Genomic DNA, 45,552 nt, shown 5'->3' on the forward strand with positions numbered 1-45,552 from the left:
ATATCAAGAGAATAGAGAATTTTTATGCTCTTTTTTGCTTTCAAGTTTCAGTTAAAAATAATGATGAAATTATTGAAACTAATTATAAAAATTCCCGTAATGTTGTTTAATAAAGTAGCAGCACTCTGAAGAATGTTCTGAAAAATTAAGCATTAAAAACTCCTAGGAAAGTGGTAACTTTCTTAGGAGCTTTTTTAATACCTGGTCAAATAATGTCTAGCAGTTTGTTAATAATATAGTCAACAAGAATGAGTTTAGCAATTATTATGCAAACTTAGTGTAAATGACCAAATCAAAGTCAATAGATAAACTTTTGACTTTAGAGTAAATTTTATTATGGAATTTAAAAAGAAAGAGGTGGCAATATGTACGAATATAATAAGGTTTACCAAGAATTGGCCGAAATCTTAAACGAGCGAGATGTCGAGAAAATTTACAAAAATTTTCGGGGGATGCAAGTCAATTTTCCGATGCGACTTTATTCGCGAGAATCAGTCAAAAAAGAGTTAGCTACTCATAAAGGCGAGATTGATATTAAGGATACGGCCATGAAGACTGGTTACAGTGTCTATACTATTCGCCGAATGATTAATGAGATTAAAGGTGAATAAGCAGACAGAGAATATTTTAAACTAGGTTATACAAAAAGGAGTTGGAAGAAATGGTACTAACAAAAACAGGATTAATTAAGGATCTTAATAAAGCAAGCGATATTTTAGTAAAACATGAATTGGGCGACAGTAAGGTGGCGCTAGATGTAGGCCAAGAAGTTAAAGCAGTTGAGAATTTTGAAGCCAAAGTGTTGATGGTAGGAACATTCAGTGCCGGTAAATCTGCTTTATTAAATACATTCATGGATGGGGTCAGCGGTGAAGAAATTTTAAAAGAAAATATTAGCATGGAAACTGCGATTGCAACGGAACTTCGCTATAGCGAACAAGCATATGCTATCAAGGTAAAGCAAGATGGTAGTCGTGAAAAATGTTCGATTGAAGAAGCTAAGAGTGCAGATCCAACTGGTTATTTGAAATATGAATTTTATTTGCCAATCGAAAACTTAAAAAAGTTGAAGAACATTGTTATCGTTGATATGCCCGGCCATAGTTCTGGTGTTAAGGAACACAATAAGGCTATTGCCCAATACATAAATAGTGCGGCGGGTTATGTATACGTAATTTCCTCAGATAATGGAACCTTTGATATTCAATCACAAAATTTCCTAAGAGAAATTCAGCACTATAGTGGTGAGATTAAGTATGTGCTAACTAAGTGTGATAAACATGCTAAAGAAGATCTTAACGATATTGCAGAAGAAATTAAAGATAACATTGAGGAAATCGTAGAACATGATGTGACCCTCACTAAGACTTCAAGTCGCTATTCAGATGCACAAGCTACGATGTACTCTTTATTTAGCAGTTTTGACCCAACAGACCTTTTGGCGGCTAAAGAGGGTTATAAGAGTTATGGCTTACTAGAAAGTACCAAGGGAATGCTGACTGAACAAAAGCAAGCCTTGGTTTTAGATACAAGTGAGATTGATAAAAAAATTGCAGAAAATGAAGCTAAAAAGGCTAGCTTAGCACAAAGATTGGAAGAAAAACGGGAAGAATACCTGGCTAAGTTGAAAACACAGGGGACAGAGAAAGTCGTAAGTAAAGTGGAAGATAAGTTGCGGCAAAATGTTAGTGCCTTGGTTAGAGCGGCCAAAGGTGGTAGTAATACGTTTGGTAACACAGTAAGTTCTTTAATTCGGCCAGAACTATCTCAAGCAACTAGCGACTTTATGACTGCAACTTATGGAGAATTATTAGAAGATGTTACCAGTGGCATTTTTGGTGATAGCAACTATGTGGCAGATCGAGCCGGCACGTTATTTGGTGGGCTAAAAGACTTTGGTCAGAAGTATGCAGCTAAAGAAAATTCACGAATTGCAACTAGTATTTTGGCTGGATTAGCGATTGTAACGGATTTTGTAGCACCAATTGTGGAATTGATAATACTGTTTATTCCAGAGATAGTTGGTTTCCTAACCAAAAACATCCAGGAAAGAAAATTGAGGGAACAGATTGAAAATGAAATAATTCCCCAAATCGTTGAGGACTTAAGACAAAAATTACCTGAGTACATGGAACAAGTGGGAAGCGATACTCTAAAAAATATTGAGGACAGCATTAACTTGCAAATTGATTCTGCTAACGAAGCTATTCAAAAGCTCAGGGATGATAAGAAAGAACAGGAAGTAAATCTCGATGAAAAGAAACAAGCACTTGATCAAAGCTTAAACGAGATTGCTGACATGATGTCTGAAATGGAAAAGGATTTAGATAAGGAGTAGGTACAATGAGTTCAGTAACAATTAAAGATTTAGATGCACTTGCTAGTAAGACCCTAAAGATAGTTGTGGAAGGAAAAGACTTGGTAGGGGAAGATGCTATCAACAACTATCAGAAGGCTTATGATGATTTTAAAAAGAATGCTAAAGCGGTCATGGAACCAGACCGTACAATGCGTTTAGGGATTGTTGGGCAGGTTAAAGCTGGGAAATCTTCATTTTTGAATGCACTCCTTTTTAACGGACGTGATATTTTACCCAAGGCTGCTACGCCAATGACAGCCAACCTAACCAAAATCTGCTATGCTGAAGAACCATATGCTAAGGTCCACTACTATAGTGAAGAAGCTTGGCGAGGAATCAAGGATCTTTCGCAAAAATATGATAAAGCGTATCAAGAGGAATACGAGAAATTAAAAAGCAGCATTAAAAATGAACGAAAGTTACACAGAGAAATTGTTCAAAATATTGATGAAGATTGGAAAGCTTGTAAGGAATTAACAGAAAAAGCCAAGGCGCTAAGCCCAGCTGAACTAAGTGAGAAGCTTAGGGAAGGCGAAAAGACAATAAGACTAGAGGAATTAGCAGAGTATGTTGGTTCGCAAGGAAGATTAGCCCCAATCGTTGAGTGGACAGAAATGGGAATTGACACACAAAGCTTAAAGGACGTAGAAATCTATGATACTCCGGGGTTAGGAGATCCGGTTCGTTCACGGGGAAAGAAGACAGAGGATTTTCTTAAAAAATGTGATGCGGTTATCGTTTTAAGCATGGCTTCACAATTTATGGGGGAAGCGGATGTTAACCTAATTTTAGACAAGTTACCTAATGAAGGAATTAGACGGATGTCCTTTGTTGCTAGCAAGTTTGACTCCGCAATGTTAGATGATAGCAGCCGTGGCAAAGCAAACCTAGAAGAGATTTTTAATAAGACTTACTATGTAATTAAGGGTAGTTTGGAAAAGAGTTTAGGTAAGCAAGTAGCCCAAGGTAATAAGCGTAAGGAAGCTATCTTTGATAAGGTTAAGGAAGAAGCCAGTGACCATGATTATCTATATACTATCTCATCGCTTCTATATGGGGTGGCCCAAAAGAAAAAAAAGAATCTACCCTTATCCGACGAAGAAAAAATAATTATTGAACGAATGCAAGAACGCTTTAACGGAATGTCAACGGAACCAGACTTTTTAGAGGATTTGGCGGGTATTGATGATTTTAAAAAAGAGTTTGAGCTAATTCGGGCTGATAAAGAAAAAATTATTCAAGAGCGGCAAGCAGACTACCTTAACAAGCAGTCTCTAAAACTTTTAAAAGAACTGGATAATATTTATACCAAGGCCACTAGGCGCTTAGCTGGACTTAAGAATAAGGATATCGCTGCTATTAAAGAACAATTAGAGCTAGTTCATGAGTTAATTACTAAGCAGCGAAATAAAATCAAGGTAATCTTTGAGGAAGAAGAATTTGATATTAGGTCTAGGTATACTGCTTTAGCGGACGAAATCAAGCGCATGAAAAAGAACTATCAACTGTTCCCAGTAAAAAATGTTCAAACAGGTAGTTATACTAGTGGTCATCTTTGGTGGAAAAAGGAGCATATCACCAATGAATACGTTGCAGAAATTGTAGATGTAGAGAACAATATCACCAACTACGTCGATGATCTTACTAAGAAGATTGGTGACAATCAGCGCCACAGTTTAGATTCTAATTCTTTAGGAAATAAAATTAAATCAATTGTTATTGAAGGAATCGAAAACACTAGGAAATTAGATGAAGACGAAATTATAGATGTAGTTAACAGCAGGCTAAGAAAACTAGACTTACCTAAGTATAAGGAACTAGATTCAGTTGACTATACAAATAAGTTAACGACTAGCTATCCTTCTAGCCGAGTTTACGGTAAAGAAATTTCCGGCTTGAAACAAACGTTAGGACGGATTTTAACCGAAATTGGCAGTGATGCGGCCAAGACACTGGAAAATAAGGATCAGGAAATAACTAGTTACTTAGACGCTGAATCGGTCTCCTTTGCGGATGAGTTAGAAAAAGCCCTTTCTAAGGATTTGCAAGAACAAGAAGTGTTATTACAAAACGCTGAGCAAAGCAAGAGTAGCCTGGAAGGGTATACTACACTTTTGAAGGCTGAAAAAGAAAAACTAGTCGATTTAACTGACTAAAGATGAGGTAATTGCATGGGGATTAGAGATAGGATTAGGAATAAAGTTAATAATAAGGAAATAGTAGCTAGTAAAAATAGCTACCTTGAGGATCCTAATAAGGCTTTAGCTTTAATTACACAAATTTTAGCCAAAAGATATGCAGAAAATGAACGAGCTACAGCTTTAAATGAGCTGGAAGAATTAATTAAGGTCGACTTACCGACGATTCTTGAAAACTTACAGCTTCCGGATGTAATTGAGCGCTTGCAGAGACTAGAAAAATTAGGGTTTAGATTAGGAAAAAATGAACGGACAGAGCTTTTTCAAGGCAGAAAGGTAGTTGGCTTGGGGGGATTGTTTAGCGCAGGAAAATCTTCTTTCATTAACGGGCTTATTAATGGTGGCTCTAAGTTAATGTTACCCGAAAATCAAAGTCCGACCACGTCTATCTTAACCTACGTTATGGCTGGTGCAAAAGGCAAGCAAAATGTGGTAGTGTCTAATCAAAAGTTAGAAATAGATGCAGATGCATTGCAGGCTCTATCACATGAATTTGAGGAACAATATCATCTTTCCTTGAGTCGGTTTATTGATTGTATTACGATTGAAACTACGAATTTTCCTGCTGAAATCTCAGATGAAATTGTTTTGTTAGATACGCCTGGTTTTAATAAGAGTACAAACAAGCATGATAAAACGGAAGTTTCTGATAGAGAGATAGCATTCAAGCAACTTGTGAAAGCTGATTATCTGATCTGGTTAGTAAATGCAGAAGCCGGTGCAATCAAAGAGGAAGAAGTTAAGTTTTTAGCAGAATTTGACACTGTTAAGCAGCTATTAGTTGTTTTCACCCGGGCGGATAAACGTGATAAGAAAAATATCCAAGAAATAATTAGAACAGCTGAGCAAACCTTAGCGGACCATGATATTAATTTCTACGCAGTGACAGCCTATGATTCGCGAGCGGGCAAGGAATTTGATGATAATGGCTACATTAATAACTTCTTTAAATCAATTGCTACTGAGCCTAATTCAGATCAAGAACAGGATTCGAAAGAGTTAAGCGCGGACTTGTTAGAATTACAGGCTGAGTTTGCTAATGAAATGAAGCAACTACGTGCGAATTTAAAAGAGTTAACCAAGCAAATTGAGACAGAAAAAAACATCTTAGCTACAAAATCGTTAGCTAGTTTGTCTCTAGATATAGTCTTGCAAGTCGATAGGTTAGGTAGAAACGAAGCGCAATTTATTAATCTTCAAGAAAAAATAAAGTGGAGAGTAAAAAAACTAGAACAAGGATAGGTAAGAATGATGGATAATAGTAAGCAGCTAGAGTTGCTATCTAAATTGCTTAACACTGAGGATAATCGCAGTGATAATGAATTACAGTTGGAATTAAAAAAATATATAGAAGAAAACTTACTACCATTATTGAGAAAGTCTTCTCTGCCAGGAATTAGTAAGTATAAACAAATTTTAGACCAACTTTTTGCGGATTTAGAGTTTGCTAATGACTACCCAGAGCTAATGAGGCATAAAAATATTGGGATTATTAGTTGGACAGAAAAAAAAGCTAGTGCTAGCTATTTACGAGGGGCGTTTGACTCAGCAGTACTGGATGCTTTATTAAAGCCAAATGCGGTTCCAGTCGTCCTTTCTGCTACAACTAACGATGAACCAAGAATAGCAGCTATTAATACTGGTGTTTCAAACGAGTTAACACTTGACGAATATAATGATTCAGAAAAGCTTGAGCATAGTGAGATTGACGTCACTAACTTTATCGACACTTATAAGATAAAAGCCCAAGACGTTAAAGCAACAGTTACATTCTTTCCGGCAGCTACTAGACTAGACAAAGCGGTAGTTAAAAAACTACTGGCGGTTCAAGATGAGATTATTATTTTAGTTGATGATACTAGCACTGGTCAGTCTAATTGTTTTAAGGAACGTTTAGCTTTGATTAAGAGACTAGCGGAACAGGCTCAAGTTTATGTCCTGGCAAATAATGATGAGAATAGTCGTCCTTGGGAAATAGGAAATGTAAAGTTTGTTTCGCCAAAAGATCACCCGGAGTTTTTAACCACTACTTTTAAGCAAAAGCAAGCCTGTCAAACGGCTTTTGTGCAACCAACAATCGACTACCTTTTCTCCGATTTATTTACTAATTATGATGTAAGTATTCAAAAAGATAATGAACGCTTACATGGGATTGGTTTGGATTTAATACGTGTTGGAGATAGCTCGGTGTTAAAGGCAAAAAGAAAAGAGCTCAGTGATCGAGTTGCTAAGTTGGAAAATGAACAAACTGATTTTGAAGAATGCTATCAACAACTGCGGAAACTCGCCGAAAAAGTTGATGATAGCAACCGCTTTGCTGAATTATTTAATAGCTATGGACTAAATGTTGATGAACAAAGGCTGTTGTTGCGTCGTTTTAGCTTAGATAGACAGGTTGAGTTATCAAAGAAAGAAATTGAAAAGTTACAGCAAAAATTTAAAGAAGCAGAAGATACTAACGCAGATTTTAAAAATTGCTATCAAGCGATGTTAACTTTAGCTAAGGAGGTTAACGACAGCAAGTTATCTTCAACAAAAAGACGCCAGGCAATTTATACCAACTTGTGGAACAGCTTAAAAAAAGATAATACTAATAATGAAACCATAGATTTAATAGACCAATTAAAAGCTGATAATGATCCTAATGCCTTAGTTTTTGAATTGATGGTAGATAAAATTAACGACTGGGTTTTATCCCCTGCGAAATTAAACAAGCTACTTGAGTATCCTGATACAGAATTAGTTAGAAAGGCTAAAATTATTCTAGCTTCTGAACTCTCTTTAACAAAGGCCCAATGTAATGAGCTAGCAGCTAAGCTTGATAAAGTAGAAACAGGTGCAGAGTACTACTATTTGAGTTATCAATTTGAGGGCGAAGTAGCGATTGACTATTTAAAAGAGGCCTTTAAATTAGGTGAGAAAAGAGCCACTGACGAGTTACTTAAACTAGCACGAAATTCAGCCGACGAAACTTTACTTAGGTACTTGTCTCAAAGACAAGTACCTGCCGCTAGTTATCAACTAGGCAAAGCTAAAGAAAGTAGTGATCCGGGTAAAGCAGAAAATTACTATCGCATTGCCGCCTCATGGGGAGATACACTGGCAATTTATAAGTTGCTGGAGATGGAGTTTGATAAAAATTGGCATGAGGATGAAGTTGAAACAGAAGATGTTGTTGTTGGATACTCATGGTGGGAGAGAACTGTTACCAAAAAAATAATTAATGAAAAAATTATTAATGTAGATGAAGAAACAGCAAATAACATCATTAACTTATGTGATTACCTGTTAAATCTAGATACTAAGCGCGGATTATCTATAAGTCGCATCTCCTATATCATGGGTTGTGCTTACTTGTCGAAAAACAATCAACGGCAGGCCCTTAAATGCTTTGAAAAAAGTCGGCAAGCCGCTGCTTATTACTACCGTGGTAAGATTTACATGAATAATGAAGGTGATGTTAGTCAAGACTTGAATCTGGCTAAAAAATATTTTACTCAAGCCAAGAATAAGGGTTATAGTTTGGCTGAAGTTTGGCTAGAACAAGTGGACGACCTGATTCGTCAAGAAGATGAAAAAAGAGCCAAACTAGAAGAAGCAATGGAATCTGACACTGGGTATGCAGCTGAACACCATACTGTAGATAAGGGCTGTTTTATCACCACTGCAACCTGCATGAGTTTAAATAAGGGGGATGACTGTGAGGAATTGATGGCGATGAGACGCTATCGGGATATGTCAACTGTCAAGAACCCGCTTATTGCTGAATTAGTTAGGGAATACTATCGGATTGCACCAGTAATTGTTAAGCGTATCGATGCTCGGCCAGAAAAAGCGCAAATTTACCAACAACTATGGAATAAGTATATTTCTAAGACCTATGCTTGCATCAAACGTGAAGACTATGACAATGCGACTAAGCTATATGTCAGCATGGTAGCTGATCTTAGTGAGGAATACGGAGTTAGATTACGTAAGGAAGCCGTTAAAAATATTAGGTTAATTAAAGGTTAATCTGCTTTTATTGAAAGGAGGCGAGAGCTATGTCAATTTTTGGAAGCAAATCACCAAAGGATACCCATGGGCCAGTGGTGAAGACGGGGCCAACTGCAGGGCAAAATAGGTCACGCAATAAGGATGGTGCTTGGCGGGCTAAGCGTAGCGATGCCGGTCAACCACGCAAGAAGAAAGACTAATTTGGGATATTAGACGCTAAACAGGGTGTCTGCCAGGCGGCAGGCACCCTGTTAGTTTTGGTTGAGGCGGTAATTGAGTTGGCGGTAGTAGTTAAGCGAGGTTAAATCTAGGCGCAGGCGGGTGGCTAGTTGCTGGTCGCTTAAATCTTGGTGGCTGACTAAGAAGTAGCAGACGGCATTTTGGTAAAGTTGGCTGGGCTTAAAGCTAAAAGGAAGCTGGGCTTGGTCTTGCTTCAAATACTTATGTAAAGCCGGCAAGGTTAGGGTGGGGTTAGCCAAGTTGAGCCGTTGTTTTAAGAAGAGCTCCAAGCTATTCTGGCGGGCCTGTAAGTCGGCCTGGTGTTTTTTAAATTCGGCTAAAAAGGTTTGTTCAAAGTCCAACCAGCTTTCACGGTCTAGGATCTGGTAAAAGCCGGGTTGAAGCATTTCCTTAACGGTATAAAAGTGACTGGTTAACAACAAAACCAAGCGGCCGTAATAAGACAGGCTGTCATCACTTAACAGGAGTGGGAGTTGGTCAACCCAGTTAAGGGGAAGGCTGTCATCTGTTTGGCGTTTTAGGCCCTTTAAGCCGATGGTGGGTAGGCTGGTAGTTAGTTTATTTTGAAAGAGAAAGTTGAAGTAGGTGGTAAGGTGGGTTAAGACCTTATTGTAGGTGGTGTTTTTAATGTTACGTTCGACTTGGAGCATATTGAAATAAGCCCGGATATCCGTTTCTTCGAGCTGGTCTAAGTCGGGATTGACTTGGTATAAGACGTTGAAGTGGCGCAAGTAATTAAAGAGGTCGGCCACGTCGTGGTTGATGTCGTTGATGGTATTGTCTGCTAGGAGACGGTCATGTTTAAGGTAGTGACTAAAGCGGTCGGCGTAAGGAAAGTCCATGTTAGTTCCTCCATAAAAAGTTACTTTAACTAAGACGATTATAACACACTTGGTGACAGGAGGAAAACTTTGCTAGAATAAGTCTAAGGAAGTGAGCAATAGATGCAAATAATTATTTCACCGACCAAGCAGATGAAAGCCTGTGATGATTTTGAAGTGCTTGGTCAACCACGGTTTTTAAACGAAAGTAAGACTTTAATGACTTACTTACAAGCTTTGAGTTTAGAAGAACTGCAGGCCTTGTGGCGTTGTAGTGATAAATTAGCCTTAGAGAATTATCAGCGCATCCAGGATTTTAGTTTTGAAAGGCAACTAAGTCCGGCCGTATTTACTTACGTGGGCCTACAGTTTCAAGCGCTAGGGGCGGATGTTTTTACCCAAGCCCAGTTAAATTACGTTCAAAAGCACCTCTACATCCTTTCGGGCCTTTATGGCTTACTACGTCCTTTTGACGGGATAAATCTCTACCGCCTGGAAATGCAGGCTAAGCTTAAGGGCTTTTCAAGTCCAACTCTCTACCAATTCTGGGCTTACAAACTTTATCGCGAGCTATTTGCACCCGGGGAGTTAGTCTTAAACCTGGCCTCTAAGGAGTATGCCAAGGCGGTTAGTCCTTATCTGCAAGCAGGTGACCGCTTCGTAAGCTGTCGCTTTGCCCAGCGTCAAAATGGGAAGTTAGTCGTAAAAGCCACCGCTGCTAAGCAAGCGCGAGGTGACATGGTTGCTTATTTAGCTAAAGTTAAGGCTCAGGGGGTAGAAGCTGTAAAGAGTTATCAAGGCTACGGCTAGCGAGTTAGTTTTTGTTAAACAATAGAAAGTTACTTTAACTTCGAGAATAAAAAACAAAAAGAAACAGGGGAATTTTATCTCTTGTTTATTCTATAAGCAAATGTTACCGCTTTACAAATTTGTACCAACATGTTATTATTGTACCGTTAAGAAAAATGTGAAAGGTGGATGCTAAATGGCTAATTTTAGAAAAGACTTCTTGTGGGGTGGCGCTACAGCAGCTAATCAAGTTGAAGGTGGCTATGATGAAGGCGGTAAGGGCTTATCAGTAACAGATATTCAAACCGCTGGTAGTTTAACTTCACCTCGGTATTTAACTTATACCTTAAATGGCAAAAAAGATAAGATTGCAGGCGCCCCGGGAGAAGGATTGCCTAAGGGGGCTAAGGGTGCCATCTTTGATGATGAATACTATCCTAACCACGTTGCGATTGACTTTTATCATCGCTATAAGGAGGATATTAAGCTCTTTGCTGAAATGGGTTTTAAGACCTACCGGCTCTCAATTGCTTGGACTAGAATTTTCCCTAACGGTGAGGGGAGTGAACCTAACCAAGCGGGGCTTGACTTCTACCGCCGAGTCTTTGAAGAACTACGTAAGTATAATATCGAACCATTAGTAACTATTTCTCACTACGAAGACCCATTGGCTTTGAGTGAAAAGTATGGTGACTGGTCAGACCGCGGCATGATTGATGCTTACGTTAACTATGCGAAGGTCCTATTTACCGAGTACAAGGACTTAGTTAAGTATTGGCTAACCTTTAACGAAATTAACTCTGCTTTGCTCTTAATGGAAATGTTCAATCAAGGCCGGGGCATTTCTGATGAAGCTTACCAACATGCCTACCAAAAACTGCACTACCAATTTGTGGCTTCTGCTAAGGCAGTAAAGATTGGGCATGAAATTAATCCTGACTTTATGATTGGGAATATGATTTGTGGAATTGCTAATTATCCTGGTTCACCAGATCCTAAGGATATCTTGGCAAACCGCTATGCCTGGGAACAAAATATTCATTACTGTGGTGATGTTCAATGTAAGGGTGAATACCCATCATTTGCTAAACGTTTATGGAATGAACATAATGTTTCCCTGGATATTACCGACCAAGATTTAGCAGACCTTAAGGCAGGGAAAGTTGATATGTATACCTTCTCTTATTACATGTCTAACATGGTAACCACCCATGAAGTTGAAGATAAGGCTAGTGGTAACTTCTCTGCAGGGGCTAAGAACCCATACCTTAAGTATTCTGACTGGGGTTGGGCTACCGATCCAACTGGCTTACAATACTACCTAGAATTAATCTATGATCGCTATCACTTACCAATGATGGTTGTTGAAAATGGTCTAGGTGCTGTTGATAAGCTTGAAGATGGCAAAGTCCACGATGACTACCGGATTGACTACCTTCGTCAACACATTCAAGCCATGGACAAAGCAGTCGCTAACGGGGTAGACCTCAGAGCTTACACGACTTGGGGCTGCATTGACTGTGTTTCTGCCGGAACCGGACAAATGTCTAAGCGTTATGGTTTTATCTACGTTGACCGTGATGATGAAGGCCATGGTAGCTTAGAACGGCTCCCTAAAGATTCCTTCTACTGGTATAAGAAAGTCATCGCTTCTAATGGGTCAGATTTAGACTAAGACTGTATTCAAAAATCTTTTAAGATAATGCACATATTATTTGGATACGGTCGTACACTTTTATGGTTTAATGTTTTTGAGGGGAAATAGTATATTTAGTACAGGTGAGGCTGCTTTGACAAAATTTATAGACATTTGTAATAAAGATGAAGTGAATATCTATCTTCCAAATGAAGAAACATTTGCAGCATTTAAGGAAACAGCAGCAATGATTGCTAATAAGAATTTAACAAGCTACGAAAGTTTACCAACTTATTTCATTCGAATGAAAAATGAAGTTGCAAGGGAAGAGGCTTAATTTAAATTACAAAAATCGCTAGTAATTGCGTTACTTAAAACGTTAATTACCAGCGATTTTTTTGTTTTGAGTCATTGGGGCAGTCTCTTATTTATCTAAATAATTTCTTTTTGGTCACCCGGTAGGTAAAGCCTTCACCGGTTACTTCGGCCACATCCATAATTGAAATAAAGGCCCGTTTGTCATAGCGGGCGATAATCCGTTTAACGGTGATAATTTCTCCCGGACTGACAACACAATAAATTGCCCGCCCAGCTTCCCTAGAATAACCACCTTCAATGTCAAGGTAGGTTACCCCGCGGTCCATTTCTTTCATAATGTCTTGGGCAATCGCTTCGTTAAACTGGGAGATGATAATCATTCCCCGGGCCGCGTAGGCACCTTCAAGGGTAAAGTTAACGACCCGTGAAAAGACATAAGATGCCAGCAAGGTATACATCATTTTGCGGGTGTCGATATAAGAAAGAGAGGCCACTAAAACCAAGGTATCAACGGCCAGAAGGGACTTACCCATGGCTACCCCGCGCTCCTTTTCAAAAATACGGGCAACGACGTCAGAACCCCCGGTGGTGCCGTTAAAGCGGTAAACAATCCCAGAACCAAGGCCCCCGATAAGTCCAGCTAAAATCCCGGCAATAAACATGTCGTGGTGAATATTTAGCTGAAAATCAAGTCTTTGCCAGACCCAAATCCAGGCTGAGAGAATGCCGGTACCATAAATGGTATAAATGAGCGCTCGTTTACCTAGGTAGCGCCAACCAATTAAAATTAGAGGGATGTTGAGTGCCAGCGTAGTATAAGCAGGGTCAATGTGTAACCAGTAGCGGACGATTAAGGTAATCCCGGTCACTCCACCTTCTGCCAGGCTGTTGGCCATATTAACTTTGACAAAGCCAAGTGCATACAAACCACAGCCAATTGTAATCATTAAAAGGTCTAAGAAGCTAATTTTTTCTTTTTCATCACTTGCGACCATTAAAACTCACCTCAATTTATTAAGTTTTCTAGTCCATCATAGCATTTTTAAAGGCTGAAAAACGAAAAAGCTACTCAATTCTCATTATTTTCTCAAAGCTTAGTTATGTGTTAGAATAAGATTAATATATTGGTAAATAAAATTGTAAAGGAATGATTTTGCTCATGGTGAAAGTATTAGTTGCCGGCTTTAAGGGTCGGATGGGTAATACCACAGTTCAAATGGTCTTAGAACACGAAGGATTTGACTTAGTGGGTGTCTTTGACCCAATGGCAAGTGAAAAGAACTTAAACGAAAATCCAGCTTACAGTCAAACGGATGTCCCAGTATTTACAAACTTAGCTAATATTAAGACGGACGCTGAAGTTTGGATTGACTTTACCCGCCCAACTTCTGTTTTTGAAAATACCAAGTTTGCCTTAGAACATGGTATTTCGCCAGTGATTGGGACTACAGGGATGACTGATGATCAAGTTAAGGAATTGCAAGCCCTAGCCAAAGAAAAGCAAGTAGGTGGCTTGATTGCACCTAACTTTGGGATTTCAGCAGTCTTGTTAATGCAATTTGCTAAGCAAGCTGCCAAGTACCTCCCTGACGTTGAAATTATTGAAATGCACCATGATAATAAGTTAGATGCTCCTTCAGGGACAGCTTTAAATACGGCTAAAATGATTGCCGAAGTTCGTAAGGAACATTACCAAGGTAACCCAGATGAAAAAGAAACATTACCAGGCGCACGGGGGGCAAACTACGAAGGAATGCGCATCCACGCCGTACGCTTACCTGGATATGTAGCACATGAACAAGTTCTCTTCGGGGGTAAGGGAGAAGCCCTCACAATTCGCCAAGATTCATTTGACCGGATTTCCTTTATGTCTGGTGTGGCTGTAGCTACGGAAAAAATCCGTAACTACTCCGAATTAATGGTTGGATTGGAAAACATTCTGTGAGAGTAACTAATCTACCGCAAGCCTTTAAACGAGCTTTGCCCATCTTGGAAAAAATCCAGGCAGCTGGTTTTGAGGCTTATTTTGTTGGCGGCAGCGTTCGTGATACCATTTTAAATCTCCCTATTCATGATGTGGATATCGCAACCAGCGCTTACCCAGCAGAAATTAAGGAACTTTTTGCTAAAACAGTCGATACCGGGATTGAACACGGCACGGTAATGGTTATCGACCATGGAATTGGTTATGAAATTACAACCTTTAGGACCGAATCTACCTATCAAGATTTTAGGCGTCCAGATAAAGTTGAATTTGTCCGCTCCTTAAAAGAAGATTTAAAACGGCGGGATTTAACAATCAACGCCTTAGCATTACGGCCAGACGGCGAAGTAATCGACCTATTTGATGGTTTAGCTGACCTTGAGTCAAAGACAATCCGGGCGGTGGGACAAGCGCGCGAACGGTTCCATGAAGATGCTTTGCGGATGATGCGGACGGTTCGCTTTGCTAGTCAGTTAGACTTTGAAATTGAAGCCCAAACCTTAGCAGCTATCAAGGAAAACGCGGCCCTGTTAGCTAAAATTGCCCTGGAACGCATTAACGTTGAATGGGTTAAGTTAATGCTAGGCAAAAATCCTAAGGCGGGGTTAGCGGACTTCATGGCCACCGGGTTGTTTGCTTACTGTCCTCAATTTAAGGAACACCAAGCCCAGTTAGAAAGCCTGCTAACCATTGAAAACTTACACCTTGATAATGAAGCCGAGGTTTGGACCTTATTAGCCGCTTGCTTTGGCTATCGGCCTGAACAAGGAGGACAGTTAGTCCATGCTTGGAAGGGCTCAAATGAACTCAAGGCCCAGGTAACCAAGGCTTTGCGTACGCTAGAAGCCATGAAAGCCGGAGACTTGAGTCCTAAGCTGCAATACCTAACCGGTTCAGAAATGTTGGCTGTAGCTTGTCGGGTGGCACGCTTATTAGGCTTGGCCGATTATAGCAGTATGGCAGTACTATTAGCCTACGAGGGCTTACCTATCCACAGTCGGGCTGAGCTAGCTGTTAATGGCAAGGATTTAATCACGCTGCTTAATTTAAAGCCAGGTCCAATTTTAGGACAGTTATTAGACCAGATTGAAGAGGCCGTTTTAAACCGCCAAGTAAAAAATGATAAACTCGCTTTACTAGAGTACGGGCGTAGTCAATTAGAAGAGTGAGGTTAACTAGAGTAAATGCAGACATTACGTGTTGAAGGGCTTACCAAAACATATGGTGAAAAGACCCTATTTGAAGATTTAAATTTCATAATCAATGAACATGACCGGATTGGGTTAATCGGGACTAACGGTTCAGGAAAGACAACATTATTGAACGCGTTAACCGAGGTAGATCCGGCCGATAAGGGGGCGTTGATTAAGCCCAATGATTACCGGATTGGTTACTTAATGCAACAACCTAAGTTAGATGATAAAAAAACCATCATGGAAGCAATTTATGACGGGGCAGGTCCAGTTTTTAAAACCATCCGTCATTACGAAGAAGTTCTGACTGCCTATAGCGCTAACCCAACAGATGAAAAGCTACAGGCTCGGTTTGATGAAGCGGAACGGCTAATGACTAAAGAGGACGCTTGGAATGTTGAAAGCGAAGTCAGCACCATTTTAACCCAGTTGCATATTAAAGATATGGATCAAAAAGTAGCCACTCTTTCTGGGGGGCAAAGAAAGCGGGTAGGGTTAGCCCAAGTTTTGATTCAAGCACCTGATTTACTGATTTTAGACGAGCCAACTAACCACCTTGACTTTGATTCTATCGCCTGGTTAGAGGAATACCTGGCTAGTTATAAGGGGGCCTTGCTAGTTGTTACCCACGACCGCTATTTCTTAGACCAAGTGGCTACTAAAATCATGGAATTATCTTTTGGTAAATTATATGAGTACACCGGTAACTATGAAGCTTTTGTTAGCCAAAAAGCCGAGCGCGTAGAACGGGAAATCACGGCTGAGCACAAGCAACAACAGCTCTACAAAAAAGAACTGGCCTGGATGCGGACTGGGGCTAAAGCTAGAACCACCAAGCAACAGGCAAGAATTAATCGCTTTAACGAATTAAAGGACAATCTAAACACCCTCCAAGTCGACGCCGACGTTGATATTAACCTAGGTCAACAACGGTTGGGTAAAAAGGTTCTAGAGGTTAAAGACGGTAGCCTAACATTAGGTGACCACAAGATTATTCAGGACTTTAACCTGTTGATTCAAGCCGGGCAAAGAATCGGGATTACTGGGGTCAATGGCGCTGGTAAATCAAGTTTTCTAAACGCTTTAGCCGGTGATTTACCCCTTGATTCTGGCCAGGTAATCCAGGGTGAAACCGTGAAAATGGCTTACTATCGCCAACAAACCGAGGATATTCCAGATGATAAGCGGGTCATTAACTACCTAAATGAAGTGGGCCAAAGTGTCGTTAATAAGGATGGCGAACGAATCTCAACGACGAGCCTCTTAGAGCAATTTCTCTTTCCGAGGTTTATGCACGGGACTTTAATTAGGAAGTTATCCGGAGGAGAAAAGCGTCGGTTGTACCTACTTAAACTTTTAATGGAACAACCTAACGTTTTACTATTGGATGAGCCAACCAATGATTTAGATATTGGTACCTTGACCGTCTTAGAAGATTACCTAGATAAATTCAACGGAACCGTAATTACTGTTTCCCACGACCGTTACTTCTTAGACAAGGTGGCTGACCGGCTGTTAATCTTTGAAGGGGCTGCTAAAATCGACCACTATCGGGGCCGGTTTACTGATTACCTAGCGCAAACAAATGAGAAGCAAAGTCAGGCCCAAAAGAAAAAGGCTAAGACCGCGCCCACCAAGGCTCCTAGTGCCAACCAAAGCAAGGTCAAAACTAAGTTGACCTACGCAGAACAAATGGAATATGACCAACTAGAAGGGCAAATCGATAAACTAGAGTCTAAAAAGGCTCAATTAGAAGCCGAAATGGGGCAGGTACCCGGAACCGATTATGGACGGTTAGGGGAGCTCCAAGGCCAAATCGACCAGCTTGATGAAGAAATTTTAAGCAAGATGGACCGTTGGGATGAACTTAGCCAGTACGTTGACTAGAAAGGACTAAAAAATGACTGTTGTAGAGCAACCTTACTTGCAATTAATTCGTGATATCTTAGAAAAAGGGCACGAAAAAACTGACCGCACAGGAACAGGGACTAAGAGTCTCTTTGGCTACCAAATGCGCTTTGATTTAAGTCAGGGTTTTCCCTTACTAACCACCAAGAAGGTACCTTTTGGTTTGATTAAGAGTGAATTATTGTGGTTTTTGAGGGGGGACACTAACATCCAGTACCTTCTAAAACATAAAAACCATATTTGGGACGAGTGGGCCTTTAAAAACTGGGTTCAAAGTAGCGACTACCAGGGACCGGATATGACAGATTTTGGCCTTAGATCTCAAGCAGATCCTGCTTTTAATGAGGTCTACCAGGCGCAAAAACAAGCTTTCTGTGACCGAATTGTCAATGATGACGAATTTGCCGCTAAGTTTGGTAATTTAGGTGACGTTTACGGAGCCCAGTGGCGTCACTGGCAAACCCGCCAGGGCGAAACCATCGACCAAATTCAAAACGTAATCGAAGCCATCCAAAAGACCCCAGATTCTAGGCGGTTAATTGTTTCCGCTTGGAATCCAGAGGACGTCCCAACTAGTGCGCTACCACCTTGCCACACCCTCTTCCAATTTTATGTTAATGACAACAAGTTGAGCTGTCAGCTTTACCAACGAAGTGGGGATGTCTTTTTAGGGGTGCCGTTTAACATTGCTAGTTATGCCTTGTTAACGAGCCTAATTGCCCGCCAAACCGGATTAGAAGTTGGCGAATTTATCCACACCTTAGGAGATGCTCACATTTATAAGAACCACTTTAACCAAGTCGAAGAGCAACTAAACCGGACTCCGTTTGATGCGCCGAACTTATGGCTAAATCCGGCTAAAAAAGACATTATGGACTTCGAAATGAGCGACATTAAAGTATTAGACTACCAAAGCGGTCCGGCTATCAAAGCGCCCGTGGCTGTTTAGTTAGGAGGAATTGGGATGTTAGCGTACATTTGGGCAGAAGATCGCGCAGGGCATATTGGTAACGAGGGTAAACTCCCTTGGAATTTACCTGCCGATTTGGCTTACTTTAAAAAACAAACTATGGACCACCCCATGTTAATGGGCCGTAAGACTTTTGACAGTTTCCCAGGGTTATTACCCCACCGCTTGCACTTAGTTTTAACTCGTAGTGCCGCCCTCAAAAAGCAAGCAGAAACGACTGAAAACCTAGCTGTATTTAACTCAGTCGAAGAAATGTTAACTTGGCTAACAAAACATCAGGCTGAGGAAGTCTTTGTGATTGGCGGGGCTAGTCTCTTCGAGTTATTAAAAGATCAAGTAGATGTTTTATATCAAACTAAGATTGACGCTGTATTTGCTGGGGACGTTACCTTTCCCGAGATAGATTACCAAAAATTTGACTTAATCTCGGTAACCCCTGGTCAAGTTGATGAAAGGAATAAATATCCTTACGAATTCCGGGTTTATAAGCGTAAAGAAAATTAATTACTCATTACAAATGACTGTCGATGGATGATACCATTGATGGTCATTTTTTATTTAAAATGCTCATACATAGTCATTAGGGAAATAAGGTGCAATAATCAATAGTTAATATTAAGATAATTTATGATATGTAACTTGTTGAAAAAAACAAGTCATAAAATTAAGAAAAGGGTTACTTTTACCATAAGGGTTTAGGGAATTAGAATTGTTTAATTGATAAAAGAAAACGTGATTAATTAATTAGACACCGTAAATTCATTCTTGTCTATGAATTTACGGTGTTCTTACTTTTAAGGCTAGGCACCTTACAGCTTAAAGTTGTATTATAAAATACGTAAAGGGGGATGTTCTTGTAATGGGAGAAAAAATAATAGACATTATAGGGGAAGATTATCAGTTAACATTAGAAATTGAAGTATTGAAAGAACGTGGTGCAACTATTTTAACTCGTTTTTAGTGATTATCGGTAATTTGTGGTAATCACTTTTTGTTAGGACAAAATATTGGTCTTTTCATCCTTAAAGTTGTATTATAAAAACATAAGTTCGCCAATTGATAAACTAGGCTTTTTTGCGTCGATGCGTTAAAATAAAGGGAACTAACCTAGTAAATTCATGAGAGGGAATATGTATGTCGAAAGTAAAAGAAGGATTAATCTTCTTAGGCGTTGTGCTAGTATTGGTTGGGGCATTTTTTTCTATTATGAGGCTAACTAGTAGCAAGACCCATCAAGGAGTCAGTCCGACTGTAAGTAAGAAGCAAGCCCAGGTTAAAGCTAAAAAAGTTCCTAGCATTTCACTATATGCACTAGGTGACTCTTTAACCCACGGCGTTGGTGATACGAGTAACCGTGGTGGCTACGTTTACTTGGTTAAGCAAAAGCTTGAACACCAAAACCAAGTCAAAGTGACTAGCCATAACTACGGCAAGACCGGCGACAGGAGCGACCAAATTCAAGCGCGCCTAGAAAAGTCAAAGCAGATGCAAGCTGAGCTAAAGCAGGCGGATGTCATTACCCTAACCGTTGGTGGTAACGATATGATGAAAGTTTTACAGGATAACTTCCTATTACTGGCTAACAATAAGTTAGCGGGAGCGATGCCCCAGGCTAAGGAGGACTACCGCTTAAAACTCACCTCCTTATTTAAAACGATTAGACACTATAATGAAGATGTGCCTATCTTTTTGATTAGTATCTATAATCCGTTTTACGTTTACTTTCCAACCTTAACTGACTTGCAAAAATACACGAACCAGTGGAATGTATTAGCAAAACAGGTAGCTAAGCGGGATGGAAATACTTACTTCGTGGACGTAAACCAGCAGTTATCAGAGGGCCAATACTTAGGCCAGGATAAAAAGCGGCTGATTAAAGAAAGTAAGCTCAACTTAAATTTGGTTTCGTCTACTAAGTTAGAGGATATTTTAAGTGACCAAAAAGAAAAAAATAACTACTTGTCTGACGCCGATCATTTCCACCCTAATGATAAGGGGTATCGCTATATGACTAAAGAGTTATATCAAGTAATGATGGCTCATAAAGATAAGTGGTTAAAGGAGGACAAATAAGGTGGCTGAAAAAAGAGCGCAGGCTAAGCAAATCAACTACTGGAAGTGGGCCTTTGCAATTTTACTAGCCCTAGTAATTGCGACGGTCCTATTTATCGGACACAAGCTGACTACTCCAAGCGTTGACCAAACCCGGATTAGCCAACAAACTAAACAGGTAGATAAGAACGTCGACTTAGATGTGTCTATGAATAAACAACAGCTAAGCGCAATGATTAATTACTACTTGCGTAAAAGTCAAAAGAAAAGCAAGATTAAGTATCGCTTTATTTTAGATAAGTCAGCAATTTTGATGGGAACGACTAAGGTTTTAGGTAGCAACGTGTCCTTTACCTTGTACGCTAAACCAAGTTTAGATGCTAAGGGTAACATTGTTTTAGACGCTAAGTCCGTCAGTGTAGGTTCTTTGAATGTTCCTGCTAACTTTGTCTTGCGGTATGTAAAAAATAATTATGATTTAAGTAAATTTGCAACGATTGATTACAAAAAGAGCAGAATTATCTTAAATCTTGCTCAAGTTTCGGCCAAGCAGGGCATCAAGGTTAACGGGCAAAAATTTGATTTGAAGCAAAACGAATTCTTGTTTAACGTTGCCTTACCACTAAAATAAGAGAGGATGATGTTTGTGCGCCAAAGTTTTTACCGCTATTTGATGACCTTGAGAAATCCCAATAGTCAAGACGAACTAGCTCAATTTGCCAATAATGCCTTTTATGACCAAGCTTTTCCTAAGCAAGCTAGCGATTATGACGAGGTCTCACAATACTTAGAATTAAACGGCTCTTACCTTCCTAGCATGACAATTTTTGATCAAGCCTGGGAAGCTTATTTAGAAAAAATGGCCTAAGAAAGAAGGTATTTTAGGTGGCAAAAGAAAGTAAACCTAAAAAGCAAGCAAAAAAAGTCAGTCTGTGGACTTTAATCTTAACGGGCGTTATTAGTCTGTTAATCGGGGCTGGGGGAACCTATGCCTTTATGTATAAAACTGTTAGGGATGCGCAAACGGTCAACGCCTCGATGGCGAAAATCCAAGCTGTTTATCAAACCCTGTATTACAACTACTATCGTAAAGTTGATGCTACTAAGTTAGAAAAGGGTGCGATTGATGGGATGCTTAAAGCCTTAAACGATCCGTTCTCTGAGTACATGACCAAATCTGAAGCTAATAGTTTGAACAACACCATTTCTGGTAGTTTTGTTGGAATTGGAATCGAGGTACAAAAGGATGGTGACTACATTAAAGTTATCGCGCCAATCAGTAAGACCCCAGCAGCTAAGGCAGGTTTAAAGGCTAAAGACGTTATTACCGCAATCGATGGTAAATCCATCAAGGGCTTAGCACTAGAAAAGGTTATTACCAAAATTCGGGGAAAGAAGGGGACAAGTGTTACCCTAACCGTTAAACGCGGGCAAACTAGTTTTACTAAGACCGTTAAGCGGGCAAGCATCCCCGTTGCAACCGTTTATGGTAACCTTGATGCTAAGGATAAGACCGTGGGGTATCTGCGGGTGACAACTTTCTCAACCAACACCGCTAAAGAATTTAAGCAAGAAATCAAGCGGTTGCGCCAAAAAGGGGCCAAGTCATTTATCGTCGATGTGCGCGATAACCCAGGTGGGTTAATGACAACGGCCTTACAAATGGCATCTATGTTTGTTAAAAACGGAAAAAATATTATGCAGGTTCAAGGGCGCGATGGTCAGGTTGAAGTTTATAAGTCCAGCAAAGACTATAGCAAGGGTTTTAAGATTACTGAACCGACTGTGGTCTTAGTTAACGGCGGGTCTGCTTCCGCTTCAGAAATCTTTGCTTCCGCTTTGAATGAATCAGCTAATATTAAATTAGTGGGAACAACCACTTACGGTAAGGGAACCGTGCAAACCACCCAAGAATTTAAGGATGGAACGGAACTTAAATTAACGATTGATAAGTGGCTTACTGCCAATGGTAAGTGGATCAATAAGACTGGCATTAAGCCAACGATTAAGGCTGATTACCCGGCAGTTGCAAGTCTAGCCGCCATCAATACTAAGAAAACCTACCAAGAAGGCCAGGTTTCTAACCAAATTAAGAGCCTGCAAAAAATGCTGGCTTATCTAGGTTACTTCAAGGGCCAAGCTAATGGTTACTACGGAGCAGATACCAAGGAAGCAGTTACTAACTTCCAAAGTGCTAATGGGTTGGCTACTAGTGGTCAAGCTGATAAGCAAACGGTAGTCAAGCTTGAAACCCAAGTTGCTACGAAAGTTACTGAACATGATAATGCCTATGAAGCCGGCCTTAAGGCACTGGGTGAATAAAAAAACAACTAAAGTAACATCACCGTTGGTTACGTTTTATGGCGTAATTGACGGTGATGTTTTTATTTGGACAAACAAGAAGCACTTGAAGCTTACGAACGTACCATGACTGTAGCTTAGACCAAAAATTAAATCTGACCCTCCGCGGGCCCAAGTTAAAGCCGAAATACTTTAACTGGGGCTTGTTTACATTTACCTCACGTTAAAAATGGTCTAAAATGAAAGAGATTGGAAATTTTATTTCAGAAAGGACTGTTTTTTCATGACAACAATCCAATGGTTCCCAGGGCACATGGCTAAGGCCCTCAGACAAGTTAAAGAAAATTTGAAATTAGTTGACATTGTCCTTGAGTTGGTGGATGCACGTTTGCCAGAATCCTCGCGTAACCCCCAATTAAAGGAATTGTTGGCTAATAAACCTAGTATTTTAGTGTTAACTAAAATGGATTTAGCCGACCCTAAGCAAACTACCGGCTGGCTTAAGTATTACGAAGAAATGGGACAACCTGCGGTCGCTGTAAATAGTACCCAGGGTAGCTTGAAAGTTATTGAAAAAAAGATTAAGGAGGTTTTAGCGGATAAATTAGCGGCCAAGGAAGCTAAGGGGATTATGAACCAACGAATCCGGGTAATGTGCATTGGCATCCCTAATGTTGGTAAATCAACCCTGTTAAACCACTTAGTAAAGAAAAACGTGGCTCAAGTTGGTAATAAACCAGGGGTAACCAAATCACAACAGTGGCTAAAGGCCGGAAGCAGCCTGCAATTACTGGACACCCCAGGGATTTTATGGCCTAAATTTGAAGACCCACTGGTTGGTAAAAAATTAGCTTTAACGGGGGCGATTAAGGACACCCTTTATAATAAAGATGACGTGGCCTTATATGCTTTGGAACATTTTAATGATACTAACCCCCAAGCCTTAATGGAACGTTACAAGTTAACGCAAGCTAACTTGGACGATACCACGGTTGAATTGCTTTTGGAGCTGACACGGAAGATGGGCTTTAAGGATGACTACGACCGTGCTAGCGAACGGTTGATTTTTGAAATTAGGCGGGGCAAGCTGGGAAGATATACGCTTGATTTTGTTCCGGTTAGTGCCGCGGAGGTTAAAAATGACTGAAAAACTAACCATTAAAGCAATTAAGGACCGCCTAGCAAGTGCGGATTTAACCGCAGCTGAGCTAGCTAGCTTTCGTCAAGATGATCGTAAGGGGGTTATTAGTGCGCTCAATAGCTACGATAAGAAGCAAGCCCGCCTAGCGCAAAAGCAACTTGAATTTGAAAAACGGTTGGAAATCGAACGCTCTTTTTGGAGACAAGGTATCGCTTATATTGCTGGGATTGATGAAGTTGGCCGGGGCCCATTAGCAGGGCCGGTAGTATCAGCGGCCGTAATCTTACCGACTGATTTTGCCTTAAGCGAAGTTAACGATTCTAAGCAGCTGAGTCCTAAAAAGCGAGAAGAACTTTACGGTAAAATTCTTGAGCAAGCCCTAGCAGTGGGAATAGGTGTGGCCTCTAATAAGGTAATTGATGAAGTTAACATTTACCAAGCCAGTCGTTTGGCCATGAAGGAAGCGGTGGCTAACTTACAAATTCAACCCCAACAACTAATTATTGACGCAATGACGATTGACAGTACCATCCCCCAGTTAAAGTTAATCAAGGCCGATGCTAAATCCGCTTCGGTGGCCGCTGCTAGTATCGTAGCTAAGGTTTACCGTGACCACCTAATGCAATTTTATGAGCGGGTTTATCCTGGCTATGGTTTTGTCCAAAACGATGGTTACGGAACAAAACAGCATTTAGCTGGCCTGGCCAAGTTAGGTCCTAGCCCCATTCACCGCCATAGTTTTGAACCAGTAAAAAAAGCCTTACAAAAATAAATTAATTCCTCCTATTTTTGCGTATCTTAATATAGGGACAGCAAAAATTAGGAGGTTTTTTTATGGACTTACGAACATTTTTAATGCTACTCCATCTGTGTGAAGGGATTGGCAATGCCAACGAGTTGCGGGTTGCCGCCTTCTTACGTATCTATCAGCGGCTGCCGACTAAAAATGAGTTAACTCAAGTCTTGAAGCTTACACCCGCAAAAAGTCACAAGCTGATAGCACAGCTAGAGTGCGCAGAGTTAGTTGAGCAATTACGGGCTAACTTACAGGTCAGTCAGGTTGTAACCATCCTCGACCAAGACTATCCCCTTAAGTTAAGGGAGAGTTTTCGCCCCCCAACCGTCTTATTTTATCAAGGTAAGCTCGCCTTACTAAAAAAACCTTGCTTAGCAATTGTTGGTGCTAGGCAAGCAGATGCATACGCACTAGAAGCATTAACGAAGCTCTTAAAACCTGTCTTGGCTAAGGGAATTGTTACTATCAGTGGCCTGGCTAAGGGGGTGGATGCCTTGTGTCACCAACTAACCTTAGCTGCTAATCAAGCTACCATTGGTGTAATTGGTACGGGGCTAGATAGTGCTTACCCTAGGCAAAATCGTAATTTGCAAGCTAGGGTTGCAAAAGCCGGGCTCTTATTAAGCGAATACCCCCTTGGCGCCCAACCACTGCGCCATCATTTTCCTGAACGCAATCGGATTATTGCGGGATTATGTGACAGCATCTTGGTTGTAGAGGCCCGACATCATAGTGGGAGTTTAATTACGGCCAACCTGGCCTTACAAAATAACCGCAATGTTCTCGCTGTGCCAGGGGAGATTACAAGCGACATTAGTTGTGGGTGTAACGAACTAATTGCGGCGGGAGCTAAGTTAGTCAGTCAGCCTGACGATATTCTTGCCGAATTTGCCAATCAATTAATATAATAGTAGAAAAAATTTTTAGTTAGCTAAGCTTGAGTAAAAAAACCAGTCTTGAAAAGCTTTCATTTTGATTTTCAGATAGTTGAAAGTATTAAATTTCCCCAAACGAAAAGTAGTCTGACTTGACAAAGAGCATTCTTATGCAATACGATAAAATGGATTTTTGAGTAAGAAGTCTTACTTACGAAGGAGGGGTTAGCTGAATGCCTACTCAAAGTGCTACTAAAGCGACAAAAACAAAGAAGAAAACAAGTAAACGTAAAGTAAAGAAAAATTTAGTGATTGTGGAATCACCATCTAAAGCTAAAACGATTGGCAAGTACCTTGGTTCACGTTATAAGGTGATGGCCAGTGTCGGTCATATTCGGGATTTACCTAAGAGTACGATGGGGATTGACATTGAAAATAACTACGAACCCCATTATATTTCCATTCGGGGTAAGGGCCCGGTTATCAAGGAATTACGCAAGGAAGCTAAAAAAGCAGCTCATGTCTACTTAGCATCTGACCCGGACCGGGAAGGAGAAGCGATTGCTTGGCATTTATCCCACTTACTGGACCTAGATCCTCAAGACAAGAACCGGGTTGCCTTTAACGAAATTACGAAGGAAACGGTCAAAAATGCCTTTAAAACTCCGCGGGCAATTGATATGGATAAGGTTAATGCCCAACAAGCACGGCGGGTCTTAGACCGGTTAGTCGGTTATTCAATCAGCCCTTTGCTATGGTCCAAGGTTAAAAAAGGCTTATCTGCTGGCCGGGTTCAGTCAATTGCGCTTAATTTGATTATTAAACGCCAAGAAGAAATCAAGAACTTTAAGCCGGAAGAGTATTGGACGATTGACGCCGAATTTAGTAAGGATAAGAAGCAATTTGCGGCTAGTTTTTATGGGTTAGCGGGGAAGAAAAAAGAGTTAGGAAATAACGACGACGTAAAAGAAATCCTCGCGCCACTTGATAAAAACCAACCATTTACCGTAACGACGGTTAAAAAGAGCGAACGGCTACGTAAACCCAACCAGCCCTTTACGACGTCAACGATGCAACAAACTGCCAATAACGTCTTGAAATTTAAGACCTCTAAGACTATGATGTTAGCTCAACAACTCTACGAAGGAATTAGTCTAGGCAAGGGGGGCGCCGTTGGGTTAATCACTTATATGCGGACGGACTCAACCCGTATTTCCGACCAAGCTAAGCACCAAGCGGCTAGCTTCATTCACGATACTTATGGTGAGGAGTACGCAGCCTTAAAACCCCAAGCGGTTAAACTCAGCGAAGGAGCCCAGGATGCCCACGAAGCAATTCGGCCAACATCTGTACTAAGAACGCCGGCAGAATTAGAACCTTATTTAACTAAGGACCAGTTAAAACTTTACAGTTTGATTTGGTCACGGTTTGTGGCTTCCCTAATGACTCCGGCAGTAATCGATACTGTTCGCGTCGATATTGAACAAAATGGCCGGACTTACCGGGCTAATGGTTCGCAGATGAAGTTTCCTGGTTTTACCAAGGTTTACCAAGAGTCTAAACGCAAGGATAACCTCTTACCTGCTTTAGCAGAGGGTGATCAGGTCACACTAGTTGCTAACCAACCTAACCAACACTTTACCCTTCTACCTGCCCAGTATACGGAAGCTAGTTTAATCCGGACCTTGGAAGAAAATGGGGTGGGCCGGCCTTCAACTTACGCCCCAACTTTAAGCGTCATTCAAAAGCGCTATTACGTTAAATTGGTAGCCCGTAAGTTTGAACCAACGGAACTAGGGGAAATTGTCAACCACATTATGGAAGAGTGCTTCCCAGATATTTTAAACGTTGGGTTTACGGCGAAGCTAGAAAACGACCTAGATAGCGTTGAAGAAGGAAAGCGGCAGTGGGTCAAAGTCATTGATGAATTCTACCAGCCGTTCGCTAAGGAAGTCAGTGCTGCTGACGAAAAACTGGCTAAGGTTAAAATCAAGGACGAACCCGCCGGAATTGACTGTGAAATCTGTGGGGCCCCAATGGTTATTAAGTTAGGCCGCTTTGGTAAATTCTATGCCTGCAGTCGTTTCCCTGATTGCCGGAATACTAAAGCCATCATCAAGGAAATTGGGGTGACTTGTCCGCAATGTAAAGAAGGACAGGTGGTCGAACGAAAATCAAAGAAAAACCGGACTTTTTATGGCTGTTCCCGTTACCCAGACTGTGACTTTGTTTCCTGGGATAAGCCGGTTGGCCGCGACTGTCCTAAGTGTCAACATTACCTAATTAGTAAGAAAACTAAGCAGGGAATGCAAGTTAAATGTAGTAACTGTGATTACGAAGAAGCAATTCAAAAATAGAATGGAGAAATTTTTATGGTAGCGACTGTTAATGTTATCGGAGCCGGGTTAGCCGGTAGTGAGGCCGCGTGGCAAATTGCAAATCGGGGCGTAAAGGTTCGTCTTTACGAAATGCGCCCAGTTAAGCAAACGCCAGCCCACCATACTGAGAATTTTGCGGAGTTAGTGTGTACCAACTCCTTACGGGCAAATCAATTAACCAATGGGGTCGGTTTATTAAAAGAAGAGATGCGGCAGTTAAATTCGGTTGTAATGCAAGCTGCTGACAAGCATAACGTCCCCGCTGGGGGAGCATTGGCCGTTGATCGTGATTCCTTTTCCAAGGCAATTACCGCGGCAGTTAAGAACCACCCCAACGTTGAAGTAATTACTGAAGAAGTGACTAGCATCCCTAGTGGCTTAACTGTAGTTGCGACAGGTCCGTTGACATCCGACCTTTTAGCAAAGGAAATCGTTAAGTTTACTGGTGATGACGGCTTGTATTTCTATGATGCGGCTGCCCCTATTGTGGCTAAGGACTCGTTAGACATGGATAAAGTTTACCTTAAGTCACGTTATGATAAGGGGGAAGCAGCTTACCTTAACTGCCCGATGACAGAAGAGGAATTTACCGCCTTTCATAAGGAGCTAGTTAACGCCGAAATGGCCGAATTACACGATTTTGAAGACGAAAAATTCTTCGAAGGTTGCATGCCGATTGAAGAAATGGCTAGTCGGGGGGCAAAAACCATGCTCTTTGGGCCGCTAAAACCAGTCGGTTTGGAAGACCCTAAGACGGGCAAAGAACCATTTGCGGTAGTCCAACTACGTCAAGATAACGCCGTAGGGGACTTGTATAACATCGTTGGGTTCCAAACCCACCTCAAGTGGGGAGAACAAAAACGGGTCTTCTCGATGATTCCTGGTTTAGAAAATGCCCGCTTTGTGCGCTACGGGGTAATGCACCGTAATACTTACTTACGGTCGCCTGAAATGATGACGGCAACCTATCAAACCAAGGCACGGTCCGACCTCTTCTTTGCTGGGCAGATGACCGGGGTGGAAGGTTACGTAGAAAGTGCTGCTAGTGGGCTTTATGCCGGAATTAATGCGGCAAGGCTTGCTTTAGGCCAAGAGCCAGTCGTTTTCCCAACGGAAACCATGATGGGGGCTATGGCTCACTATATTACCCATGCAAGCAAGAAGAACTTCCAACCAATTAATGCTAACTTTGGGATTGTGCCCCGACTCAAGCAAAAGATTAGGGACAAGCGCGAACGGAATTTACAGCTCTCACAAAGAGCTTTGACAACCTTAGATGCTTTTAAGGCAGAAAAAACCCTATAGATTTATTACTAACCGAGTATTGAGGGAGTTTGCCTCGTACTCGGTTTTAATTTTAAAATGAGGTGAAAAACGTGAAAGAAATTGTCACCGGCATTATCGCCAACGTTGATGCGGGTAAAACGACCTTATCAGAAGCGCTACTTTATGAAACCGGGGCACTTAGAAATTTAGGCCGAGTTGATAAGGGGGACGCCCACCTTGACACAGCTAGTTTGGAAAAACAGCGGGGGATTACGATTTTTTCGCACCAGACTAAACTTACGACTGGCAATACCAGCTTAAACTTATTAGATACTCCTGGTCACCTTGATTTTATCGAGGAAACAGAAGCTGTGCTAGCCGTTTTAGACTACGCCATTATGGTTATTGCTGCTCCGGACAAACTTTCGCAACAAACGAAGACCCTGTGGAAATTATTAGCCCACTACCAGGTCCCCACCTTTATTTTCGTCAATAAGATTGATGCAAGCACTGAGAGCCAGGCTAGCATTTTGGCTAGGCTCAAAGCGGAGTTAGCGGAAGGATGCCTTGCTTTTTCGCAGCCAGATTTAGAAGAAATCGCCCTTCAAGATGAGGCAACTTTGAGCCAGTTTTTAGAAACGGGAACTGTATCAGACAGCCAAATTCTTGATTTAATTGCCAAGCGGCAGGTTTTTCCGGTTTACTTTGGAGCCGCCCTCAAACTAAGAGGTATCAAAGACTTCTTAGCCGGCCTAGACCAGTGGACAAGGGTCAACCAAGCCCCAACCGACCTAAGTTTACGGGTTTTTAAGATAAGCCATGATACCCAAGGCCAACGTTTGACTTGGGTCCGTATGTATGGCGGCAGCCTTCAACCCAAAGATGTTTTATTTGGCGAAAAGCTCAATCAAATTCGGGTCTATGATGGGGCCAAGTTTGAACTGCGCCCCAAATTAATCGCCGGGCAAGTCGCAGCGTTAACCGGGTTAACCAAGACCTATCCTGGTCAGGCATTAAGAATTGAGAACACCCAGCCCGTGATGAAGCCGGTTTTGAGCTATCAAGTTGATTTAAAGGGGCATGATATTCACGAGGTATTGCCAGCTCTTAAGCTGCTAGAAGACGAGCATCCCCAAATTCAAGTCAGCTGGTCTAGCCAGTTGCAACGACTGGCTGTGCAAGTGATGGGTAAAATCCAACTTGAGGTTTTACAGGCCTTACTAAAAGAGCGCTTCAACCTAGAAGTGGGCTTTGATCAAGGTTCCATCCTCTATCAAGAGACAATTACCGCCCCAGTTGAAGGGGTAGGGCACTTCGAGCCCCTTCGTCACTATGCTGAGGCCCACATTTACTTAGAACCAAACCCTAACGCAGGGCTTAGCTTTGCTAGTGATTGTAGTTTAGAGCTACTCGCAAGTAATTATCAAAGTCAGATTATGACGGCTCTAAAACAAAAGGAACACAAGGGCGTCTTAATTGGGGCTTCCTTAACCGATGTTAAGCTAACCCTAGTCGGCGGTAAGGCCCACTTAAAGCATACTGAGGGCGGTGATTTTCGCAAAGCCACTAGTAGGGCAGTAAGGCAGGGACTAATGGAGTTAAGACGGCGCGGTAACTGCCAGTTGCTTGAACCTTGGTATGATTTTGTAATTGAGGTCAACCAGGATTTAATAGGAAAGGTGATGACCGATATTAGCCGCTTAGCTGGAAAGCTGGATTCGACTAAGAGTAAGGGTAATATTTTAGTTGGGAAGGCACCGGTAGCGACTATGCGCTCCTATCCTACCAGCTTACGTTCTCTTAGCCACGGGGAAGGCCTGATTGAACTGAGTTTTGCCGGCTACTACCCTTGCCATAATCAAGCAGAAGTATTAGCGGCAAGTGACTACCAACCAGAAAGTGACGCGGACAACACCCCGCAATCTGTCTTTTGTTCACATGGAGCCGGGCATACCGTTAATTGGCAAGCTGTACCACAAACCATGCACTGTCCTTATTACCGCTGGCAGGTAGATTAATTTAGTAAGCATTTACTTAAGTCTTGCGTGGGTGCTTGACTATCTTTGACCAATGTAAGAAAATATGTTTTAAGGAGTGATTTACTTGGAAAAAGAGTGGTTAGCAGAATTTAAGAAGTATCTCTTAGTCGAGCGCCAGTATTCGGCTAAGACGGCGCTAGCTTACGAAAAGGATTTACAAAATTTTGTGACCTTTTTAGACGAAAGTGGGGGGGCGGCATCATTTGCGACTATCTCTAACTTAGATGTCCATGCCTATATGAGCTATTTATACGAACAAAATTATAAAACTAGCTCAATTTCACGGCGAATTTCAAGTTTGAGAACCTTTTACCGCTTTTTGATGAAAAATGATTACGCTAGCAATAACCCCTTTGCCTACGTTCAGCTTAAGCGGCGGCCTAGAAGCTTGCCTCATTTCTTTTACGAACAGGAAATGAATGCCTTATTTGCAGCCACCCAGGGAGATGAGCCACTAATAGTCAGGGACAACGCCTTACTTGAAACCTTGTATGCCACCGGAATGCGGGTGAGTGAGTGTACCGGTTTAACCATGGAAGCGATTGATTTTTCCATGGAGGCAATGCTTTTACACGGTAAGGGGTCAAAGGATCGTTACGTTCCCTTTGGCCGTTACTGTAAGCAAGCATTAGAACGCTATTTTGAGCTCGCTCGTACTCCAATAATGGCCAAGTATCATAAGGACCATCCCTATGTCTTTGTAAATCACTATGGTGATCCGCTAACGCCAGCCGGAATAACCTATATTTTAAATAGCATTATTAAAAAAAGCTCGCTTGAAACGACGATTCACCCCCACGAATTAAGGCATACCTTTGCTACCCATTTAATGAGCAACGGTGCCGACTTACGGGCGGTGCAAGAGTTATTGGGACATAGTAGTTTATCTACGACTCAAATTTATACGCACGTGACCCCAGAGCACTTGCAACGGGACTACCGCAAGTTTTTCCCACGAGCTTAGAGGAGGAAAAAAGTTAATGACAGTTTCATTTCACGCAACAACCATTTGTGCCGTTAGACATAACGGACACTGTGCCATGGCCGGTGATGGTCAGGTAACAATGGGCGAAAAGGTAATTATGAAAAATACGGCCCACAAGGTTAGACGAATCTACAACGACCAAGTGGTAGTAGGATTTGCAGGTAGTGTGGCTGATGCCTTTAACCTGGAAGAACGGTTTGAAAAGAAATTAAATGAATACAGTGGTAACTTACAACGGGCCGCCGTTGAACTTGCGCAAGAATGGCGCAGTGACCAAGCTTTGCAAAAATTAGAGGCCCTTTTGATTGTGATGGATAAGGACACCATTTTATTGGTATCCGGTTCCGGAGAAGTCATTGAACCAGACGATAATGTCTTAGCCATTGGTTCCGGTGGTAACTACGCCTTAGCCGCTGCCAAGGCGTTAACCAAACACGCTAGCGACATGTCCGCCATTGAAATTGCCAAAGCCGCCATCAACATTGCCGGTGATATTGACATCTTCACCAACCACAATGTTATTGCCGAAGAATTATAAAGGAGGCCTTTTTGTGAAAGCAACTGATAAAACACCTAAACAAATTGTAGCTGAACTTGATCAATATGTGGTCGGTCAAGCTAAGGCTAAAAAGGCGATTGCAGTCGCCTTACGAAATCGTTACCGCCGGATGCAGTTAGACCCTGCAATGCAAGAAGAAGTTACCCCCAAAAATGTCTTAATGATTGGTCCTACCGGGGTAGGTAAAACCGAAATTGCCCGCCGGTTGGCTAAAATTGTGGGCGCCCCCTTCATTAAGGTTGAAGCCACTAAGTTTACCGAAGTTGGTTATGTCGGCAGAGACGTTGAATCAATGGTCCGGGACTTAGCGGAAGTTGCCTATAAACAAGAAGAAGATAGACTCTATAAAGAAGTTAGGAGCCAAGCCGCTCAACGGGCCGATAAGCGCCTAATCAAAGTTTTAGTTCCAGCTAAAAAGAAGGAACAAAAAGAACAACAACCTAACTTAATGCAAATGATGCGGGACTTACAAAGTGGTAAGTTACCTGATTATTTGACACAAGCGCCAGAAGAACAAGAAGAAGTAACGGATGCAATTAGAAATGAACGTTTAAGCGTCAGTGAACAACTTAAACGTGGGTTGCTGGAAAATACCGAGGTTACCATCCAAGTTGAAGAAGCTAACCAAACCTTCAGTCCTCAAAATGATATGCTAGGCTCAATGGGGATTGACTTAAATGAGACCCTAGGTGCCTTAAGGCCAAAGAAAATGGTGAAGCGGACCATGACCGTTAAGGAAGCCCGGGAAGTCTTTATCAAAGAAGAGTCAGCTAAACTGGTCAATAGCGCTGACTTAGCCGATGGAGCCATTAAACGGGCAGAAAATACTGGGATTATCTTTATCGACGAAATCGACAAGATTACCTCTAAGTCAAAGCAAGCTAGTGGTGAAGTTTCACGTGAAGGGGTTCAACGCGACATTTTACCAATCGTTGAAGGCTCCCAAGTTAAGACTAAGTACGGGCTATTAAAGACCGACCACATCTTATTTATCGCCTCAGGTGCTTTCCACGAAAGTAAACCTAGTGACTTGATTGCCGAATTGCAAGGCCGCTTCCCAATCCGAGTTGAATTAGAGGAACTCAAGGCCGAAGATTTCTACCGGATTTTAACCGAACCAACCAACGCTTTAATCAAGCAATATATGGCCTTAATTGGGACAGACAATATTCAAGTAACCTTTACTAAGGAAGCTATTCAAAAGATTGCTGAAATTGCCTACAAGGTTAATCATGAAACCGAAAACATTGGGGCCCGGCGGTTACACACCATCCTAGAAAAATTACTAGAAGACCTGCTTTATGAAGGGCCTGATATGCAAATGGGCGAAATTACCATTACGGAAGCTTACGTAACTGATAAGATTGGCTCAATTGCTGGTGACAAAGACTTAAGTCGCTATATTCTTTAAGAAAAGGGGTAATAATATGGCAGTCTTTTTAGAAAATGATTACTTAGTTGCAACTATCAAAGAACACGGGGCCGAACTAGCTTCTTTAAGAAGTAAGGAAACTGGCTTGGAATATATTTGGGCCGGTGACGCCAAGTATTGGGGTCGGCAAGCCCCCGTCTTATTTCCAATTGTTGGCCGCCTTAAGGATGATCAGTATCAAGTTGCAGGTAAAACCTACCATTTAGGCCAACACGGCTTTGCCCGGGACCGGGATTTTGCAATCAGAGAACAAACGGCCACCAAAGTTGTGTTAGAGCTAAAAGCAGATGAAGCTAGCAAAGAACTTTACCCCTTTGATTTTTGCTTACAACTAAGCTATGAATTAACTGCTAGTGGGTTAGTTGTTGGTTACCAGGTAGATAATCCAAGCCAAGAGCCAATTTACTTTGGCATTGGTGGCCACCCTGCCTTTAAGACCCCGCTAACACCTAAGGAAAGCTTTAGCGACTATGAACTAACTTTTAGTGCCGACTACCGTTTACCTAAGATTCCTTTGACTAACGGCCTAACCGATATTGACAGTGCTCGGTTAGGCGCCCCAACAGCAACAGTTAGCCGGGAGTTATTCAAGGATGACGCGTTAATCTATGATTTGGAACAAAAGCCAACCAAGGTTAGCTTAACTTCTAAGACAAGCGGTCATGGTGTGAGCTTGAGTGTCACTGACGCCAAGTTCATGGGAATTTGGTCCACTTATCCTAAGGAAGGCCAATTTGTGTGCCTAGAACCTTGGTGGGGGTTGGCCGATACTACTGACAGTAACGGCGACTTCACCCAAAAGTATGCGATTAATCGCCTAGATAAAGCAGCTAGCTTTAATCATCAATACGAAATTACGGTCTTTTAATGTGTAATTAGAGCTAAAAAAACAGTCCCTAAATTTAGGGACTGTTTTTTAGTCATTATTTTACTTGTTTTTGCCGGCGGCTATAGCCAAGTCCAAATGGAACCATACTTTCCGTTCCATTCTTAATCCGCTCGATGTTGCCCCAGTGTCTAATAAATACAAAGATGGTGAGGGCAAAGGCAACGATAATTAAGATCCAATCTCCAAAAAAAAGTGAAATAATTGCAGTTAAAGTAAAACCTAGCATGCTGGCAACACTAACCATGCTGGTCAGGTAAAGGGTAATCAAAAAGATTGCCCATGAAATTCCAAAGAAAAGTGGGTTATAAATCAATAAGACCCCCACGCTAGTAGCAACAGCCTTACCACCTTTAAAGCCAGCAAAGATTGGGAAAACATGGCCGATAATGGCGGCTAGTCCAATTAACAAGACGTTGGCGTTTGAGTGAAATAAGGCGGGCAGGCAGGCTGCTAAGGTGCCCTTAAACATATCCATCAATAAGACAATAATTCCGGCCTTTTTACCTAAGACCCTAAAAGTATTGGTGGTTCCCATATTACCACTTCCGAATTGGCGGACATCTTTACCATAAAAGATTTTGCCAATCCAAACTCCAGAAGGAATTGACCCCAAGAGGTAGCCAATGACCAACATTAAGATAATTTTTGAATTCAAAAAAGGTCCCCCTTAAAAAAACTTACCAACTAATTGTAGCACGCTAATAGGGGCTCCACAAATTAAATTATAATAATCCTTGAACATATATTCGAATTTTGCTAAGATAAGTATTTGGAATCAAAGAAAACTTTACTTAGTGAACTTATTTAAGTTATCATAGAAACGATACTGCGCTCATTTTTAGGCGCACGAATCCTAAAAAGGAGGAAATTTAATGGCAAAAAAACCAAACTACGATGACGATTCCATTCAGGTTTTGAAGGGACTTGAAGCCGTTAGAAAGCGGCCGGGAATGTATATTGGTTCAACGGATGCGCGTGGCCTTCATCACCTGGTTTATGAAATTGTAGATAATGCAGTCGATGAAGCCTTATCTGGCTATGGTAAACAAATTGATGTAACTATTCACAAAGATAATTCAATTACCGTTGTTGATTACGGCCGGGGGATGCCAGTCGGCATGCACTCATTAGGAATCCCAACCGTTGAAGTCATCTTCACGGTCCTCCATGCCGGGGGAAAATTCGGGCAAGGCGACTACAAGACATCCGGTGGGCTTCACGGTGTCGGTGCTTCCGTTGTTAACGCCTTATCGTCTAAATTGACAGTTAACACTGTCCGTGATGGGATTGAATACGAAGAAGACTTTGTTGACGGGGGCAAACCGGTCGGAACTTTGCGTAAGTTAGGCAAAACTAAGCGTCAAAGTGGGACCACCGTTACCTTTACTCCCGACGCTACTATCTTCTCAACGACTAAGTTTAACTATGAGACCCTAGCCGAACGCTTGAGGGAAGCGGCCTTCCTCCTAAAAGGAGTTAAGATTACCCTAACAGATGAGCGCACTGACACAAGTGACACCTTCTTATTTGCAGAGGGAATTAAAGAATTTGTTAGCTACCTTAACGAAGATAAGGATACGCTCGGGGCGGTAATGTACTTTGAAGGCAGCAAGGATGGGATTGAAGTCGAAGTGGCTGGTCAATACAATGATGGTTACTCCGAAACAATTATGTCCTTTGTTAATAACGTCCGGACTAAAGACGGGGGAACTCATGAAGCGGGGATGAAGTCAGCCTGGACCAAGGCCTTTAATGAGTACGCCCGTAAAGTTAACCTCCTAAAAGATAAGGATAAGAACCTTGAAGGTAGCGACGTTAGGGAAGGGTTGGCAGCCGTTGTTTCCGTCCGGGTACCTGAGGAGTTACTCCAATTTGAAGGCCAAACCAAGGGCAAACTCGGTAGCCCTGAGGCGCGGACGATTGTAGATAGCATTGTCAGCGAACAACTAACCTACTATTTAATGGAAAACGGTGAGTTTGCACAAGAGTTAGTTAGAAAGGCCCTAAAGGCAAGAGAAGCGCGGGAAGCGGCCCGTAAAGCCCGGGATGAAAGTCGTTCTGGCAAGAAAAAAAGAAAGGTCGAACGGAACTTATCAGGAAAGCTAACCCCGGCACAATCTAAGAATGCCAAGAAAAATGAGCTCTTCTTAGTTGAAGGTGATTCTGCCGGCGGTTCTGCTAAACAAGGGCGTGACCGCAAGTTCCAAGCCATCTTACCATTGCGGGGAAAAGTGCTAAATACCCAAAAGGCTAAGTTACAAGACATTATCAAAAATGAAGAAATTAATACAATGATTTATACCATTGGGGCTGGGGTTGGACCCGAGTTTAAGTTGGAGGACGCTAACTACGATAAAGTCATTATCATGACGGATGCTGATACCGACGGAGCCCACATTCAGACTTTGCTATTAACTTTCTTTTATAAATACATGCGGCCAATGATTAATGCGGGCCGGATTTATATTGCCTTACCACCTTTGTATAAATTACAAAAACAGGTTAAAAAGAAGGCGCAAATTCGTTATGCTTGGACCGACTCTGAGTTAGAATTAGCTCAAAAAGAATTGGGCAAAGGCGCTACCCTGCAAAGATTTAAGGGACTAGGGGAAATGAACGCCGACCAACTTTGGGAAACAACCATGAACCCCGAAACCCGGACCCTGGTTAGAGTTAAGATTGACGATGAAGCCCTAGCGGAAAAACGGGTAACGACTTTGATGGGCGATAAGGTTGAACCTAGACGTAAGTGGATTGAAAAAAATGTTCAGTTTACCTTGGAAGAAGACGGCAGCCTTTTAGATACAGCCGCGGCAGAAGGAGCACACCAAGAAAATGGTAGTGTCAGTTCCGCGGATTTAAAGCAGGCTAGCTTACTTGATGACTAGATGATTAAGGAAGTGATTTTTTGGCACACAATAATATTCAAGAACTCTCGCTTGAAGCAGTAATGGGTGAACGTTTCGGTCGTTATTCTAAGTACATCATCCAGGAACGGGCCTTACCTGATATTCGCGATGGCTTAAAGCCCGTGCAAAGAAGAATCCTCTTTGCCATGAATGAGGATGGAAATACCTTTGACAAACCATTTCGCAAGTCGGCTAAAGCGGTCGGAAATGTCATGGGGAATTTTCACCCTCACGGTGATAGTTCTATTTACGAGGCGATGGTCCGCCTTAGTCAAAACTGGAAATTGCGTGACCCCTTAATTGAAATGCACGGAAATAATGGGTCCATGGACGGCGATCCTCCGGCAGCGATGCGTTATACTGAAGCGCGCTTGGCCGAGATTGCCGGGGAGATGCTAAAGGATATTGAAAAAGACACCGTTGAAATGGTTTTAAACTTCGATGATACCGAGTACGAACCAACCGTTTTACCGGCCCGCTTTCCTAACTTATTAGTTAACGGTGCCACCGGGATTTCGGCGGGGTACGCTACCGAAATCCCAACCCATAATCTAGGCGAGACGGTGGCAGCCACCATCCACCTCCTCGAACATCCCCAAGCCAGCCTTGATGACTTGATGCAATTTGTTAAAGGGCCCGACTTCCCAACCGGGGGAATTTTACAGGGGCTAGACGGCATTAAGCAAGCTTACCAAACAGGCCGGGGGCGCTCTATTTTACGGGCCAAAACCGAGATTGAAGCCATCCGGGGTGGTAAGGAACAAATTGTTATCACAGAGATTCCTTACGAAGTTAACAAGTCCTTACTGGTCAAGCGCATTGACGAATTACGCCTACTTAAAAAGGTCGAGGGCCTGGCTGAAGTTCGGGATGAAAGTGACCGAGAAGGTTTACGGATTGTAGTCGAGTTAAAGAAAAATGCTAACGCCCAAGGGATTTTAAACTACCTCTTTAAGAATACGGATTTACAAATTTCCTATAACTTTAACATGGTTGCTATCAATAACAAGCGTCCTGAGCACGTCGGTTTGAAGACGATTTTAGAGGCTTATATTAAGCACCAACGTGAGGTAACTAGCAAGCGGACGCAATACGATTTAGCCAAAGCCAAAAAACGCCAACACATCGTGGCCGGGTTAATCAAAGCTTTATCTATCCTAGATCAAGTTATTAAAACCATCCGGGCTTCAAAGAATAAAGGGGATGCTAAGGCTAACTTAATCGCTAACTTTGCTTTTAGCGAAGCACAAGCTGAAGCAATTGTGTCCCTGCAACTCTACCGTTTAACTAATACCGATGTAACCGCGCTAGAAAAGGAAGCGGCAGACTTAGCCCAAAAGATTGCGCGCTACGAAAAAATCTTGGCTAGTCAAAAGGAACTAGATAAGGTGATTAAAAAAGAACTCACCGCCCTGGCTAAGAAATACGCTAGTCCCCGTTTGACCGAGATTCAAGCTGAGATTGAAACTATTCAAGTCGATACAGAGGTGACTGTTGCCCAAGAAGAAGTTATGGTCCTTGTTTCTCATGATGGCTACGTAAAGCGTTCTTCCTTGCGGTCGTTTAACGCTTCTGGGGATGGCGAAAATGGCTTGAAAGACGAAGACTATCCCGTTTTACAACAAACAGCCAATACCTTAGACCACCTTTTAATCTTCACCAACAAGGGCCATTTAATTTACCGGCCAGTCCATGAAATCAGCGAAGAACGGTGGAAGGATACCGGGGAACACCTGTCACAAACAGTCGGGTTAGGTCCTGATGAAATTGTCTTGAAGGCTTACATCTTTAACACGTTAGAGACTGAGGGCTTATTCGTATTTGCAACCAAGAATGGCTTTATCAAGCAAACACCGCTGAGTGATTTAAAGCCGGGCCGGACCTACAAGTCACGGGCTGCTAGTTTTATGAAGTTAAAGCAAGCCGATGATGAATTAATCCTCATTGCTTATGGAAGCCAAGCTGAATTAGCTAATAAAGAGGTCTTTTGTGTTACCTACGGGGCATATGGCCTACGTTATGATTTAAGCGAGGTTCCTGTCAATGGTGCTAAGGCCGCCGGGGTTAAGTGCATGGATCTTAGGGATGATTACTTAACTAGCGTTATACTTACAGACGAGAAGCAAGCAGTTGCTTTGGTAACGAATCGCGGGGCCTTTAAGAAAATGAAGGTTTCTGAGGTAGCTAAGACTACCCGGGCCCGGCGCGGTGTCCAAATCATGCGGGAATTAAAGCGCAACCCTCACCGGATTGTGTTAGCGCGAATAATTACTGAAGACAAGGTGCAGCTCATTACTGACCACCAAGAAGAAATCACCATTTCTTACGCTGCACACTCCTTTGGTGATCGTTATTCAAACGGGGCTTATATCCTAGATATCGATAGTCAAGGTCTACCGTTAACTTGGCAACCATTGAGTGAAGCCAAGGAAGAGTAAGAAAAAAGTCATGTATTCACGTTAATGTGAGTACATGACTTTTTTTATTTGGCTTTTAAGCGCGCTACTAACTCCTTGTCCGGGGTGACAAACAAGGTTTGTTGGCCTTCGTAAATCACAAATCCAGGCTTAGCTCCGTTGGGTTTGCGCAGGTGTTTTACCTGTACATAGTCAACCGCTACGTTTGCGGAACCTTGGGCCTTAGAATAGTAGGCCGCTAGGTTAGCCGCCTCTAAGAGGGTTTCCTCACTAGGATGAGGGTTAGCGATGATTACGTGGGAGCCCGGAATATCTTTGACGTGTAACCACCAATAATTTTTGGCAGCCGTTTTTAGACTGAGGCGGTCATTTTGCAGGTTATTTTTACCTACTAAAATTTCGCTGCCGTCGCTAGCCTTAAACTTAGCTGGCTGACTTAACTTTGGCTTACGCTTGGCCTTTTGCTTAGGCTTTTTAAGGTAACCACCGCTTTCTAATTCCAGGGCGATATCTGGCAAGTCCTTAGGTTCCGCTAATTCGATTTGGGCCTGGATACTATCGAGGTAGGCCAACTCCTGCTCGGTTAAACTAATTTGTTCGTTAATGTAGCCGACCGCATTTTTTAGCTTGGTATAGCGTTTAAAATAACTTTGGGCATTTTGTGCGGGGCTAAGTTGGGGTTTTAAACTAATAGTTACCGGCTGTTCATTAGCATAATAATTAGGTAAAGTTACCGTTTTTTGCTTAGGTTCAATCTGATACAAGTAGGTGGTCAATAGTTCTCCTTTTAGACGGTAGTCGTCCGCATTTTCGGTAGCAGCTAATTCTCGCTTTAGCTTACCTAGTTTCTTTTTGTTTTTCTTGTAATTATTCTTGACCACTAGGATTAGCCGGGCACCTTGTTGCTTAACCCGATCTCTCGTTGCCTTAGTCCCATAGAATTCGTCTAATAATTCACTTAGGCTTTCAAAGCGGGTGCTAGCCGTAGCTGACGGGTAATCAAAGGCACTGAAGTTTAGTTTGGGTTCCGTTAGCAAACTAGGAGTAGGCTGAGCTAATTTAGCCCATAAAGCAGCCAAACTAGCCGCACTAACCCCAGCTTGGTGGAAATAATCGGCTAAATAAAGGGCTGAATCAAGGGCTAAGCCTTGGAAATTTGCCTGTAATTCCTTGGCTAAAACCTCACGGTTAGGGTAAGCTGCTACTAATTGCTCAAAGTCAGCCGGACTAGCCGTTAGGGGGTTTTGCTTAGCCTGTTTAGGGGGCAGGCGGTAAGTTGAACCTGGTAGTAAGGTCCGGTAGCGATTTTGATCTAAACCGACGTGCTTAATCGTATCAATAATCTTATTTTCGGCTTGGTTGATCAAAATTACGTTACTATGCCGGCCCATAATTTCAATACTTAGTAGGAGGGGGAGCTTGTCACCAAGCTCATTGCGGTTGCTAAAGGCAAAATTAATCACCCGGTCGCACTCTAGTTGTTCAATTGCCACCAACCGCGCCCCTTCTAGGTATTTACGCAACATCATCGTAAAGTTCGTTGGTACCGGGGGGTTTGTATAGGGGATGGTAGTTATCTGCGCCCGCGCATAACTGGGGTTAGCAGATAGGAGCAAGGGATAGTTTTTCCGCTGCGACCTAATTGTTAAAATTACTTCGTTAGGGTAGGGTTGGGAGATTTTCATCACCCGGCCCTCAACTAACTTAGCTTGCAATTCTTGGACCATTGCGTGTGTAAAAAGGCCATCATAAGACATGGTCATTCACATTCTTTCTATCTAAAAATAAGTTCAGCTTCAATTTTATCATATTGACTAGCCATTTAACATTTTGAGGTTTGACGTAGGTAAATTAGCAGTCAAAAAAATTATTGACAGACCTTAACCTTAATTTAATTTGCACTTTTGGTTATTTTCGTCCATAATTATAACTAATTGGGTAATTTTACCATGAAAGCTAGTAGCAGCTAGTTTTGTATGGTATGATTAATTTGCGAAAAATTTATAAAGTAGGTGCAAGCACAATGAAAATTGCTGTTGTTACAGACAGTACGGCCTACCTTCCACAGGAAACCGTAGAAAAATATAACATCAAAGTGGTACCTATTCCCTTTATTATTGATGGACAGGTATATAATGAGGGGGAAGATATTTCAACCGCAGAGTTCTATGAAAAATTACGTACTTCTGAAACTTTTCCTAGCACTTCACAGCCAGCCGTTGGGGAATTAATTGAATTATATCAATCTTTAGGTAAAGAAGGTTACGATACCGTAATTAGTATTCACTTAGCAAGTACAATTTCGGGACTACACCAAACTTTAGTAAATCTTGCGGATGAACTAACAGACATTAAGTTAGTTCCTTACGATTCCCAAATCACAGTAATGTTGATGGGAAACCTAGTCATCGAGGCTGCTCGCTTAGCCCAAGCAGGTGCTAGTTTAGATGAAATTTTAGGTCGTTTGGACGCTTTACGAGCTACTACTAACGAGTATTTTATCGTGGATGACTTACAAAACCTCGTTAGAGGGGGCCGGCTTTCTAATGCTTCTGCCTTTATCGGTAACGTCTTGAAAATCAAACCCATTCTAACCTTTGACGATGATAGTCATAAGATTATCGCCTTTGAAAAGGTTCGTTCTACTAAACGGGCCTTAAAGCGAGTAGAAGATTTATTTGCCGAAGAAATGGCGCACATCAACTACCCGGTTAGAATTATTGTCATTCACGCTAACGATTTACCAGCGGCCGAAAAATGGCAAGCAAAGTTAAAGGCCCAGTACCCTGACTGTCAAATTGACATCAGTTACTTCGGTCCTGTTATCGGTACCCATCTTGGTGAAAAAGCCCTTGCCTTAGCATGGATGCGCGATATTGACAAAGCTTAATAAGTTTAGAGGGTGGACCTTATGGTTACACCCTTTATTTTTTGAAAAGAGGTTATGTTATGCAAATTCCCTTGGGGCTTAAAGCTAGTGCGGACTTGCGCCAGGTTAAAGATCGACTGCAATACAAACCGGAGGTCTTTGAATTTTTCACCGCCGAAAGTGATTTTACTAACGACGGTTTAAAGCGGCTACAAGTAGCAATTGAAGAAGTTAAGGCGGCGGGTATCAAGCAGATTGTTTTACACCATCCCATGCGTTACCGTGATACCTTTACCGAACTGATTGCTCCACAAGAACAATGTCGTGAGCTTTATTATTTTATAGATAAGTCAACTAACGATCTCTTGCAGTTAGCCTTTGATTATAATTTACAAGTCTTAGTGCACGGATCTTACTCGCGCCAGACTCAGACCTTTATCTCCATGTACCCTAACCTAAAGGCAGCACAGGCGGCGGCCTTTAAACGCCTGGATTACTTCAAACAGTTGGGCCAAGTACACATCATGTTTGAAAATTCCATCTCACCTATCTTTTATTATGGAGAACAGGACAGTGACGAAGAAATTCTGGCTAAAAATTACCGCCTAGCCTTTGATACTTCGCACTGTTTTATCAAGGTTAAAGCTAATAACGAAAAACTACTAGCCTCATTGACGAGACTAAAAGATCAAATTGTTCATTATCACCTAGTGGACTCGTATGGTCAAACTCACGATAGTCTAACTTTAGGGCAGGGGTTAATTGATTGGCGCCGGGTGCTACCAAGGCTTAATCCAGCTGCTACTAGCATCTATGAAATCAACCTAAAAGATCAGCTGGATGCCAGTGAACAGGTTAAAAGTCACGAGTATTTACTAAACTTATTATAGTGGAGGAATTTATATGTCAAAATTTAAGGAGATTATGGGCTGGTTATGGCCGATTATCCTCGGGTTATTAATCGCCTTAGTGATTAAAACCTACTTCTTTTCTTTAGTTAGGGTCGATGGGACCTCAATGTATCCTAACTTACAAAATAATGAACTGGTTGCCTTGTTCAAACAGGGCAAAATCAAGCGGGGCACGGTCATCGTTTTTGATGCTTACGGGGTCGATGCTAACGCGCAACCTAAGGATAAATACGTTAAGCGGGTTATCGGGCTTCCGGGTGATAAAATTGAATACAAAAATGACGGCAAACTTTACGTTAACGGCGTCCGGCAATCACAAAGTTACATCACAAAAAAGCAACAAGTTGCTGGTACCCTAACCCTTCAAGCTAACGAGGCTAAGGGCGTAACCCTTGGTAGCGGGCAAATATTTACCGTACCCAAGGGTAAATACTTTGTTTTAGGTGATAACCGGGCTGCTTCAAACGACAGCCGCTATTACGGCTTCGTACCGACTAACAAAATTTTAGGCACGGTTAAGACCGGCTTTTGGAATGACAAGGCGCAAGTGATTAACCACTTTGTACCTGCGAATTAAGTACTTAGGGATGTCTTTGGGCATCCTTTTTACTTGGAAAGGAATTATTATGATTAGAGAAATTATTAAAGACGAAGCAGTTTTACAGCAAAAAAGCGTGCCCGCAGGCCCAGGCGACCTCCAAATTGTCCAGGATTTAAAGGATACCTTGCTTGCCCATAAGGAGCACTGTGTAGGGATGGCTGCCAATATGATTGGCTTTCACAAAAATATCATTATCATTTCACTAGGGGTCTTTAATCTAGTTATGATTAACCCTAAGATTAATAAGAAATTCAAACCCTATGAGACTGAGGAAGGCTGCTTATCACTGGTAGGAACCAGGAAAACTAAACGCTATCACAGTATTGAGGTGACTTACTTAGACGAGCATTTTAAACAACAAAGGCAGACCTTCAGTGATTTTCCAGCTCAGATTATTCAGCATGAACTCGACCATTGTCAGGGCATTATTATCTAAAAAGCTAGGCAGTTAGCAAGACTTGCTAACTGCCTAGTTGATTTTAATTTCCTGTAAGCTAGCCAACCATTGGTTTTCAAAGTCAGCTGCTTGCCACTCATGTCTTCTTCTAACCCCGGCCGCGCCCAAAGTAAATCGCGGTGGGGCACAAAGTGAGTCAAAAAGATTACCCGTTTGCCCGCCGTTTTAGCAGCGGTCAGTTGTTCTTGCACCTGGGTAATTACTAGGTTCATTAATTTAGGGCGGGATACCAGTGGTTTTAACCACTGGAGGGATAGCCCTCA

The 45,552-nt window shown here is 41.9% G+C and carries 40 protein-coding genes; 35 read left to right on the forward strand and 5 right to left on the reverse strand.

Annotated elements, in window-relative coordinates; all coding sequences use genetic code 11:
- Positions 1-365 precede the first annotated feature (365 nt).
- The 6 genes from FC14_RS01615 to FC14_RS10745 are packed head-to-tail and all read left to right on the forward strand — an operon-like array spanning position 366 to position 8,753.
- The gene (locus FC14_RS01615) at positions 366-611 is read left to right on the forward strand and encodes a hypothetical protein (protein WP_056975983.1); all 246 of its coding nucleotides are present in this window, start codon (positions 366-368) and stop codon (positions 609-611) included.
- A gap of 50 nt (positions 612-661) precedes the next feature.
- Positions 662-2,338 (forward strand): dynamin family protein, encoded by a 1,677-nt coding sequence (locus FC14_RS01620; protein ID WP_056975985.1) that lies wholly within the window; start codon positions 662-664, stop codon positions 2,336-2,338.
- Positions 2,339-2,343: 5 nt separating this feature from the next.
- The gene (locus tag FC14_RS01625; RefSeq protein WP_056975987.1) at positions 2,344-4,515 is read left to right on the forward strand and encodes a dynamin family protein; all 2,172 of its coding nucleotides are present in this window, start codon (positions 2,344-2,346) and stop codon (positions 4,513-4,515) included.
- A 15-nt stretch (positions 4,516-4,530) separates the two neighbouring features.
- Positions 4,531-5,799: a dynamin family protein gene (locus FC14_RS01630; protein ID WP_056975990.1), complete on the forward strand. Its 1,269-nt coding sequence runs from the start codon at positions 4,531-4,533 to the stop codon at positions 5,797-5,799.
- A 9-nt stretch (positions 5,800-5,808) separates the two neighbouring features.
- The gene (locus tag FC14_RS01635; RefSeq protein WP_156655712.1) at positions 5,809-8,571 is read left to right on the forward strand and encodes a CFI-box-CTERM domain-containing protein; all 2,763 of its coding nucleotides are present in this window, start codon (positions 5,809-5,811) and stop codon (positions 8,569-8,571) included.
- Between the two features lie 29 nt (positions 8,572-8,600).
- On the forward strand, positions 8,601-8,753 hold the full coding sequence (locus FC14_RS10745; RefSeq protein ID WP_167588743.1) for a hypothetical protein: 153 nt from the start codon (positions 8,601-8,603) through the stop codon (positions 8,751-8,753).
- Positions 8,754-8,804: 51 nt separating this feature from the next.
- On the opposite strand, the gene FC14_RS01640 is transcribed toward FC14_RS10745, so the two are convergent.
- Positions 8,805-9,635: a site-specific integrase gene (locus FC14_RS01640; protein WP_056975994.1), complete on the reverse strand. Its 831-nt coding sequence runs from the start codon at positions 9,633-9,635 to the stop codon at positions 8,805-8,807.
- A gap of 102 nt (positions 9,636-9,737) precedes the next feature.
- Between FC14_RS01640 and yaaA the strand changes: the two genes are divergently transcribed.
- From yaaA to FC14_RS01655, 3 genes are all read left to right on the forward strand, one after another.
- Complete coding sequence (gene yaaA / locus FC14_RS01645) at positions 9,738-10,424, forward strand: peroxide stress protein YaaA (protein ID WP_056975996.1); 687 nt, start codon at positions 9,738-9,740, stop codon at positions 10,422-10,424.
- Between the two features lie 175 nt (positions 10,425-10,599).
- The gene (locus FC14_RS01650; RefSeq protein WP_056975998.1) at positions 10,600-12,078 is read left to right on the forward strand and encodes a glycoside hydrolase family 1 protein; all 1,479 of its coding nucleotides are present in this window, start codon (positions 10,600-10,602) and stop codon (positions 12,076-12,078) included.
- Between the two features lie 115 nt (positions 12,079-12,193).
- Positions 12,194-12,376, forward strand: a complete 183-nt coding sequence (locus tag FC14_RS01655) for a hypothetical protein (RefSeq protein ID WP_089143837.1) — start codon at positions 12,194-12,196, stop codon at positions 12,374-12,376.
- Positions 12,377-12,467: 91 nt separating this feature from the next.
- Here the strand turns inward: FC14_RS01655 and FC14_RS01660 are convergent, their stop codons facing one another.
- Complete coding sequence (locus FC14_RS01660; RefSeq protein ID WP_056976001.1) at positions 12,468-13,352, reverse strand: YitT family protein; 885 nt, start codon at positions 13,350-13,352, stop codon at positions 12,468-12,470.
- A 164-nt stretch (positions 13,353-13,516) separates the two neighbouring features.
- Here FC14_RS01660 and dapB point away from each other — a divergent pair, with 164 nt between their 5' ends.
- From dapB to FC14_RS01755, 20 genes are all read left to right on the forward strand, one after another.
- Positions 13,517-14,302 carry a 4-hydroxy-tetrahydrodipicolinate reductase gene (gene dapB / locus FC14_RS01665; protein WP_056976003.1) on the forward strand — a complete coding sequence of 262 codons (786 nt, stop codon included), beginning with the start codon at positions 13,517-13,519 and terminating at the stop codon, positions 14,300-14,302.
- A complete protein-coding gene (locus FC14_RS01670; protein ID WP_056976005.1) occupies positions 14,299-15,510 on the forward strand; it encodes a CCA tRNA nucleotidyltransferase in 1,212 nt (403 codons plus the stop codon). Before dapB ends, FC14_RS01670 begins: the two co-directional genes overlap by 4 nt.
- Positions 15,511-15,525: 15 nt before the next feature.
- Positions 15,526-17,421: an ABC-F family ATP-binding cassette domain-containing protein gene (locus tag FC14_RS01675; RefSeq protein ID WP_056976007.1), complete on the forward strand. Its 1,896-nt coding sequence runs from the start codon at positions 15,526-15,528 to the stop codon at positions 17,419-17,421.
- Positions 17,422-17,434: 13 nt separating this feature from the next.
- Positions 17,435-18,391: a thymidylate synthase gene (locus FC14_RS01680; protein ID WP_056976009.1), complete on the forward strand. Its 957-nt coding sequence runs from the start codon at positions 17,435-17,437 to the stop codon at positions 18,389-18,391.
- Positions 18,392-18,406: 15 nt separating this feature from the next.
- Positions 18,407-18,916, forward strand: coding sequence for a dihydrofolate reductase (locus FC14_RS01685; protein WP_056976011.1), 510 nt, complete (start codon positions 18,407-18,409; stop codon positions 18,914-18,916).
- A 355-nt stretch (positions 18,917-19,271) separates the two neighbouring features.
- A complete protein-coding gene (locus FC14_RS11110) occupies positions 19,272-19,373 on the forward strand; it encodes a hypothetical protein (RefSeq protein WP_419775860.1) in 102 nt (33 codons plus the stop codon).
- Positions 19,374-19,546: 173 nt separating this feature from the next.
- A complete protein-coding gene (locus FC14_RS01690) occupies positions 19,547-20,485 on the forward strand; it encodes an SGNH/GDSL hydrolase family protein (RefSeq protein WP_056976013.1) in 939 nt (312 codons plus the stop codon).
- 1 nt (position 20,486) lies between these two features.
- Positions 20,487-21,095, forward strand: a complete 609-nt coding sequence (locus FC14_RS01695) for a YpmS family protein (RefSeq protein ID WP_056976016.1) — start codon at positions 20,487-20,489, stop codon at positions 21,093-21,095.
- 9 nt (positions 21,096-21,104) lie between these two features.
- Positions 21,105-21,332, forward strand: a complete 228-nt coding sequence (locus FC14_RS01700) for a YozE family protein (RefSeq protein WP_050612213.1) — start codon at positions 21,105-21,107, stop codon at positions 21,330-21,332.
- Positions 21,333-21,349: 17 nt separating this feature from the next.
- The gene (locus FC14_RS01705; protein WP_056976017.1) at positions 21,350-22,786 is read left to right on the forward strand and encodes a S41 family peptidase; all 1,437 of its coding nucleotides are present in this window, start codon (positions 21,350-21,352) and stop codon (positions 22,784-22,786) included.
- Positions 22,787-23,048: 262 nt separating this feature from the next.
- Entirely contained in the window at positions 23,049-23,912 is an 864-nt protein-coding gene (ylqF, locus tag FC14_RS01710) for a ribosome biogenesis GTPase YlqF (RefSeq protein ID WP_050612211.1), read from the forward strand.
- Positions 23,905-24,678, forward strand: coding sequence for a ribonuclease HII (locus tag FC14_RS01715; RefSeq protein ID WP_056976019.1), 774 nt, complete (start codon positions 23,905-23,907; stop codon positions 24,676-24,678). The genes ylqF and FC14_RS01715 overlap by 8 nt, the downstream gene beginning before the upstream one ends.
- Before the next feature lie 62 nt (positions 24,679-24,740).
- Positions 24,741-25,610 carry a DNA-processing protein DprA gene (gene dprA, locus FC14_RS01720; protein WP_056976021.1) on the forward strand — a complete coding sequence of 290 codons (870 nt, stop codon included), beginning with the start codon at positions 24,741-24,743 and terminating at the stop codon, positions 25,608-25,610.
- Between the two features lie 200 nt (positions 25,611-25,810).
- Complete coding sequence (topA, locus tag FC14_RS01725; protein WP_056976023.1) at positions 25,811-27,934, forward strand: type I DNA topoisomerase; 2,124 nt, start codon at positions 25,811-25,813, stop codon at positions 27,932-27,934.
- Between the two features lie 15 nt (positions 27,935-27,949).
- A complete protein-coding gene (trmFO, locus tag FC14_RS01730) occupies positions 27,950-29,260 on the forward strand; it encodes an FADH(2)-oxidizing methylenetetrahydrofolate--tRNA-(uracil(54)-C(5))-methyltransferase TrmFO (protein ID WP_056976025.1) in 1,311 nt (436 codons plus the stop codon).
- A gap of 71 nt (positions 29,261-29,331) precedes the next feature.
- The gene (locus FC14_RS01735; protein WP_056976027.1) at positions 29,332-31,239 is read left to right on the forward strand and encodes an elongation factor G; all 1,908 of its coding nucleotides are present in this window, start codon (positions 29,332-29,334) and stop codon (positions 31,237-31,239) included.
- An 85-nt stretch (positions 31,240-31,324) separates the two neighbouring features.
- Positions 31,325-32,224: a tyrosine recombinase XerC gene (gene xerC, locus FC14_RS01740; RefSeq protein WP_056976029.1), complete on the forward strand. Its 900-nt coding sequence runs from the start codon at positions 31,325-31,327 to the stop codon at positions 32,222-32,224.
- Positions 32,225-32,240: 16 nt separating this feature from the next.
- Positions 32,241-32,783: an HslVU peptidase proteolytic subunit gene (hslV, locus tag FC14_RS01745; RefSeq protein ID WP_050612204.1), complete on the forward strand. Its 543-nt coding sequence runs from the start codon at positions 32,241-32,243 to the stop codon at positions 32,781-32,783.
- Positions 32,784-32,796: 13 nt separating this feature from the next.
- Positions 32,797-34,215, forward strand: coding sequence for an ATP-dependent protease ATPase subunit HslU (hslU, locus tag FC14_RS01750; RefSeq protein ID WP_089145006.1), 1,419 nt, complete (start codon positions 32,797-32,799; stop codon positions 34,213-34,215).
- 16 nt (positions 34,216-34,231) lie between these two features.
- The gene (locus FC14_RS01755) at positions 34,232-35,104 is read left to right on the forward strand and encodes an aldose 1-epimerase family protein (protein WP_056976033.1); all 873 of its coding nucleotides are present in this window, start codon (positions 34,232-34,234) and stop codon (positions 35,102-35,104) included.
- 55 nt (positions 35,105-35,159) lie between these two features.
- Here FC14_RS01755 and plsY read toward each other — a convergent pair whose 3' ends face one another.
- Positions 35,160-35,780 (reverse strand): glycerol-3-phosphate 1-O-acyltransferase PlsY, encoded by a 621-nt coding sequence (plsY, locus tag FC14_RS01760; RefSeq protein ID WP_056976035.1) that lies wholly within the window; start codon positions 35,778-35,780, stop codon positions 35,160-35,162.
- A gap of 217 nt (positions 35,781-35,997) precedes the next feature.
- On the opposite strand from plsY, the gene parE reads away from it, so the two are divergent.
- The gene (gene parE / locus FC14_RS01765) at positions 35,998-38,013 is read left to right on the forward strand and encodes a DNA topoisomerase IV subunit B (RefSeq protein WP_056976038.1); all 2,016 of its coding nucleotides are present in this window, start codon (positions 35,998-36,000) and stop codon (positions 38,011-38,013) included.
- Positions 38,014-38,075: 62 nt separating this feature from the next.
- Positions 38,076-40,472 carry a DNA topoisomerase IV subunit A gene (parC, locus tag FC14_RS01770; RefSeq protein WP_056976047.1) on the forward strand — a complete coding sequence of 799 codons (2,397 nt, stop codon included), beginning with the start codon at positions 38,076-38,078 and terminating at the stop codon, positions 40,470-40,472.
- A gap of 44 nt (positions 40,473-40,516) precedes the next feature.
- Here parC and FC14_RS01775 read toward each other — a convergent pair whose 3' ends face one another.
- Positions 40,517-42,208 (reverse strand): NFACT RNA binding domain-containing protein, encoded by a 1,692-nt coding sequence (locus FC14_RS01775; RefSeq protein ID WP_056976049.1) that lies wholly within the window; start codon positions 42,206-42,208, stop codon positions 40,517-40,519.
- 266 nt (positions 42,209-42,474) lie between these two features.
- On the opposite strand from FC14_RS01775, the gene FC14_RS01780 reads away from it, so the two are divergent.
- From FC14_RS01780 to FC14_RS01795, 4 genes are read left to right on the forward strand one after another with little or no spacing between them, the layout of a single operon-like run.
- Positions 42,475-43,341, forward strand: coding sequence for a DegV family protein (locus FC14_RS01780; protein WP_056976040.1), 867 nt, complete (start codon positions 42,475-42,477; stop codon positions 43,339-43,341).
- Positions 43,342-43,400: 59 nt separating this feature from the next.
- Positions 43,401-44,210 (forward strand): sugar phosphate isomerase/epimerase family protein, encoded by an 810-nt coding sequence (locus FC14_RS01785; RefSeq protein WP_056976042.1) that lies wholly within the window; start codon positions 43,401-43,403, stop codon positions 44,208-44,210.
- A gap of 13 nt (positions 44,211-44,223) precedes the next feature.
- Complete coding sequence (gene lepB, locus FC14_RS01790) at positions 44,224-44,808, forward strand: signal peptidase I (protein WP_050612197.1); 585 nt, start codon at positions 44,224-44,226, stop codon at positions 44,806-44,808.
- Between the two features lie 49 nt (positions 44,809-44,857).
- Positions 44,858-45,268 (forward strand): peptide deformylase, encoded by a 411-nt coding sequence (locus tag FC14_RS01795; protein ID WP_056976043.1) that lies wholly within the window; start codon positions 44,858-44,860, stop codon positions 45,266-45,268.
- Here the strand turns inward: FC14_RS01795 and FC14_RS01800 are convergent.
- Positions 45,265-45,501, reverse strand: a complete 237-nt coding sequence (locus FC14_RS01800) for a hypothetical protein (RefSeq protein ID WP_056976045.1) — start codon at positions 45,499-45,501, stop codon at positions 45,265-45,267. The genes FC14_RS01795 and FC14_RS01800 overlap by 4 nt on opposite strands.
- Positions 45,502-45,552: the final 51 nt, after the last annotated feature.

The organism is Ligilactobacillus agilis DSM 20509 (assembly GCF_001436215.1).
GTDB classification, from domain to species: Bacteria; Bacillota; Bacilli; order Lactobacillales; family Lactobacillaceae; genus Ligilactobacillus; species Ligilactobacillus agilis.

Bases quoted from the DNA above. Each gene is read 5' to 3' on its own strand.
- FC14_RS01615 (WP_056975983.1), top strand. From the start codon at position 366: ATGTACGAATATAATAAGGTTTACCAAGAATTGGCCGAAATCTTAAAC.
- FC14_RS01620 (WP_056975985.1), top strand. From the start codon at position 662: ATGGTACTAACAAAAACAGGATTAATTAAGGATCTTAATAAAGCAAGC.
- FC14_RS01625 (WP_056975987.1), top strand. From the start codon at position 2,344: ATGAGTTCAGTAACAATTAAAGATTTAGATGCACTTGCTAGTAAGACC.
- FC14_RS01630 (WP_056975990.1), top strand. From the start codon at position 4,531: ATGGGGATTAGAGATAGGATTAGGAATAAAGTTAATAATAAGGAAATA.
- FC14_RS01635 (WP_156655712.1), top strand. From the start codon at position 5,809: ATGGATAATAGTAAGCAGCTAGAGTTGCTATCTAAATTGCTTAACACT.
- FC14_RS10745 (WP_167588743.1), top strand. From the start codon at position 8,601: ATGTCAATTTTTGGAAGCAAATCACCAAAGGATACCCATGGGCCAGTG.
- FC14_RS01640 (WP_056975994.1), bottom strand. From the start codon at position 9,635: ATGGACTTTCCTTACGCCGACCGCTTTAGTCACTACCTTAAACATGAC.
- yaaA (WP_056975996.1), top strand. From the start codon at position 9,738: ATGCAAATAATTATTTCACCGACCAAGCAGATGAAAGCCTGTGATGAT.
- FC14_RS01650 (WP_056975998.1), top strand. From the start codon at position 10,600: ATGGCTAATTTTAGAAAAGACTTCTTGTGGGGTGGCGCTACAGCAGCT.
- FC14_RS01660 (WP_056976001.1), bottom strand. From the start codon at position 13,352: ATGGTCGCAAGTGATGAAAAAGAAAAAATTAGCTTCTTAGACCTTTTA.
- dapB (WP_056976003.1), top strand. From the start codon at position 13,517: ATGGTGAAAGTATTAGTTGCCGGCTTTAAGGGTCGGATGGGTAATACC.
- FC14_RS01675 (WP_056976007.1), top strand. From the start codon at position 15,526: ATGCAGACATTACGTGTTGAAGGGCTTACCAAAACATATGGTGAAAAG.
- FC14_RS01680 (WP_056976009.1), top strand. From the start codon at position 17,435: ATGACTGTTGTAGAGCAACCTTACTTGCAATTAATTCGTGATATCTTA.
- FC14_RS01685 (WP_056976011.1), top strand. From the start codon at position 18,407: ATGTTAGCGTACATTTGGGCAGAAGATCGCGCAGGGCATATTGGTAAC.
- FC14_RS11110 (WP_419775860.1), top strand. From the start codon at position 19,272: ATGGGAGAAAAAATAATAGACATTATAGGGGAAGATTATCAGTTAACA.
- FC14_RS01690 (WP_056976013.1), top strand. From the start codon at position 19,547: ATGTCGAAAGTAAAAGAAGGATTAATCTTCTTAGGCGTTGTGCTAGTA.
- FC14_RS01700 (WP_050612213.1), top strand. From the start codon at position 21,105: ATGTTTGTGCGCCAAAGTTTTTACCGCTATTTGATGACCTTGAGAAAT.
- ylqF (WP_050612211.1), top strand. From the start codon at position 23,049: ATGACAACAATCCAATGGTTCCCAGGGCACATGGCTAAGGCCCTCAGA.
- FC14_RS01715 (WP_056976019.1), top strand. From the start codon at position 23,905: ATGACTGAAAAACTAACCATTAAAGCAATTAAGGACCGCCTAGCAAGT.
- dprA (WP_056976021.1), top strand. From the start codon at position 24,741: ATGGACTTACGAACATTTTTAATGCTACTCCATCTGTGTGAAGGGATT.
- topA (WP_056976023.1), top strand. From the start codon at position 25,811: ATGCCTACTCAAAGTGCTACTAAAGCGACAAAAACAAAGAAGAAAACA.
- trmFO (WP_056976025.1), top strand. From the start codon at position 27,950: ATGGTAGCGACTGTTAATGTTATCGGAGCCGGGTTAGCCGGTAGTGAG.
- hslV (WP_050612204.1), top strand. From the start codon at position 32,241: ATGACAGTTTCATTTCACGCAACAACCATTTGTGCCGTTAGACATAAC.
- FC14_RS01755 (WP_056976033.1), top strand. From the start codon at position 34,232: ATGGCAGTCTTTTTAGAAAATGATTACTTAGTTGCAACTATCAAAGAA.
- parE (WP_056976038.1), top strand. From the start codon at position 35,998: ATGGCAAAAAAACCAAACTACGATGACGATTCCATTCAGGTTTTGAAG.
- parC (WP_056976047.1), top strand. From the start codon at position 38,076: ATGGGTGAACGTTTCGGTCGTTATTCTAAGTACATCATCCAGGAACGG.
- FC14_RS01775 (WP_056976049.1), bottom strand. From the start codon at position 42,208: ATGTCTTATGATGGCCTTTTTACACACGCAATGGTCCAAGAATTGCAA.
- FC14_RS01780 (WP_056976040.1), top strand. From the start codon at position 42,475: ATGAAAATTGCTGTTGTTACAGACAGTACGGCCTACCTTCCACAGGAA.
- FC14_RS01785 (WP_056976042.1), top strand. From the start codon at position 43,401: ATGCAAATTCCCTTGGGGCTTAAAGCTAGTGCGGACTTGCGCCAGGTT.
- lepB (WP_050612197.1), top strand. From the start codon at position 44,224: ATGTCAAAATTTAAGGAGATTATGGGCTGGTTATGGCCGATTATCCTC.
- FC14_RS01795 (WP_056976043.1), top strand. From the start codon at position 44,858: ATGATTAGAGAAATTATTAAAGACGAAGCAGTTTTACAGCAAAAAAGC.
- FC14_RS01800 (WP_056976045.1), bottom strand. From the start codon at position 45,501: ATGAACCTAGTAATTACCCAGGTGCAAGAACAACTGACCGCTGCTAAA.